At 65.4% G+C, this 56,674-nt stretch carries 54 protein-coding genes (1 of these 54 cut by a window edge); 25 read left to right on the forward strand and 29 right to left on the reverse strand.

Annotated elements, in window-relative coordinates; all coding sequences use genetic code 11:
* Positions 1-189 precede the first annotated feature (189 nt).
* The 4 genes from CKO27_RS00005 to CKO27_RS00020 form a co-directional block, all read right to left on the reverse strand.
* Positions 190-357 (reverse strand): hypothetical protein, encoded by a 168-nt coding sequence (locus CKO27_RS00005; RefSeq protein ID WP_200372546.1) that lies wholly within the window; start codon positions 355-357, stop codon positions 190-192.
* Between the two features lie 67 nt (positions 358-424).
* Positions 425-832 (reverse strand): hypothetical protein, encoded by a 408-nt coding sequence (locus CKO27_RS00010; protein ID WP_200372548.1) that lies wholly within the window; start codon positions 830-832, stop codon positions 425-427.
* 35 nt (positions 833-867) lie between these two features.
* Entirely contained in the window at positions 868-1,305 is a 438-nt protein-coding gene (locus CKO27_RS00015) for a hypothetical protein (protein ID WP_200372550.1), read from the reverse strand.
* Between the two features lie 753 nt (positions 1,306-2,058).
* Positions 2,059-3,396: a sigma 54-interacting transcriptional regulator gene (locus CKO27_RS00020; protein WP_200372551.1), complete on the reverse strand. Its 1,338-nt coding sequence runs from the start codon at positions 3,394-3,396 to the stop codon at positions 2,059-2,061.
* 235 nt (positions 3,397-3,631) lie between these two features.
* Between CKO27_RS00020 and CKO27_RS00025 the strand changes: the two genes are divergently transcribed.
* On the forward strand, positions 3,632-4,507 hold the full coding sequence (locus CKO27_RS00025) for a TauD/TfdA family dioxygenase (protein WP_200372940.1): 876 nt from the start codon (positions 3,632-3,634) through the stop codon (positions 4,505-4,507).
* 51 nt (positions 4,508-4,558) lie between these two features.
* Here the strand turns inward: CKO27_RS00025 and hisC are convergent, their stop codons facing one another.
* From hisC to CKO27_RS00080, 11 genes are all read right to left on the reverse strand, one after another.
* Positions 4,559-5,650, reverse strand: coding sequence for a histidinol-phosphate transaminase (gene hisC, locus CKO27_RS00030; RefSeq protein ID WP_200372552.1), 1,092 nt, complete (start codon positions 5,648-5,650; stop codon positions 4,559-4,561).
* Positions 5,647-6,954, reverse strand: coding sequence for a histidinol dehydrogenase (hisD, locus tag CKO27_RS00035; RefSeq protein WP_200372553.1), 1,308 nt, complete (start codon positions 6,952-6,954; stop codon positions 5,647-5,649). The genes hisC and hisD overlap by 4 nt, the downstream gene beginning before the upstream one ends.
* A gap of 73 nt (positions 6,955-7,027) precedes the next feature.
* Complete coding sequence (locus CKO27_RS00040; RefSeq protein ID WP_200372554.1) at positions 7,028-7,699, reverse strand: DUF3782 domain-containing protein; 672 nt, start codon at positions 7,697-7,699, stop codon at positions 7,028-7,030.
* A gap of 36 nt (positions 7,700-7,735) precedes the next feature.
* Positions 7,736-8,389 (reverse strand): ATP phosphoribosyltransferase, encoded by a 654-nt coding sequence (gene hisG / locus CKO27_RS00045; protein ID WP_200372555.1) that lies wholly within the window; start codon positions 8,387-8,389, stop codon positions 7,736-7,738.
* Positions 8,386-9,666, reverse strand: coding sequence for a UDP-N-acetylglucosamine 1-carboxyvinyltransferase (gene murA / locus CKO27_RS00050; protein ID WP_200372556.1), 1,281 nt, complete (start codon positions 9,664-9,666; stop codon positions 8,386-8,388). Before murA ends, hisG begins: the two co-directional genes overlap by 4 nt.
* A 50-nt stretch (positions 9,667-9,716) precedes the next feature.
* Positions 9,717-10,034: an STAS domain-containing protein gene (locus CKO27_RS00055; RefSeq protein ID WP_200372558.1), complete on the reverse strand. Its 318-nt coding sequence runs from the start codon at positions 10,032-10,034 to the stop codon at positions 9,717-9,719.
* Positions 10,031-10,651, reverse strand: coding sequence for an MlaC/ttg2D family ABC transporter substrate-binding protein (locus CKO27_RS00060; RefSeq protein ID WP_200372560.1), 621 nt, complete (start codon positions 10,649-10,651; stop codon positions 10,031-10,033). Before CKO27_RS00060 ends, CKO27_RS00055 begins: the two co-directional genes overlap by 4 nt.
* A complete protein-coding gene (gene mlaD / locus CKO27_RS00065; protein WP_200372561.1) occupies positions 10,651-11,118 on the reverse strand; it encodes an outer membrane lipid asymmetry maintenance protein MlaD in 468 nt (155 codons plus the stop codon). Before mlaD ends, CKO27_RS00060 begins: the two co-directional genes overlap by 1 nt.
* A gap of 4 nt (positions 11,119-11,122) precedes the next feature.
* The gene (gene mlaE, locus CKO27_RS00070; RefSeq protein ID WP_200372562.1) at positions 11,123-11,905 is read right to left on the reverse strand and encodes a lipid asymmetry maintenance ABC transporter permease subunit MlaE; all 783 of its coding nucleotides are present in this window, start codon (positions 11,903-11,905) and stop codon (positions 11,123-11,125) included.
* On the reverse strand, positions 11,905-12,774 hold the full coding sequence (locus CKO27_RS00075) for an ABC transporter ATP-binding protein (RefSeq protein WP_200372563.1): 870 nt from the start codon (positions 12,772-12,774) through the stop codon (positions 11,905-11,907). Before CKO27_RS00075 ends, mlaE begins: the two co-directional genes overlap by 1 nt.
* Before the next feature lie 100 nt (positions 12,775-12,874).
* Complete coding sequence (locus CKO27_RS00080; protein WP_200372564.1) at positions 12,875-13,438, reverse strand: DUF72 domain-containing protein; 564 nt, start codon at positions 13,436-13,438, stop codon at positions 12,875-12,877.
* A 117-nt stretch (positions 13,439-13,555) separates the two neighbouring features.
* On the opposite strand from CKO27_RS00080, the gene CKO27_RS00085 reads away from it, so the two are divergent.
* From CKO27_RS00085 to CKO27_RS00160, 16 genes are all read left to right on the forward strand, one after another.
* Positions 13,556-14,575, forward strand: a complete 1,020-nt coding sequence (locus CKO27_RS00085; RefSeq protein WP_200372565.1) for a KpsF/GutQ family sugar-phosphate isomerase — start codon at positions 13,556-13,558, stop codon at positions 14,573-14,575.
* Positions 14,576-14,701: 126 nt separating this feature from the next.
* Positions 14,702-15,223 carry a 3-deoxy-manno-octulosonate-8-phosphatase KdsC gene (gene kdsC / locus CKO27_RS00090; protein WP_200372566.1) on the forward strand — a complete coding sequence of 174 codons (522 nt, stop codon included), beginning with the start codon at positions 14,702-14,704 and terminating at the stop codon, positions 15,221-15,223.
* Positions 15,220-15,843 (forward strand): LPS export ABC transporter periplasmic protein LptC, encoded by a 624-nt coding sequence (lptC, locus tag CKO27_RS00095; protein ID WP_200372568.1) that lies wholly within the window; start codon positions 15,220-15,222, stop codon positions 15,841-15,843. The genes kdsC and lptC overlap by 4 nt, the downstream gene beginning before the upstream one ends.
* Positions 15,840-16,376: a lipopolysaccharide transport periplasmic protein LptA gene (gene lptA / locus CKO27_RS00100; RefSeq protein ID WP_200372570.1), complete on the forward strand. Its 537-nt coding sequence runs from the start codon at positions 15,840-15,842 to the stop codon at positions 16,374-16,376. Before lptC ends, lptA begins: the two co-directional genes overlap by 4 nt.
* 25 nt (positions 16,377-16,401) lie before the next feature.
* The gene (lptB, locus tag CKO27_RS00105; protein WP_200372572.1) at positions 16,402-17,127 is read left to right on the forward strand and encodes an LPS export ABC transporter ATP-binding protein; all 726 of its coding nucleotides are present in this window, start codon (positions 16,402-16,404) and stop codon (positions 17,125-17,127) included.
* Positions 17,128-17,295: 168 nt separating this feature from the next.
* Entirely contained in the window at positions 17,296-18,780 is a 1,485-nt protein-coding gene (locus CKO27_RS00110; protein WP_200372574.1) for an RNA polymerase factor sigma-54, read from the forward strand.
* Between the two features lie 32 nt (positions 18,781-18,812).
* The gene (gene hpf / locus CKO27_RS00115) at positions 18,813-19,133 is read left to right on the forward strand and encodes a ribosome hibernation-promoting factor, HPF/YfiA family (protein WP_200372576.1); all 321 of its coding nucleotides are present in this window, start codon (positions 18,813-18,815) and stop codon (positions 19,131-19,133) included.
* 282 nt (positions 19,134-19,415) lie between these two features.
* A complete protein-coding gene (locus tag CKO27_RS00120) occupies positions 19,416-19,865 on the forward strand; it encodes a PTS sugar transporter subunit IIA (protein WP_200372578.1) in 450 nt (149 codons plus the stop codon).
* Positions 19,866-19,885: 20 nt separating this feature from the next.
* Positions 19,886-20,848 carry an HPr(Ser) kinase/phosphatase gene (gene hprK / locus CKO27_RS00125; protein WP_200372580.1) on the forward strand — a complete coding sequence of 321 codons (963 nt, stop codon included), beginning with the start codon at positions 19,886-19,888 and terminating at the stop codon, positions 20,846-20,848.
* A gap of 56 nt (positions 20,849-20,904) precedes the next feature.
* Positions 20,905-21,762 (forward strand): RNase adapter RapZ, encoded by an 858-nt coding sequence (gene rapZ, locus CKO27_RS00130; protein WP_200372582.1) that lies wholly within the window; start codon positions 20,905-20,907, stop codon positions 21,760-21,762.
* A complete protein-coding gene (locus CKO27_RS00135) occupies positions 21,759-22,157 on the forward strand; it encodes a PTS sugar transporter subunit IIA (RefSeq protein ID WP_200372584.1) in 399 nt (132 codons plus the stop codon). Before rapZ ends, CKO27_RS00135 begins: the two co-directional genes overlap by 4 nt.
* Before the next feature lie 34 nt (positions 22,158-22,191).
* Positions 22,192-22,461, forward strand: a complete 270-nt coding sequence (locus tag CKO27_RS00140) for an HPr family phosphocarrier protein (protein ID WP_200372585.1) — start codon at positions 22,192-22,194, stop codon at positions 22,459-22,461.
* Complete coding sequence (gene ptsP / locus CKO27_RS00145; RefSeq protein ID WP_200372587.1) at positions 22,458-24,203, forward strand: phosphoenolpyruvate--protein phosphotransferase; 1,746 nt, start codon at positions 22,458-22,460, stop codon at positions 24,201-24,203. The genes CKO27_RS00140 and ptsP overlap by 4 nt, the downstream gene beginning before the upstream one ends.
* 84 nt (positions 24,204-24,287) lie before the next feature.
* On the forward strand, positions 24,288-25,649 hold the full coding sequence (gene mgtE / locus CKO27_RS00150) for a magnesium transporter (protein WP_200372589.1): 1,362 nt from the start codon (positions 24,288-24,290) through the stop codon (positions 25,647-25,649).
* Between the two features lie 313 nt (positions 25,650-25,962).
* On the forward strand, positions 25,963-28,128 hold the full coding sequence (locus tag CKO27_RS00155; protein ID WP_338115801.1) for a peptidoglycan-binding protein: 2,166 nt from the start codon (positions 25,963-25,965) through the stop codon (positions 28,126-28,128).
* Positions 28,129-28,189: 61 nt separating this feature from the next.
* Positions 28,190-28,402, forward strand: a complete 213-nt coding sequence (locus CKO27_RS00160) for a hypothetical protein (protein ID WP_200372593.1) — start codon at positions 28,190-28,192, stop codon at positions 28,400-28,402.
* Between the two features lie 83 nt (positions 28,403-28,485).
* Here CKO27_RS00160 and CKO27_RS00165 read toward each other — a convergent pair whose 3' ends face one another.
* Positions 28,486-30,066, reverse strand: a complete 1,581-nt coding sequence (locus CKO27_RS00165) for an AAA-like domain-containing protein (RefSeq protein WP_200372595.1) — start codon at positions 30,064-30,066, stop codon at positions 28,486-28,488.
* Between the two features lie 233 nt (positions 30,067-30,299).
* Here CKO27_RS00165 and CKO27_RS00170 point away from each other — a divergent pair, with 233 nt between their 5' ends.
* Entirely contained in the window at positions 30,300-31,064 is a 765-nt protein-coding gene (locus tag CKO27_RS00170; protein ID WP_200372597.1) for a polysaccharide deacetylase family protein, read from the forward strand.
* Here the strand turns inward: CKO27_RS00170 and CKO27_RS00175 are convergent.
* From CKO27_RS00175 to CKO27_RS00185, 3 genes are all read right to left on the reverse strand, one after another.
* Positions 31,061-34,069, reverse strand: a complete 3,009-nt coding sequence (locus CKO27_RS00175; RefSeq protein ID WP_200372599.1) for an ATP-binding protein — start codon at positions 34,067-34,069, stop codon at positions 31,061-31,063. The two genes, CKO27_RS00170 and CKO27_RS00175, sit on opposite strands and share 4 nt — an antisense overlap.
* Before the next feature lie 398 nt (positions 34,070-34,467).
* Positions 34,468-35,943, reverse strand: coding sequence for an ATP-binding protein (locus tag CKO27_RS00180; protein ID WP_200372601.1), 1,476 nt, complete (start codon positions 35,941-35,943; stop codon positions 34,468-34,470).
* Complete coding sequence (locus tag CKO27_RS00185; RefSeq protein WP_200372603.1) at positions 35,936-36,667, reverse strand: response regulator; 732 nt, start codon at positions 36,665-36,667, stop codon at positions 35,936-35,938. The genes CKO27_RS00180 and CKO27_RS00185 overlap by 8 nt, the downstream gene beginning before the upstream one ends.
* 230 nt (positions 36,668-36,897) lie before the next feature.
* Here CKO27_RS00185 and CKO27_RS00190 point away from each other — a divergent pair, with 230 nt between their 5' ends.
* Positions 36,898-37,386, forward strand: a complete 489-nt coding sequence (locus tag CKO27_RS00190) for a DUF4405 domain-containing protein (RefSeq protein ID WP_200372605.1) — start codon at positions 36,898-36,900, stop codon at positions 37,384-37,386.
* Positions 37,387-37,670: 284 nt separating this feature from the next.
* A complete protein-coding gene (locus CKO27_RS00195) occupies positions 37,671-38,975 on the forward strand; it encodes an MFS transporter (RefSeq protein WP_200372607.1) in 1,305 nt (434 codons plus the stop codon).
* Here the strand turns inward: CKO27_RS00195 and CKO27_RS00200 are convergent.
* Complete coding sequence (locus CKO27_RS00200; RefSeq protein WP_200372609.1) at positions 38,876-39,487, reverse strand: hypothetical protein; 612 nt, start codon at positions 39,485-39,487, stop codon at positions 38,876-38,878. The two genes, CKO27_RS00195 and CKO27_RS00200, sit on opposite strands and share 100 nt — an antisense overlap.
* A 106-nt stretch (positions 39,488-39,593) precedes the next feature.
* Positions 39,594-40,031, reverse strand: coding sequence for a CoA-binding protein (locus tag CKO27_RS00205; protein ID WP_200372611.1), 438 nt, complete (start codon positions 40,029-40,031; stop codon positions 39,594-39,596).
* 398 nt (positions 40,032-40,429) lie between these two features.
* Between CKO27_RS00205 and CKO27_RS00210 the strand changes: the two genes are divergently transcribed.
* The gene (locus tag CKO27_RS00210) at positions 40,430-40,915 is read left to right on the forward strand and encodes a hypothetical protein (protein ID WP_200372613.1); all 486 of its coding nucleotides are present in this window, start codon (positions 40,430-40,432) and stop codon (positions 40,913-40,915) included.
* Between the two features lie 171 nt (positions 40,916-41,086).
* Here CKO27_RS00210 and CKO27_RS00215 read toward each other — a convergent pair whose 3' ends face one another.
* Genes CKO27_RS00215 through CKO27_RS00225 form a run of 3 tightly spaced genes read right to left on the reverse strand, consistent with a single transcriptional unit; the run spans position 41,087 to position 42,914 of the window.
* A complete protein-coding gene (locus CKO27_RS00215) occupies positions 41,087-41,233 on the reverse strand; it encodes a hypothetical protein (RefSeq protein WP_200372615.1) in 147 nt (48 codons plus the stop codon).
* On the reverse strand, positions 41,230-41,748 hold the full coding sequence (locus CKO27_RS00220; RefSeq protein WP_200372617.1) for a hypothetical protein: 519 nt from the start codon (positions 41,746-41,748) through the stop codon (positions 41,230-41,232). The genes CKO27_RS00215 and CKO27_RS00220 overlap by 4 nt, the downstream gene beginning before the upstream one ends.
* Before the next feature lie 26 nt (positions 41,749-41,774).
* Positions 41,775-42,914 (reverse strand): cysteine desulfurase family protein, encoded by a 1,140-nt coding sequence (locus CKO27_RS00225; protein ID WP_200372619.1) that lies wholly within the window; start codon positions 42,912-42,914, stop codon positions 41,775-41,777.
* Positions 42,915-43,004: 90 nt separating this feature from the next.
* Between CKO27_RS00225 and CKO27_RS00230 the strand changes: the two genes are divergently transcribed.
* Entirely contained in the window at positions 43,005-43,259 is a 255-nt protein-coding gene (locus CKO27_RS00230; protein ID WP_200372620.1) for a DUF6290 family protein, read from the forward strand.
* A gap of 88 nt (positions 43,260-43,347) precedes the next feature.
* On the forward strand, positions 43,348-43,656 hold the full coding sequence (locus CKO27_RS00235) for a type II toxin-antitoxin system VapC family toxin (protein ID WP_338115819.1): 309 nt from the start codon (positions 43,348-43,350) through the stop codon (positions 43,654-43,656).
* 69 nt (positions 43,657-43,725) lie between these two features.
* On the opposite strand, the gene CKO27_RS00240 is transcribed toward CKO27_RS00235, so the two are convergent.
* From CKO27_RS00240 to CKO27_RS00260, 5 genes are all read right to left on the reverse strand, one after another.
* Positions 43,726-44,082, reverse strand: a complete 357-nt coding sequence (locus CKO27_RS00240) for a DsrE/DsrF/TusD sulfur relay family protein (RefSeq protein ID WP_200372622.1) — start codon at positions 44,080-44,082, stop codon at positions 43,726-43,728.
* A 35-nt stretch (positions 44,083-44,117) separates the two neighbouring features.
* Positions 44,118-44,762 (reverse strand): TVP38/TMEM64 family protein, encoded by a 645-nt coding sequence (locus CKO27_RS00245; protein WP_200372623.1) that lies wholly within the window; start codon positions 44,760-44,762, stop codon positions 44,118-44,120.
* Positions 44,759-45,619, reverse strand: coding sequence for a sterol desaturase family protein (locus tag CKO27_RS00250; protein ID WP_338115803.1), 861 nt, complete (start codon positions 45,617-45,619; stop codon positions 44,759-44,761). Before CKO27_RS00250 ends, CKO27_RS00245 begins: the two co-directional genes overlap by 4 nt.
* 306 nt (positions 45,620-45,925) lie before the next feature.
* On the reverse strand, positions 45,926-48,931 hold the full coding sequence (locus tag CKO27_RS00255) for an ATP-binding protein (RefSeq protein WP_200372624.1): 3,006 nt from the start codon (positions 48,929-48,931) through the stop codon (positions 45,926-45,928).
* 369 nt (positions 48,932-49,300) lie between these two features.
* Entirely contained in the window at positions 49,301-50,503 is a 1,203-nt protein-coding gene (locus CKO27_RS00260; protein ID WP_200372625.1) for a cyclic di-GMP phosphodiesterase, read from the reverse strand.
* A 298-nt stretch (positions 50,504-50,801) separates the two neighbouring features.
* Between CKO27_RS00260 and CKO27_RS00265 the strand changes: the two genes are divergently transcribed.
* Positions 50,802-55,850, forward strand: coding sequence for a transporter substrate-binding domain-containing protein (locus tag CKO27_RS00265; protein ID WP_200372626.1), 5,049 nt, complete (start codon positions 50,802-50,804; stop codon positions 55,848-55,850).
* Positions 55,851-55,944: 94 nt separating this feature from the next.
* Positions 55,945-56,674 carry the beginning of a bacteriohemerythrin gene (locus CKO27_RS00270; RefSeq protein ID WP_200372628.1) on the forward strand. 1,304 nt of this gene lie beyond the right edge of the window, so only the first 730 of its 2,034 coding nucleotides appear in the window; its start codon is at positions 55,945-55,947; its stop codon lies off the right edge, out of view.

The following is a 56,674-nucleotide window of genomic DNA, read 5'->3' on the forward strand; positions in this document are numbered from 1 at the left end:
GGGCACGTAGGTCGGTGGCGACACCTCACCACGATGCCGGATATATGGCTGCAACGTCTCCTTCTGCCGAATAGCGATTTCCCTCTTGCATCGCGGGGCGGACCATATATGTGTAATGCGATGGGTTAGGGGTCGATGGACGCGACAGGGCGTGCGGGGGGCCATCGGAATCGGGGCCTGGAGGCGGAGTCAGTCCACACCGATGGCGAGCGCGGCTTGCCGCGAGTCTTGCGTGAAGGCCAGGCAGACCTGGCGACGGCCTTTCTCAGCGGTGCTCTGATCGCGGCGGTCAGCAGGGCCACGCCCGAGGGCATGGGGGGCGAGCGGGTCGGGGATTCCGGGACGACGGGCGCTCATTCGACCCCGTCGTCCAGACCCTGTTTCCGGACCAGGGTTTGGGCGGTTTAGTGAAAAAGGTCGGTCACTACTGCTCGACGAGCTTAAAGGACTTGATCGTCCAGTCCATCGGCTCTTTCTCCATCATCGCTTCACCCGCGATACCCTCGGGAGGATATTGGAAGCTCAGGGTCGCTTCGTTGCCGGCGATCTCCAACACCGGCACGATGAGATGGGGCTCGCTCACCTCCTGGGACGAGACGAATAGTACCGGCTGGCCGAATTTCATCAGTTGGATACCTTCCTCGTACCATGAACCCCTGACCATACGCAAAGGAACCCGCTCCTTGAGCGTATCGGCATGGAAATATTTCTCCAACCGATTCGAATCAATGAGGGCTTGTAGAATCGCCTGTTTGTCTTGCACTTGGGTAGCCTCCATATCCTGAGCCGCGGAACATGCGAAAAATGAAGTCGCCGCCATCGCTAAAATCATGAGCGACACATGCCTGGCACACATTTTTAGTCTGTTCAATCGATCACCTGTCCGTAAACGCGTCGTTCGAATTCCTCGCCTTCCTCCCCGGCGCGGTCTATTCCATCCTTGTCATCGCCCCAGTGAACAAGTTCGTGCAAGAGAGTGACGCCGACCAGGTATACGTTCTTGCCGCTTTTCGTCTTCCTGACGCCTCGCCCAGCCTCGAAATCCTCGACGAGTCCCTTATTGATCCGGATCTCGTTCGAATTCGTGTCGGGCGTGAATTCCCCATAAGCCCCCGCCAGAACCACGACCTGAATGTCCGGACCCTCCCCCCATTTGACCGCGCGCTGTAACGTCGCCCTATCCAACTGCCCGATTTCCTGCATCGCCCTCACGATGGCCTTGCTCTCCATGATGGTCGGTATGGATTTTTTCACATACAGAGCAAATTTCGGATAGCGCGTGATATCGACGTTCTGCATTTTCATCTGTCTTCCCCATTCGCCATGAAACGGACAATGGTCGCTACGGAGCCTATTCGAACGGCTGGGAATTCTTGAATGCGGGATCCCAGGGAGGGATTGGTCGCCCCGCCTTAGGAACGCTGGTTAGCCGACGCCCGGCCCGGTCCCGGACTCGCGGCTTTCTCGCATCCGCTTCCCCACTTGTACTCGCCTTCGTGCGAGCACCGGATTTCATGCAAACACCCGTGCCGTGCCACGAATAGCCGCTCGATGATGCAAGGCCAGGCGATGCCGAGCTTCGGAATCCCGCGGTTAAACAGCGTTCAGGCGAACGCTTTTGCGTTGACTACCGTGCCGATCGAGCCATTTGAACGCACTTTTGACGGCCATCCTTGGAAGCCTCAAGGGTCGTCGGAGCGGCTTCGCGGACCAAAAGCTCTTTAATAGAGTAATTGGCGGAAAAAGACGACACAAACACATGTTTTCTAAGGATATGGAGAAACGCGCCGATCAATGCGGCGATACGGCTCGCCATCCAATCATCGGGAACGCGACAGCGAAAGGCTGGAAGCGGCTCGCTCCCGATCGGTTCAACCTAGAAAGAGCCGTCAGCCGCCAGCGATCAGCCACCAGCCGTTGTATGGCCGAGGTTTTCGCTTGTTGCGGGCTTCACCCGAGGGGTGAGCCTCGGCCAGTCTCGGTCAATGGCCAAGTGGCTGATTCCCAATAGCTGGAGGCTGGCGACTGGAAGCTGACAGCTGACAGCTCTTTTTAGGTTCAAAGACCGTATTCGGCGATGCGGCGCTTGAGGGTGGAGAGCGGGATGCCGAGTTCGCGCGCGACGGCGGTCTTGTTGTTGCGGTTGCGCGCCATGGCCTCGCCGATCATACGGCGCTCCATCGCCTTGATCTGAGCCGGGGAGTTGGCGGCGGAGGCGGAAGAATCCAGCGGCGATTCGATCCGCGCGCCGACCTGGGGGGACGCGACATCCAACAGACGCAGATGCTCGGGCCGAATGTCTCCGCCGCGACAGAGTACCGCCGCGCGCTCCAGGACGTTGCGCAGTTCACGGACGTTTCCGGGCCAGTGATAGGCACGCAGCGCGGCCTCGGCCTCGGGCGAGAGACGGCAGGGCAAACCCAGCTTGTCGGCGAAGTTTCGCACCAGCAGCGGGATGTCGGACTTGATGTCGCGCAGTGGCGGGACGCGCAGGCTCATGACCGAGAGCCGGTAGTAGAGATCGGCCCGAAAACGCCCATCCTCCACCATGGCCTCCAGGTTGCGATGGGTGGCGGCGACCACGCGCACGTCGACCTTGACCGGCTGATCCGACCCCACGGGAACCACCTCCCGGCTTTCGAGGGCGCGCAGCAGCCGGGGCTGCAGTTCGAGCGGCAGCTCGCCGATCTCGTCGATGAAAAGGGTGCCGCCCTCGGCATGGCGGAAGGCGCCCTCGCGCGGACCGGTCGCCCCAGTGAAGGCCCCCTTGATGTGGCCGAAGAGGTCGTTGCGCACCATCTCCGGATCGGTCACCGAGGCGTCGAACACCACCAGCGGGCCGTGACGGCCGGACAGCTCGTGCAGGGTGCTGGCGACCATCTCCTTGCCCGAGCCCGATTCGCCGGTGATCAGCACCGTCGTCGGGGTCGGCGCCACCACCTCGATCAGACCATAGAGTTCGCGCATCAACTCGGCGCCGCCGACCAGCGAACCGAGACGGTTCTCCTTGGAAATCTCGTAGGTCCGTTCCTCGGTTCCGGCGCCGATACGCATCTGGGTCGAGCCGAGCGCCAGAATGGTCGCCGGTTCGAGAAAGACCTCCTTGATCCTTAGCCCGTTGAGCGAAGTTCCGTTGGTCGAGCCGAGATCGCGGAGCAGCAGACCGTCGCGCGTCATGAGAATCTCGGCGTGATGCCGCGAGACCGTGCGATCCGTCAGCATCACATCGTTGTCGGGCGCGGTTCCGATCCTGACGCTCGGCAGGGTCAGGCGGATCTCGCGACCGGCGTCCGGGCCGGAGAGGATATCCAGCTCGATGCGCTCGAGTCGGATCTTGCGGCCGGTCCGGGAAGGCACCGGCATGATCTGCGTGGAGATGGGATCCGGTTGGGTCATCGGCGGCTCGGTCGGGGAGAGATTGGGGTCAATCTTAGCAAGCGCCGGCCTGCTCATGTACTTCGCGCCATGGCCCGCGCCGCTACCTTGCCCATTCTCCGGCGACAAACCCGCTTACAATGCACGCCCGAACGGGATCCGCCCGAGCCAGGCCGCGGGCTTGATCGCGCCAGGCGCCCCCATCGACCGACGATCAGAGCGGCGCGCATGACGCGCGCAGGAGCCATTACCGATGATGCAGGATTCACCCTTCGATCTCGCCCAAGCGGATGCCTACGGGCGCTGGCGCGACCAAAAGCTGGCCCAGGCCCCGACGGATCTCGCCGAGCTGGTCGTCGAGATCGGGGATCCCCGCCGTCTGACGCCCGCCGAACAGGGGGCCATCCTGGAACGCTGCCAACGCGCCAACATGGCCATCTATGTCGGTCGGACCGGGGACGATCCGGACAAGGCCATCCCGACCGCGCTCGGCGCGGCGGTCGGCCTGCATCGGCTCGATCACAACCGGGGCGCCGACGAGGACGCCATCACCTCGCTCACCGTCCAGACCGACGCCCGACACCGGGACTACATCCCCTACTCCAACCGCCCCATCGCCTGGCACACCGACGGCTACTACAACAGTCCCGAGCGTCAGATCCACGGACTTCTGCTGCACTGCGTCCACCCCGCCGAGCAGGGCGGCTCGAACGATCTGCTGGACCATGAGATCGCCTACATTCTGGTGCGCGACCAATCTGCAGACTATATCCGCGCCCTCATGCACCCGGAGTGCATGAGCATCCCGGCCAGCCATGTCGACGGCGAGCAGGTTCGGCCCGACCAACCCGGCCCGGTCTTCTCGGTCCGACCCGACGGGCGTTTGCACATGCGCTACACGAACCGGGCGCGCAACATCATCTGGCGCGACGACCCGCTGACCACCGAGGCGGTCGCCTACCTGAAGGACGTCATCCATCGCGACACGCCCTGGCATTTCTCGGGTCGGCTGGAGGCGGGCTGGGGACTGGTCAGCAACAACGTATTGCACACCCGCTCCGGTTTCACGGACGGGGCGGTTCCGCGGCTGCTGTATCGGGCGCGCTATTACGATCGCATCGAAGGGAGTTGAGCGGGCTTCGGGAGAGCCATCGCCCTCCCCGGCTCGCACCGACCGAGGCGGTCAGCGGCTCGGGAGGTCAATGACATCCCGGAACGCCTTGATGAGAGCGGCATTCTCCTCGGGCGTTCCGACCGTGACCCGCAGACAATCGCGCAGCAGCGGGTGCGCCCCGTGCAGGTTCTTGATCAGAACCCCGCGCTCCTTGAGCCCGGCGAAGAGGGCGTCCGCGCGTCCTTCGGGCGCGCGGACGAGGATGAAGTTCGCCTCGCTCGGATAGGGATGGAGACCCTCGATGTGCGTCAATGCCTCGAACAGGTGGGCGCGCTCCACACGAATGGCGTGGGTCTGCTCATCCAGCACCGCTTTGTACCGCAGCGCGAAGGCGGCCGACGCCTGGGTCAGGACATTGACGTTATAGGGCAGACGCACCTTGTCGATCTCGGCGAGCCACGCGCTCGGCCCGACCAGATAGCCCAACCGTAATCCAGCCAGACCCATCTTGGAGACGGTGCGCATCACCAGCAGGTTTTCCCAGTCGCCAAGCAGACCCATGAAGCTGCAATCGGTGAAGGGCGAATAGGCCTCGTCGACGATGACCAGACCGGGCGCGGCCTCGATGATGCGGACCACATCATCGGCGTCGAAACGGTTGCCGGTCGGGTTGTTCGGATAGGCGAGATAGACCAGCGCGGGTTGCTCACGCTCGATGGTATCGAGCGTCGCCGGAAGGTCGATCGAGAAGTCCTCCGCCAGGAGCGGCACACCGACGTACTCCATGCCGGCGAAGAGCCCGATCATTCGGTACATGACGAAGCTCGGATCGACCGAGAGGATCTTGCGTCCCGGCTGGGCGATCGTCAGGGCCAGCATCTGAATCAGCTCGTCCGAGCCGTTGCCGAGCAGCAGGCCCATCTCGGCCGGGAGGTCCATGGCCTCGCGCAGCGCGGTCTGGAGCGCCAGGCCCTGCGGATCCGGATAGCGGTTCAGCTCGACCGCGCGCAGCGTTTCCAGCCATTCAGCCTTGAGCGCGTCCGGCCAGCCATAGGGGTTCTCCATGGCGTCCAGCTTGATCAGTCCAGCGGCCGGGGGAACGTGATAGGCGTTGAGCGCGCGGATCTCCGGGCGGACCAGGGTTTCGATCAGATTCCTCATGCCCCGGCTTCCCCGCGATACTCGGCCGATCGGGCGTGGGCCGTGAGCCCCTCGCCACGCGCCAGGATGGACGCGACCTTGGACAGCTCGGCCGACCCCGCGCGCGAGGCCATGATGAGGCTGGAGCGCTTCTGGAAGTCATAGACCCCCAGCGGCGAGGAGAAGCGCGCGGTGCGCGAGGTCGGCAGCACGTGATTGGGACCGGCGCAATAATCGCCGAGCGCCTCGGCGGTGTAGCGGCCCATGAAGATGGCCCCGGCGTGACGGATGCGTCCGACGATGGCCTCGGGGTCCGCCACCGAGAGTTCCAGATGCTCCGGGGCGATCGCGTTGGCGACGGCGATGGCGTCATCCAGGTCGCGCGCCAGGATCAGTGCTCCGCGCACCTTGAGCGCGGCGGCGATGATGGTCTGGCGCTCCATGCTCGGCAACAGGCGGTCGATGCTGGCGGCGACGCGCTCCAGGAAGCCGGCGTCCCAGCTCACCAGGATCGACTGGGCGTCCTCGTCGTGCTCGGCCTGGGAGAAGAGGTCCATGGCGATCCAGTCCGGATCGGTCTCGCCGTCGCAGATCACCAGGATCTCGGACGGACCGGCGATCATGTCGATACCGACCTGACCGTAGACCGTGCGCTTGGCGGTAGCGACATAGATGTTGCCGGGACCGACGATCTTGTCCACACCGGGGATGGTATCCGTCCCATAGGCGAGCGCAGCGACCGCCTGCGCCCCACCGACGGCGAAGGCGCGGTCGACACCGGCGACATGGGCGGCGGCCAGGACCAGCTCGTTCAGCTCGCCGTCCGGGGTCGGCACCACCATGATCAGCTCAGGGACGCCTGCGACCTTGGCCGGGATGGCGTTCATCAGCACCGAGGAGGGATAGGCCGCCTTGCCGCCGGGGACATAGAGCCCAGCGCGATCAAGCGGCGTGACCTGCTGACCGAGCAGGGTACCGTCGGGCTCGCGGTAGCTCCAGCTTTGGAGCGTCTGATGCTCGGCATAGGCGCGGATGCGCGCGGCGGCCAGTTCCAGCGCCTCGCGCTGGACGGCCGGGATGGTATGCCACGCCTGTTCCAGACGGGCGCGGGGCAGTTCCAGATCGGTCGCGCTGGTCGGGGTCCAGCGATCGAAACGCGCGGTGTAGTCGAGCAGCGCCGCGTCGCCGCGCGAACGGATCTCACGGATGATCTCGGCGACCGTCTGTTGGACGCGGTCATCGGAGACCGAGTCCCAGGCCAGGAGCGCGGCGAGCCGGGGCTGGAAATCGGCGTCGGCGGTGGAGAGACGTTGGATGTCGGTCACGGGCGTTTCACTCAATGTTGGGTCATGCCTGTAGGCATCGGAGGTTGTCCGGATCGAACCGGGCGCGGTCTCGCTACCATTCCTTCGGCGTGAAGCCGCCATCGTTGCGGATGAGGATCGAATCCCCGCTCTGCGCCAGGACGAACAGCCCCTGCCGATAGGCATAGCGGGCGACATCGTCGGGCAGCACCATGGCCGCCACCGCCCCCATCAGCCGATAACCCCCGTACTGCGGAAAAAGGCGTTTGAATTTTTCGAGCCGCTCCAGGTGTTCGCGCACGTCCTCAAGCGTCAGACGGCTCTTGCACTCCACCCCGATCGCCGTCTCGGCATTCGTGATCAGCAGATCGATCTCGATGCCTTCCTCGCCGTCGTCGTTGATCGCCGTCACGTCGCGCATCACCTGATGCACCTCCAGTCCGCGACTGCGGAACAGGCGCACCACCGCCGGGCGAACCATTTCCTCGACGAATTCGCCGAGACGGTTGCTCCAGCCGCCGAAGGTCTTGCTCAGGTTCTTGATCAGGCGATCGGTTTCCTGGAGCTGACGGTCGGTTTCCTGGAATTTAAGGTCGGTTTCCTTGAATTTCCGGTCAGTTTCCTTGAACTTCAGGTCGGTTTCCTTGAATTTCAGATCCGTATCCTGAAACTTCCGATCCGTCTCCTGGAACTTCTGCTCGGTGACCTTTTGCGCTTCCGCCACTTCCCGGAACAGCGTCAGGATGTCCTCATAGGTTGTCGCCATGGCATTACTCGCTTGATCGGATGGTCGCGCTTGAAACTAACCCCCAGCTTGCTGGCTCACGGCCTCGCGCAGCCGCTCCAGCAAGGCCGTCACCGCCTCGTGCTTCATCTTCCAGGACGCCTTGTTGACGACCAGGCGCGAGCTGATGTCAGCGATGTGTTCCAGGGGGACCAGGCCATTGGCCTTGAGCGTGTTGCCGCTCTCGACCAGGTCGACGATGAGGTCGGCCAGGCCAACCAGGGGCGCCAGTTCCATGGAGCCGTAGAGCTTGATGATCTCGACCTGCTGGCCCTTGGCGGCGAAGTACCGCTCGGCCGCGTGAACATATTTGGTCGCGATCCGCAGCCGTCGGGAGATCGGTTCCGGGGTCTCCGGCAGACCGGCCACCATCAGCCGGCAGCGGGCAATCCCCAAATCGAGCGGCTCGTAGAGCCCCTCGCCGCCATGCTCCATGAGTACGTCCTTTCCCGCCACGCCGAGATCCGCCGCCCCATACTGGACATAGGTGGGGACGTCGCTGGCGCGGATGATGACGAATTTCACCAGCGGGTTGGAGGTCTCCAGGATCAGCTTGCGGCTGGTCTCCGGATCGTCCAGCGGCGCGATACCGGCATGCGCCAGCAGCGGCAGCGTCTGCTCGAAGATGCGCCCCTTGGACAGGGCGATGGTCAGCGGGGCGTTGAGATTCATGGCGATGGGATCCTGCCTTCCCCGGCGATGCGTTGGATATTCGCGCCCAGGGTCAAAAGCTTGGCCTCCATGGTCTCATAGCCGCGATCCAGGTGATAGATGCGGTCGATCAGGGTCTCCCCACTGGCGACCAGACCCGCCAGGACCAGACCCGCGGAGGCCCGCAGATCGGTCGCCATCACCGGGGCGGCGGTCAGCCCGGCGACGCCATGACAGACCGCGAGACTGCCTTCGACCCGGATATCCGCGCCCATGCGCTGCAACTCGGGCACATGCATGAAGCGGTTCTCGAAGATGGTCTCGGCGACCACGCCGACACCCTCGGCGATGGCGTTCAGGGCGCAGAATTGGGCCTGCATGTCGGTTGGAAAGGCTGGATGCGGGGCGGTATGGATATCCACGGCGCGCGGTCGGCGGCCCTGCATGTCCAGCTCGATCCAGTCCGGCCCGATCTCGATCCGCGCGCCCGCGTCGCGCAGCTTCTGGAGCACGGCGTCCAGACAGTCCGGACGGGTCTCGGTCACCCGCACGCGCCCGCCGGTCATGGCCGCGCCGACCAGGAAGGTGCCGGTTTCGATCCGGTCCGGCATCACGCGATAGTCCGCGCCGCCAAGCCGCTCCACGCCCCGGATGTGGATCTGATCGGTCCCCGCTCCCTCGATGCGCGCGCCCATGGCCTTGAGGAACTCGGCCAGATCGACCACCTCGGGTTCACGCGCCGCGTTCTCGATCAGGGTCTCGCCCTGGGCCAGGGTCGCCGCCATCATGAGGTTCTCGGTGCCAGTCACGGAGACCATCTCCATGACCAGGCGGGCGCCTTGCAAACGCTCGGCCCGAGCCCGAATGTAGCCACCCTCGACCGTGACCTCGGCGCCCATGGCGCGCAGTCCGTCGATATGGAGATTGACTGGCCGCGCGCCGATCGCGCAGCCGCCCGGCAGCGAGACATCCGCCTGTCCATAGCGCGCCACCAGCGGCCCCAGCACCAGGATCGAGGCGCGCATCGTCTTCACCAGTTCGTAGGGGGCGACGCAACTGGTCAGGGCGCGCGGCTCGACCGAGATGCGATCGCCCGCATCCTGGATCAGGCGCGCGCCCATCCGGCCCAGGAGGTCCAGGGTGGTGGTGATGTCACGCAGCCGGGGCACATTGGTCAGGGTCACCGGGCCATCGGCCAGCAGGGTGGCGGCCAGGATCGGCAGGGCGGCGTTCTTGGCGCCGGACGCCCGCACCGCGCCATGCAAGGCGTTCCCGCCGGTAATGAGGAGTTTATCCATGAATAATAGTCGAGCCGATTGAGTAAAAAAGGAGAGCGGATCCCGAGGGATCAATCCGCGAGCGGCAGGAGATCGGTTAGGTTGGAAAAGGCGGCGATCCGTTCGAGCGAGGCGGGGAGATGGCGATAGGTCAGGCGCAGGCCCCTGGAGCGAGCCATCTCCAGCCACTCAAGCAGCAACGCCAGCGCGGCGCTGTTGGCCTGTTCGACCGCGGAGAGATCGACCTCCAGGGCCACGAGGCCGCGCTCGGCCGACGCCTTGAACAAGGCATCGCCCTCGGCGGCAAGACGCATGACCGTGGTGAAATCGAGCGCCCCGCCGAGCCCCCAGCGACCGGGGTCCAGGGCGGTCAGACGTGTCTCGATCACTCCTGGCCCTTGCGATTCATGTCCGCGAGTTTGGCGATGAGCCCATCGATGCCCGCCTGGCGGATCTCGTTGGTGAAGCTGCTGCGATAGTTCCCGACCAGACTGGCATTGTTGATGACCACGTCGTAGACCTTCCAGCCGCCACCGCTGTTGTACATCCGATAGTCGACCGGGATTGGCGCGGCGCCCGCCTCGCGGACCTCGGTGGAAACGGTCACCGTGGACGGGCGGCTGCCGGGCTTGACCGGGAGATAGCGGATCTCCTGCCCCGAATAGCTCAGCAGGGAACGCGCATAGGTGCGGATCAGAACCTGCTTGAACCCATCGACCAGTTGGCGCTGCTGCGCCGGGCTGGCCTGACGCCAGTGTTGGCCCACCGCCCCCTGGGCGATGCGCTGGAAATCGAAATGCGGGGTCACGATGTTCTCGATCAGCCCGTAGATCATGGCCGGATTGCGATCGACCTCGGCACGGCGCGCCTGGAGCGTAGTGAGCATCCGCTCGGCCGTGCGCTTGACCAGTTCGGTGGCCTCGTCCTGGGCCGCCAGAAGACTGCCGCTCCAGGCCAGCGGTACGAGTAGGAAAAGAAAGAGTAGGAAATGACGTCGCTGAAGCATTAGCCGCTTTCACCTGCTTTTTTGAAAAGAAACTGTCCGATCATCTGCTCCAGCACCAGGGCCGACTGGGTGTTGGCGATCTCCTCGCCGTCGCGCAGATAGTCCGGGCTACCGCCCGGCTCCAGACCGATGTATTGCTCGCCGAGCAGGCCGGAGGTGAAGATGTTGGCGAAGGTATCCTCCGGAATGGAATCGATCTCGGCGTCGATGCGCATGGAGACGACCGCCTCGTAGGTGGCCTTGTCGAAGCGCACCGACTCCACCCGTCCGATCCGCACCCCGGCCATGGTCACCGGCGAACGGACCTTGAGGCTGCCCACGTTCGCGAAACGCGCGTTCAGGAGGTAGCCCTCGCCGCCGGTCACGAGGCTGAGATTACTGACGTGCATCGCCAGGAAAAAGAGCGCGATCAGGCCCAGCGCCATGAAGGTGCCGACCATCAGCTCGACGTTCCGCCGCTTACCCATGCCATCAGTCTCCAAACATCAGCGCCGTCAACACGAAATCGAGCCCCAGCACCACCAATGCCGAGTGGACCACCGAGCGCGTCGTGGAACGGCTCACGCCCTCGGACGTCGGCACCGTGTCATGGCCCTGGAAGAGGGCGATCCAGGTCACGAAGACGCCGAAGACCAGACTCTTGACGACGCCGTTGACGACGTCCTCCTCGAAATCGATCTTGGCCCGCATCTGGCTCCAGTAGGCACCGTCGTCGATGCCGAGCAGACCCACCCCGACGAAATAGCCGCCCAGCACGCCGACCGCGCTGAAGATGGCGGCCAGCATCGGCATCGCCACAAGTCCGCCCAGGAAGCGGGGCGTCAGGATACGCCGCACCGGATCCACCGCCATCATTTCCAGTCCGGACAACTGCTCGGTCGCCTTCATGAGACCGATCTCGGCCGTTAGCGCCGAACCAGCCCGCCCGGCCACCAGGAGCGCGGTGACCACGGGGCCCAGCTCGCGTACCAGGGAGGCGGCGACCATCACCCCAAGGCTTTGCTCGGCGCCGAACTGCGACAAGACATAATAGCCCTGAAGCCCCAGCACCATCCCGACGAACAGCCCGGAAACGCCGACGATCAGGAGCGAAAGCACGCCGATGTTGTAGATCTGCTCCCACAGAAGCCGGGGGCGGCGCAGCACCTCGCCGACACCGAGCAGGATCGCCAGCAGCAGCAGATGGGCGCGCCCGAGACGCTCCAGGGCCGTCAGGACGCCTCGCCCGAGGCCCGCGACACTGTCGAGCCACATCAGGCGGACGCCCGCGAATGGAGATCATCGGACAGGGAAGGCCCCGGATAGTGGAAGGGCACCGGACCATCCGGCAGCCCGTCCATGAACTGGCGCACCCAGGCCGAGCGATCGGCCGCGATCTCGGCGGGCGTGCCGCAGGCGATCACCCGACCCTCGTGGATCACGAAGAGGTAATCGGCGATGCTGGAGGTCTCGCGCACGTCATGCGAGACCAGGATACTGGTCAGCCCGGCCGCGTCGTTGAGTTGTCGGATCAGCGCCATCAACATGCCCATGGAAATGGGATCCTGTCCGGTGAAGGGTTCGTCGTAGAGGATCATCATGGGATCGAGCGCGATCGCCCGCGCCAGGGCCACGCGCCTGGCCATGCCGCCGGAGAGCTGGCTCGGCATCAGATCCCGCGCGCCGCGCAGGCCCACCGCCTCCAGTTTCAGCAACACCAGCTTGCGCCGCATCGAGGGGCTCAGGTCGGTATGCTCGCGCAGGGGGTAGGCGACATTGTCGAAGACGCTGAGATCGGTCAGCAGGGCGCCCGACTGAAACAGCATGCCCATGCGCCGGCGCAGCCGGTAGAGCGCGGTCCGGTCCAGGCGCGTCACCTCCTCGCCGTCGACACGGATGCTCCCCGCGTCCGGACGCAACTGCCCGGTGATGAGCTTGAGCAGGGTCGTCTTGCCCGTCCCGCTCGGCCCCATCACGGCCGTCACGCCACTGCGGCGAATGTCCAGATCCAGGTTATCGAGGATCACCCTCGAGCCATGCCGAAAGCTCAGACCGCGGATTTCCACCAGAACGTCCGGGTCCGCGACGAATGGCTCCTGGTCCGGGCGCGCGTCCTGCTCATGGATAGGGGCTCGACTGGTCATGGTCCGATGTCGTATCCGACGCGCCTGGGTCGAAACCCGCGATTTTCATGCCCAAAGAATCGAGCGTCAAGCAACCGCGAACCACGAAACGAACCGCGCCTCAAGGGGCCACCCCCATCATCCGGGTCATCATCCACCAGCGACGCAGCGTTTCGTGTTCGACCGACCCCATGAGGATGAGAACATCCCCGTCGCCGACACGTGCCGCGATTTCATCCAGCCAGACGCGCGCCGCGCGTAAATCCACATAGAGCCGGCCCGGCGCCTCCCAGACCGAACGCTCCCACCCCGGCGGCGGCCCGGCCTGGTCCGAGGCCAGCCTCGCGTAACAGAAATCCGACCAGAGCGAAGCGGCCGCCTCGCCCGAGCCGGCGACCAGCCCCCCGAGGCGCGCGCCCAGGGTCTCCGACAGCCGCGCCCAATCACGAGCGTCGGGCCGCCCTGACTCCGCCTCCAGGTAGAATCGAAAGTCTGGCGGGACATCCATCGCCCACTGGGCCAGTCGCGCGCGATCGGCGTCGCGCCATCGAGGAAAGGGGACGAGCACGGCCGGAAATTCATTGGAGAAATAAGCGAGACGCCAATCCTCCGGCAGATCGTCGGGGTAGAAGTCATCGCCCGGCTCCGGATCCCAGCCCAGTCGGATCGGCGTGATGCGGACCATGTGATTTCTGTTTTCCCTTGCGTGCTTATCGGCGGGACAGCATGGTACCCCTTGGTGTATTTTTGTGCCGCCCCAAGGCGCGATTCCAATGTGGCACATGGCGGAACCCCAGCGAGCATGACAGAAAGACGACAACTCGGCGCGCGACCAGCGACGCTTTCGCAGGATCAGGCCGACAAGATCAAGTCGCTCGGGCGCGCCGTGATCGAGACCGAGGCCCAGGCGGTCGCCGCGCTCGGCGGGCGCATGGACGACAGCTTCGTGGACGCCTGCCGCCACATGCTGGCCTGCGAGGGCCGCATCGTGGTGCTCGGCATGGGCAAGTCGGGGCACATCGGGGGCAAGATCGCCGCGACCCTGGCCAGCACCGGAAGCCCGGCCTTCTTCGTCCATCCGGGCGAGGCGAGCCACGGCGACCTGGGGATGATCACCCCGCGCGACGTGGTGCTCGCCATCTCCAACTCCGGTGAGACCGACGAGCTGCTGACCATTCTGCCGCTCCTCAAGCGGCTCGGCGTACCCATGATCACCATGACCGGCCGGCGCGACTGCACACTCGCCCGCGAGGCCGACGTCAATCTGGACATCAGCGTCACGACCGAGGCCTGTCCGCTCGGACTCGCGCCGACCTCCAGCACCACCGCCGCGCTCGCCATGGGCGACGCGCTGGCGATCGCCCTGCTGGAAAGTCGCGGCTTCACGGCCGAGGACTTCGCCCGCTCGCACCCGGCCGGCCGTCTCGGGCGCCGTCTGCTGCTGCATGTCGGCGACATCATGCACGCGGGCGAGCGGTTGCCGCGGGTCGAACTCGGCGCCGGTCTGCTCGACACCCTCGACGAGATGTCCCGCAAGGGTCTGGGGATGAGCGCGGTGGTACGCCCCGACGGCACCCTGGCCGGCGTCTTCACGGATGGCGATCTGAGGCGCGCGCTCGACCGCGGCATCGACGTGCGCGCGACCCCGATCGATGCCGTCATGACCCCCGAGTGCGCCACGATCGCGGCCACCGCCCTGGCGGTCGAGGCGGTCCGGATCATGGAGGCGCGCTCCATCAACGGTCTCCTGGTCACCGATCCGAACGGCCGCCTGATCGGGGCGCTGAACATGCATGACTTGCTGCGGGCGGGCGTGGTGTGAGATCGGACCAGGCCGCCGCCGACAGTATTCATGGGACCGGCCGGACGGCACGGCGGCGGCACCGGCGCTCGCGCGACACGACCTGGCCCCATTCGATCCGCTCAGACGTCTAGAGGTCTTACGTCCATGCAAGACATTCGAGATCGCGCTTCACGCATTCGCCTGGTCATCTTCGATGTCGATGGGGTGCTGACCGACGGCAGCCTCTTCCTCGGCGACGATGGACAGGAATACAAGGCCTTCAACTCACGCGATGGTCACGGCATGGTGATGCTCCAGGAGAGCGGCGTACGGTTGGCCGTGATCACCGGCCGGACCTCCAACGTGGTGCGGATGCGCATGGAAAGCCTCGGCGTCTCGGATGTCTATCAGGGCTATCGCCACAAGCTGCCGGCCTACGAGGAGCTGAAACACCGCCACGCGCTCACTGACGCGGAAATCGCCTATGTCGGCGACGACGTGGTGGATCTGCCGATCATGGCGCGAGTCGGCCTGGCGATCGCCGTCGCCGACGCGCAAGCGCTGGTCCGCGAACAGGCCCACTGGCGTACCGAGGCGCCGGGCGGACGCGGCGCGGCGCGCGAGGTCTGCGAGCTGATCCTGGACGCCCAGGGCCAGCTCGAACCCATGATGGCGCCTTATCGATGAGCCGCGACGCGCCCACCCAGGCACGCCCACCATGGTCGCGCCGTCAATGGCTGCTGGGGGTTGGCCTCGCCGTCACGGGGCTCGCCGCCTGGTGGCAGATCCAGACCCGGCCCGAGGACGAGGGCGCGAGACCCGCGCGCGAGCGGCTTCCCGATTACACCGTGAGAAATTTCGCCGCCGTGGAGACCGACGCGACCGGCCAGCCTAGCCGGCGCCTGGTGGCCGAGGAGCTGCGGCACTACGCCAAGGAAGACATCTCCGAGCTGGAGCATCCGCGCATGGAACTCTACCAGACGGATGGCCCGCCCTGGCTCGCCCGCTCGCGTCAAGGCACCGTCCTGGCCGGTGGCGATCAGGTGCGGCTGTTCGGCGAGGTGCGGCTCGACCGGGAGGCCGACCGCAAGACCCGAGCGACCCATCTGGAGACCGAGCGGGTCGACATCTGGCGCCAGCGTGGCCTCGCCGAGACCGATCTGCCCGTCCGGATCCTCAGCGATGGCGATTCACTGAGCGCGAACGGGATGAAGCTCTGGTACCAGGAGCCGACCCGCACCAGCTTTCACGGCCGCGCCCGCATCCGGCTCGCGCCTGAACCAGGGCCGGAGCCGAACCAGCCATGACCAGCAAGACGCACCCAACGCCGGCCGCGCACCGGCATCACCGCGCCCGATTGGCGACCCTGCTGCTGGCCGGCGGTCTCGCCGCCGGCGCCTGGACGAGCGCCTGGGCGCTCAAGGAGGACGCCAGCCAGCCGATCTACATCGAAGCGGATGATGTCGAGGTCCGCGAGAGCGACAGCACCAGCGTCTATGTCGGCAATGTTCAGGTCGATCAGGGCAGCATGCGTCTGCTCGCCGACCATGTGACCGTCTATCATCGCGAGGATCGCCAGCCCAGACTCATCATCGCGCTGGGTCAACCGGCCAGGTACAAGCAACAACTCGATGACAACCAGGGCGAGGTCCAGGCCTTCGGCAAGCGGGTCGAGTACGACGCCGACAAGGACGAACTGACCCTGATCGGCGATGGCCTGCTGATTCAGGGCGAGGACCGACTCTCCGGCGAGCGCATCGTCTACGAACGCGCCAAGGCCCAGTTTCGCGCCGGCGGCGCGGGCCGCGTCAAGATCACCATCGTCCCGGACAAGCCATGAGGCCGGCCGACGCGGGGAGGCCCGCATGAGCGCGCTGCGGGCCGAGCACCTGAAGAAGCATTACGGCGGCCGCGAGGTTCTGCGCGACGTCAGCGTCGAGGTCAATCCGGGCGAGGTCGTGGGTCTGCTCGGACCCAACGGGGCCGGCAAGACCACCTGCTTCTATCTCATCGTCGGGCTGATCGCCGCCGATCAGGGCCGCATCCTGCTCAACGACCGCGATGTCACCCGGCGGCCCATGCATGCCCGGGCGCGCGCGGGACTCAGTTATCTGGCTCAGGAGCCATCGGTTTTCCGCAAGCTCAGCGCGCGCGACAATATCCTGGCGATCCTTCAGACCCGCCAGGAACTCAAGCGTGCCGAGCGCGAACGGCGCTGCGACCGTCTGCTGGAGGAACTGGGCATCGCCCATGTCGGCGCCTCGCTCGCGCTCAGTCTCTCGGGCGGGGAGCGCCGGCGCCTGGAGATCGCGCGCGCCCTGGCGGTCGACCCGGCCGTCATGCTGCTCGACGAGCCCTTCGCGGGGGTCGATCCGATCGCGGTCGGCGACATCAAGGCCATCGTGACCCATCTGCGCGATCGCTCCATCGGCGTACTCATCACGGATCACAATGTCCGCGAGACGCTCGACATCTGCGATCGTGGTTACATCATCAGCACCGGGACCGTGATAGCCTCGGGCCAACCCCTGGATCTGTTGGCCGACCAACAGGTGCGCGACGTCTACCTGGGCGCCGATTTTTCCATGTGAGCCTGGTCTCCAAATGAGCGCAAGAGAGGATTTCGAATGCCTTCGCCAGCCGTCGACGCCGCCAAAAGAGTGAGTTCCCCGCCGGACGAAATGGACTAGAATCAGGACAGGCACTCTTATTGCTAAAAACAATCTCGAACGGATCACACCAAGACGCCAGCGCGATCGATGAAGCAATCCATCCAGCTTCGCCTCAGCCAACATCTCACCATGACGCCGCAGTTGCAGCAGGCGATCAAGCTGCTGCAATTGTCGACGCTCGAGTTGCAGAAGGAGATCCAGGAGGCGCTCGACACCAACCTGATGCTAGAGGAAGGCGACGAGGCCGACCGCTTCAACGCCGTCGACGCGGCGGACGTGCGTCTCCCCCGGCTCGATAACGAGGAGGCGAGTCACGCCGAGCCGGAGTCGGGCGTCGACCGCGAGGTCCGCGTCGAGTCCTCGGACATGCCCGAGGATCTTCCGGTCGACACCCAGTGGGCCGACGTCTTCGACAGCTATCTGCCCACCACGGCGCATGGCTCGGACGACGGATCCGACTATGACCCCTTCGCCCAGCAGAGCCGCCCCGGAACCCTCCAGGATCACCTGGCCTGGCAGTTGAATCTCAGCCGACTGAGCGAACGCGACTTCATGATCGCCCACGCCGTGCTCGACGCGATCGACGTGAACGGCTATCTGCGCGCCGACACCGACGAACTGCTGACCACCATCGATCATCCCGAGATCAGCGCCGAGGAGGTGGAGACCCAGATCCACCGCGTCCAGTCGCTCGATCCGCCGGGCGTTGGCGCCCGCGACCTGCGCGAGTGCCTGCTGATCCAGCTCCGCCAGATGCCTCACGGCACGGCCCACCGCGATCTGGCCATCGCGATTTGCCGCGACGCCTTCGAGTCTCTGCCGCGCAACGATATCGTCACCATGACCCGGCTCCTGAGGTCCTCGGAGACGGAGATCACGCGCGCCCTGGAACTGATCCGCCAGCTCAATCCAAGACCAGGTGGCTTGATCGAGAGCGCCCCGCCGGAGTACGTTGTCCCCGACATCTTCGTGCGGAAGGGGAATGGTCGATGGCACGTCGAACTCAATCCGGAATCGACACCCAAGCTGCGCGTCAACGCGGACTACGCGAGCCTGATCCGACGCGCCGACCAGAGCGCGGACGGACTCGCCCTCAAGAGCCATCTGCAGGAGGCGCGCTGGTTCATCAAGAGCCTGGCGAGCCGCAACGACACGGTGCTGCGCGTGGGCTCCAAGATCGTCGAGATGCAGCAGGAGTTCTTCGAGCATGGCGACGAGGGGATGCGCCCCATGGTTCTGCGCGACATCGCCGAGGCCCTGGAACTGCACGAATCCACCGTCTCGCGGGTGACCACGCAGAAATACATGCACACGCCGCGCGGCACCTACGAGTTCAAGTATTTCTTCTCCTCTCACGTCAACACAATGTCTGGCGGCGAGTGTTCGTCCACGGCGATCCGCGCCCTGATCCGCAAACTGATCGCGGGAGAATCCGCCAAGAAACCCCTGAGCGACAGCAGGATCGCCGAGGAACTGGCGGATCAGGGAATCAACGTGGCGCGCCGAACAGTCGCCAAATACCGCGAGGCAATGGGTATCCCACCCTCGAACGAGCGCAAACGCCTGGCCTGACAGGCCGTTTGAACCTTTGAAGGAGTCCTATGATGCAGATCAACTTGACGGGTCACCACATCGACGTCACCGATGCGCTGAAGTCCTATGTCGACGGCAAATTCGAGCGTCTAGCGCGCCATTTCGACCACGTCATCAACGCCCACGTCGTCCTTAGCGTGGAAAAACTCGAGCAGAAGGCCGAGGCGACACTCCACATCAACGGCGGCAAGGTATTCGCCGACTCCGTCCACGAGGACATGTATGCCGCCATCGACGGACTGATCGACAAGCTCGATCGTCAAGTCATCCGTTACAAGGAAAAGAAAGGCAGCCATCGCGGCGGGGTCACCAAGATCGCCGAACCGGAATAACGGCGGCCGGGTCATCACACATGAAAGCGGCGTATCCTTAAGAGAAGGATCGCGCGACACCTCGGACGGGAGCGCGGCTGAACGTTCGAGGTGTTTTTCATCGAAACGGCGACAGCCGGACGCCTCTAGAGCATTCAATAGGACGTGGAAGGCTGTCGCCCCATTCGTTCCGAGGAAGGCACAACCCATGACCAGCATCGAATGCCAGCGACATCGCGGGCGGATCAGTCATCAACCCTTGGCCGCCCGCGGGTGTGTCAGTGGTTAGCGGGAGTTCGATCCATGTTAGGCCCTGAACTGATCAACGAAGCCCGCGTCGAATGCCGCGCCGAGATCGTCAGCAAGAAACGGCTGATCGAGACGCTGGCCGGACTCCTCGCCGGCGAGCACCCGCGGCTTCAGACCGAAACCGTCTTCGAGCGGCTGCTGGAACGCGAGCGCCTGGGCAGCACCGGCCTTGGCCACGGCATCGCCCTGCCCCATGCCCGCGTGAAGGAAGTCACGGAGGTTCTCGGGGCCTTCGTGCAGACGGCCAAGGGGGTGGACTATGACGCCGCCGACGGCGAACCCGTCGATCTGGCGTTCGCCTTGCTCGTGCCAGAGGCGGCCAACGAAGAACATCTGCACCTGCTCGCCCACCTGGCCAGCCTCTTCAGCGACCCGCGGGTGCGCGCGAAACTGCGCGAGGCCGAATCCGCCGTCGAGATTCTGAAGGCGCTGAACACCCCCTGATCCGTTCCAGGCCGCTTCCCATGATCGACAGCCTCCAAAGCGTGATCGCGCAAACGGGTCCGCAGCTCAAGCTCCGCTGGCTAACCCCGGAACCTCGGACACCCCGCCCCCTGCGTGGCGAGGATCCCGAACGTGCCGGGCAGTCGCTCATCGGATCCTTGAACTGCATTCATCCGAATCGGCTGCAAGTCATCGGCCTGCCCGAGCAGGTCTATCTCTCGGCGCTCGGCAGCACCGCCTACAAGGAGACCGTCGACAAGCTGTTCGCCGAACGGCCGGCGGCCGTGGTCTTCACCGACGGCATCGAGCCCGAGGCCGATTTCCGCGCGCGCGCCGAGTCGACCCAAACCCCCCTGCTCGGATCGCCCTTCGGCGATCAGGAGCTGATCAACCATCTGCGCTATTTCCTGACCCACGCGCTGGCCGAGCGCAAGACGATCCATGGCGTCTTCATCGAGGTGCTCGGGATGGGCGTCCTGCTGATCGGCGACCCGGCCGTCGGCAAGAGCGAACTGGCACTGGATCTCATCACCCGCGGCCACCGCATCGTCGCCGATGACGCGCCGAGGTTCGCCCGAATCGCCCCCGAGGTGATCGAGGGCACCTGCCCCGAGACCCTCCGGGACTTCCTCGAGGTGCGCGGTCTGGGTATTCTCAACATCCGCGCCATGTTCGGCGAGGGGGCGATCCTGCGCGTCAAGACACTCAACCTGATCATCGATCTGCAACCCCTGGGGCCGCCGCAACTCGACTGCATCGACCGGCTCGCGGGGAGTCTGTCGGCGATGAACATCCTGGGTGTCGCCGTCCCGCGGATCACCATGCCGGTCGCGCCCGGCCGCAACCTGGCGATCCTGGTGGAGGCGGCGGTCAGACATCAGATCCTGCGGATTCGCGGCTATGACGCCGGCGTGGATTTCATCGACCGCCAAGCCCGCGCCATCAGCATGGATCGCCCGGACCCGCCCGCGCCGCGCGCTTGACGACCATCGTCCAGCCGCGCGCCACACCGTCCCCATCCCGACACGAAACACATCCGATGAAACTGGTTATCCTCAGTGGCTTGTCCGGATCCGGCAAGAGCGTCGCGCTCCACACGCTCGAGGATCTGGGCTTCTATTGCATCGACAACCTCCCCTTCTTCCTGCTCCAGGATCTCGCCCTCGGACTCCATAAGTCGCTGGACGGGGCCTTCGCCAACACGGCGGTCGGCATCGACGCCCGCGGCGACCCCGAGGCGCTGCGGCTGCTCCCCGATCTCGTGCGGACCGCCCAGGAGCGGGGCATCGACTGCCAGGTGCTCTTTCTGGAGACCCAGATCGACACCCTGATTCGACGCTTCAGCGAAACCCGCCGGCGACACCCACTCACCAGCGGCAGCCGTTCGCTGCGCGAGGCGATCCAGCTTGAGCTTGAGTTTCTTGAGCCGATCCGGCGCCATGCCGACATGGTGATCGACACGACCCAGACCAACGTCCACGAGCTGCGCGATCGGGTGCGCGGCTGGCTGGTCGGCGGCGCCTCGCCCAAGGCCTCCGTTCTGCTGAAATCCTTCGGTTTCAAGCATGGCGTCCCGCCGGATGTCGATTTCGTGTTCGACGTCCGCTGCCTGCCCAATCCCCACTGGCAAGCCGAGTTGCGGATGCTCACCGGCCTGGATCCACTGGTCATTCGGTTTCTGGAGGCCAGCCCCGAGGTGCGGCGGATGCGCGACGACATCAGCGCCTTCTTTGAACACTGGATACCCCACTTCGAGACCGATGGCCGCAGCTATCTGACGATCGCCATCGGCTGTACCGGGGGACAGCATCGCTCCGTCTACATGACCGAACAGCTCGGCCAGCACTTCGAATCGCTCGGCCACAAGGTGATGGTGAGACATCGGGAGCTGTCATGAGCGTCGGACTGCTGCTGGTCACGCATCGACCGCTCGCCGGGGATCTGCTGCGCATCGCCAGCGAGATCCTCGGGCACGAACCGCCATCGGTCGCCTGCTGCGAGGTGATCAATGACACGCCGCCCGAGGAACTGATCGCCGAGTGCCTGGCCCTGGCCGATCGCATCGACCAGGGCCAGGGCGTGCTGGTCCTGACCGATCTCTACGGCTCCACGCCCGCCAATGTCGCCCGCGCCCTGGCGGGGCGGCGCGTGCGCGCGCGGGTGATCGCCGGACTGAACCTGCCGATGCTCCTGCGGGCCTTGAACTATGCCGCCCTGGATCTCGACACGCTCGCTGGCAAGGCCCTGGAGGGCGGTCGCGATGGCGTCCGCCCGTGCGAACCCAACCATTAGGCACTAGGCTGTTACTCAGAAGGATCAACGCTGGATGATTCGCAAAGAATTCGAGATCTGTAACAAGCTCGGCCTGCACGCGCGGGCGGCCGCCAAGCTGGTGCAATGCGCCACCCGCTTCGAGAGCCGGATCCTGATCGAGCGGCGTGGCCAGAGCGTCAACGGCAAGAGCATCATGGGCGTCATGATGCTGGCGGCCAGTCAGGGCACCAAGGTGATGGTCGATGCCGAGGGCGAAGACGAGGAACATGCCATCATGGCCATCGAGGCGCTGATCCGCGACCGCTTCGGAGAAGCCGAGTGACGGTCGCCTTCCAAGGCATCGGCATCGCCTCGGCCTGCTCGGTCGCCCTCGGGCCGGCCTTCGTCGATGTTCGTGGACGCGGCGGCGTTACCCACACGCCGATCAGCGTCGATCAGGTCCAGCGCGAGATCGCGCGCTTCGATCTGGCGGTTACCTCCGCGCGCCAGGCCCTCAAGCGGGTGCGCGCCCAAATCCCGCGCCATACCCCGGTCAAGATCGCCGAATTCATCGACGCCCACCTCCTGATGCTGGAGGATGCCGCCTTGGTCGACGAGGTGCGGCGCATCGTGGCCGATCAGCTCTGCTCCGCCGAGTGGGCCTTGCAACTGCATGGCGATACCCTGGTCGAGATCTTCGACCAGATGGACGACCCCTATCTGCGCACCCGACGCGACGACATCGAGCATGTGGTGCACCAGATCCAGACCTTTCTGCATGGCGAGAACCCCCAACCCATCAACCTCGCCGATCAGGATCTGGTCGGCTATGTCGTGGTCGCCAGGGATCTGACGCCCGCCGACGCCATTCTGCTGCATCATCGGGGCGCGGTGGCCTTCGTGACCGAGTATGGCGGCCCCATGTCGCATACCGCCATCCTGGCGCGCAGTCTCGGCGTGCCCGCGGTCATGGGCATTCACGACATCACCCGGTATCTGCGCTCCGACGAGTTGCTGGTCGTCGACGGCGAAAGCGGAACGGTGCTCGCCAACGCCGATGACGCCGCCCTCCTCTACTATCGCCAGCGCGCGCGCGACATCGAGGCGCGTCAGCGCCGGCTGCGCGAGCTGGTCGACCGGCCGAGCCAGACCCGCAATGGCGTCGCCATCCGTCTCCAGGCCAATCTGGAGCTTCCGGAAGACATCGATGTCGCCAAGGCCAACGGCGCCTCCGGGGTCGGGCTCTACCGCACCGAGTTCCTCTACATGAATCGCGGCGATCTGCCGGACGAAGAGGAACACCTGGCCAACTACGCCGCCATGATCGAGAGTCTCGGCGGCATGCCCATCACCATCCGCACGCTCGATCTCGGTGTCGACAAGCGCTCTTCCGCCTGCGCCGAGCGCGGAGCGAACGTCACCAATCCGGCGCTCGGCCTGCGCGCGATCCGGCTCTGCCTGAAGGAGCCGGGCCTGTTCCGCCCCCAGGTGCGCGCCATCCTGCGCGCCTCGGCGCTCGGCCCGATCCGACTCATGCTGCCGCTGGTCACCAGCGTCCTTGAACTGGACCGGGCGCTGGCCATCATCGCGGAGCTGAAGCAGCAACTCGACCAGGATGGACTGGATTACGACGACGCCATGCCGGTCGGCGCCATGATCGAGGTGCCGGCGGCGGCGCTCACGGCGCGGGCCATCGCACGACGGATGGATTTCCTCTCCATCGGGACCAACGACCTCATCCAGTACACCCTCGCCATCGACCGCCTGGACGACTCCGTCAACTACCTCTTCGACCCGGCCCATCCAGCCATCCTGCGACTGGTGCGCCTGATCATCGAGGCCGGCAACGCCCTGGACATCCCGGTCGGAATGTGTGGCGAAATGGCGGGAGACCCCCGCTTCACCCGCCTGCTGATCGGGCTGGGCCTGCGCGAATTCAGCATGCAGCCGGGGGCCATTCTCGACATCAAGGAGATCCTGCTGGAGGCGGACACGCTGGAACTCCAGCGACGCACGGAGTACCTCTTCACCCAGCTCGATCACGCCGACCCCTTGCGGCTGATCGAGGAGCTGAACGCGACCTGAGATCCCCCTAGGGCCGCGCCCAACTGGTAGCATAGTCCGGTCACGGCCGCGCCCGGCCGATCCATCGCGACCGAGCTGTTGATCATGACCCCTGCCTCGCCCGCCAGCCCAGAGAGCAGCCGCCTCGAAGACCTCCGGCACGTCCTCGCGCAGGGCGCCGTGCGTCCGGCCGCGCGCATGCTCAATGCCCTGCAGCCGGCCGAAATCGCCCATCTGCTGGAGTCGCTGCCGCACAAGAAGCGCGAGCTGGCCTGGAATCTGGTCGACGCCGAATACGATGGCGAGGTCCTGACCTATCTCCACGACGACGTCCGCGAACAGTTGATCGGCCAGATGGACACGGGCGAACTGGTCGCCGCCATCGGCACGCTGGACACCGACGACCTGGCGGACCTGATTCAGGATCTGCCGGTCGCCATCACCCGCGAGGTGGTCAAATCACTCGATCAGCAGCGCCGCGACCGGCTCGAAAAGGCGCTGTCCTATCCGGAGGACAGCGCCGGCGGCCTGATGAACACAGACACCGTCACGGTGCGCCCGGAGATGACGCTGGACGTGGTGATCCGCTACCTGCGCCGGCTCAAGGACGGTCTCCCGGACATCACCGACAACCTGATCGTGGTCAATCGCAAGGGCCACTATCTCGGCGTTCTCTATCTCACCGACCTCCTGACCCATGACCCGGACGACTCGGTGGCCGAGGCCATGACGCTGGACGTTCAGGCCATCCCCGCGACCTGGAGCGCACGCGAGGTCGCCACCCGCTTCGAGCAGCACGACCTGGTGACGGTCCCGGTGGTGGACGAGGAAGGCAGCCTGCTCGGGCGCATCACGGTCGACGACGTCATGGACGTCATCCGCGAGGAGGCCGACCACCAGTTCCTCGGCCAGGCCGGTCTCTCCGAGACCGAGGACATGTTCGCCCCGGTGCTGCTCAGCGCGCGTCGCCGCGCGCTCTGGCTCGGTGTCAATCTGCTCACCGCCTTCCTCGCCGCCTGGGTCATCGGCCGTTTCGAGGACACCATCCAGCAGGTCGTCGCGCTGGCGGTCCTGATGCCGGTGGTCGCCAGCATGGGCGGCATCGCCGGCACCCAAACCCTCACGCTCGCGATCCGAGCGCTCGCGCTCGGCCAGCTCACCCACCAGAACACCCGCTCGCTGCTCATGAAGGAGATGGCCGTGGCCGCCATCAACAGCGTCATCTGGGCGCTGGTCGTGGCCCTGATCGCCTGGCTCTGGTTCCACGACACCCAGATCGCCATCGTGATCGGCGCGGCGATCAGCATCAACCTGCTCGCCGCCGCCTTCGCCGGCGCCCTGTTGCCACCGATCCTGCAACGCCTGGGCATCGATCCGGCCCTGGCGGGCGGGGTCATCCTCACGACCGTGACCGACGTGGTCGGCTTCCTCTCCTTCCTGGGGTTGGCGACCCTTTTCCTGCTGTGAGCCTGACCCACCCCGTTCGGACGCCAGGGCGCGGATTCCCAAGCGCTGGCCGCGGTTCCTGGGATGAACGCCGGTCGCTCGCCAGGACACGCTCGGTGTGGAAGGCATGACGCCCGCCCGTCCTGTAGTAAGATCCCCCCGTCGACCCGGCTGAAGCGGGCAAGATCCTGGAGGCTACGAAAAGGGGCGCGCCATGAAATTTAAATCTTCAAGGATTCCAGGACAAACAGGAGGCCTTGTCGGCCTTGCCGTCACTTGTGTGCTGACCTCGGCCTGGGCCGCCGATCCGCCGGCAACCCCGGCTGAGCCACCGGTGGACGTCAGCCCGCTGGAGTCGCCACTGGCGGCCTATCGGGCGCTGTCGGCCAGCCAGTCCCGCAATTACGACAATAAGCAGGATATTTCGCCCCGGCAGATGCTCATTCTGCTGGAGGTATGCGAGCGCACCGGGGCCAGTCTGGGTCAGACGCTCGCGACCGGAGAGCACGAAAGCGCCCGGACCTGGAACGATCATGTCCGTCCCACCTTGAACAATGGCCGTCTGGGCTCCGCGACCGGGGTCTGGCAGTTCATGCCCGCCACCTTCCACCACATCGTCAAGCAATTCGGAACCCGGCTGCTGGCCGCGAGCGAAGCCGATCCGGCGGCGGGCCGCGAACGCCTGGATCTGGGGGACGGGCCATTCCCGGACGCCGAGGTGCGTCGGCTGATTCAGGAGACAGCGGACGGCCGACGCGACGCGGACGACGGAGAGCTTCAGCTCCTGCGTCACAATTTCGCGGTACTGGCCTTCGCGAAACACTATCTGAGCGTCGACTCGGGGGCCAATACGCCGGAAGAAGACTATCTCTATCACTTCCTGGGGGCGGGAGAGGGCCGGCGGGTGCTGGCGCTCGCCAGGGGAGAGGCGCGCGATACGCTGAGTGTCAAGCCGGTCGCGCCAGTCGACCCGGTCGACCCGGTCGACCCGCCGGCCCCGGTCGCGGACCCGCCGCCGATGCTGGCCGCGATCGACCAGCCTGAAAACCGCGTGGAGGTCACGTCCAGGCTCCGGGCCGGCTCCCTGTCGGCCATCGAACCCAGGTATCAACCGAGGATCGGTTCGCCCCTACAGCCCCGCGTTTCGGTCCAGTGGGGGCTCGCCTCGAACTTGCAGCGACCCGCCTTCGACCCCGCGATCGCCACCATGGAACCAAGGCGGGTCTATCTGGGCGCGCCCTCGGTTCCCTCCGAGCCCGCGATTTGGTCCCAGCCCGCCGCTCCCGAGATCCCTCCGCCAGTGTCCTCGCAATGGGGGTTTCCCGCCGACTCAGCCGTCGTGACCGGCAACCTCGGGATGTTCTACCGCGACGGCAAGGGCCAGACCCAACCCTATACCTGGGCCGAGTTCATGGAACATCTCGCGCGCCGGGTCCGGGCCAAGGATCAGCCCGCGCTGACGCGGGCCAAATACGGCGTCGGGTTCGAGCTGAAAGGCGGCGACATGCCGGAGCGGGCCTTCAACCCAGAAAAGGTGTCCAAGGCGGCGGAGTTTCGCCACGAGATCAGCGGGGCCGTACTGGTGCCCGAGGCCCTGGTGACCGGCCCGCTCGGCCCGGACGAAACGCGCCGCTATAAGCGCCGTCTCGCCGAATTGGTGAACCAGGGCGCGGACCAACCGCTCGACCGTCTCCCACCGGAAACCTTATCCGCCCTGCATCACCTGAGCGTCCTGTCCCCGGACATTCAGGAACCCAGCACCGCCCACCCCGAGGTCAGCACGGCCCTGAGCCAGTTCCGCAAGCTGGTCGGCAAACAGGCACCGGACGACCCGGCGCATCGCGACCGGCTGATGCCGGCCGAACGCATCGCCCTGGAAATCTATGACCAGCGTCTCGCCCGCTATGCCGCCTTGCAGGCGGGCCAACAGGCGTCCCTGGGCGAGGCCGCCGACCTGAGCCGCGTGAGAACCATGCCGGCGGGATTGCGGAAAGCCGCGGCCCCGCACGTTTCCGTCTTGCAGACGGAACTCGCCGCACGGGGATTCCTCAAGCCGCTGACCCGGAAAGTCGTCTGGCGAGACAAGCGACGCAAGAAACATGTGAGCTACGAGACCATCCCTTTCCCTGGCTACGCGGGCAAGGCGACGCTGGCCGCCATCGAATCCTTCCAGTGGCGTAACGGTCTGCGGACGACGCAGGGCGTGGCGGACGCCGTGACACTCGCCATGCTGGGCCTGCCGCCGATGGGGCAAGAGATCTTCTCACCCATGTCCGGCCCTTACTGCGCCATCGACGAAGGGACCGACCCGGCTCCCGCGTGCGAACTCCCGACCAGCGACAGCCGTCACCAGATCGGCCATGTGATCCCGATCTGGTCACGTTCGCTGGTCAGTCTGCCGCCGGCCCTCCCGCGACGGCTCGACATCGGCATCACCACCGAGACCGAGCTGGTCGGACTCCTATCCGTCCTGGGGCTGGAGATCGTCTTCCTGCTCTGATCCCGGCCCTATCGGACTGGAAGACCGCCAGAGGATCCCAAGGCTGACCACGAAAGCGGACGTGGCTGAACACGAAAACGTCTTACGCCGAGACATCGCCGAATTGAAACGGGATCTTCGGGAAACCGAGCTTCGCATGGAGGCGCGCCTTGCCGAGACCAACGTCAAAATCGCCGAAACGAAGGCCGACCTGACCCGCTGGGTCATTGGCGCGGGCGTCTCGCAAACAACGGTGATGATTGGCGTCTTGCTGAAAATCGCGAAACTGATCTGACCAAACCGCGCCCGGAGTGGCTCGATAATCCAGCGCCGTGACGTGAAAAGGTGGCGTTGAAACAGGCCGCGGGTTCGCGGTCTTCAAGCCCGCACCAGGCGAATCCGCCGACCCTGGGGGCTGGTCGCCTCCGCGCTGCCGGTGCGCTCGCGGATCGGTGGCTGTCCGGCGCGTCGGTCGAAGACGATCAGCCAGCCTTGGTCGAGCCCCAGGCCGCCGAGATAGCGATCGAGCTGGTCCAGCCCCTCGGCGAGCGGATCGGGTTTTCCGTCGCGCCAGACCTTGAGTTCCATCGCCAGGGTGACCGCGCCATAGCGCAGACAGAGATCCATGCGCCCGGAGCCGATGGCGTATTCGCGCTCCAGCGTCCCGCCGCCGTTGATCACCCGATGCAGAAAGGCCATGAGCACCAGATGCGGGGCGATCTCGTGATAGGGGGCGCTCTTGAGCAACGGCTCGCCGTGCTGACGCCAGAAGGCGAGGAAGGCGTCGAGCAGGCGCTCGGGATCGAGCGATCCATCGGGGGCGAGCCAGTTTGGGGTGATCGTTGGCAGTGTGTCCTGCGGGCCGCTGGCCAGGGCGCGCGGCAGAACTTCGCGGTAGATAGGATTGGCCACGACCAGGCCGCCGGCCCCCGCGCCGGAGCGGCGCAACAGGCCCAGATCGACCAGATAGTCGCGATCCGCCTCCGGCACCTCGTCCATCGACAAGCCCGCCAGCATCGGCTCGATCACCCGCCGCACCCGAGGCTCCTGGAGCTTGTGCGCGAGCTGATCGAGATGGGTGACGCGCTCGATGATCATGTCCTCCTTGGCCCGATCGATCAGCTCCAGGGTGATCGGCCGGGTGCGGTCGCGTCCCTCGCGCCGCTTGAAGCAGGCGCGATAGGCGAGCGCGTTGACCAGCCAGGGCTGTCCCTGGGTCAGTTCCCAGACCCGATCGAGCGCCTCCGGGGTGAAGGGCTGTCCGGTCTCGCGCGTGTGTTCCAGCAGCAGCGTCCGGACTTCATCGGCGTTGAAGTCGCCGAGACGCAGCGACTCGGCCTTGATGTTGAAGGCGCTGCCACCGGTGATGGGTTCGTGCTCGGAGCTGGCGTGGATGCGGTAGTCGCGCAGATCACGCACGCCGCAGAGGATCACCGTTTGCGGGAACCCCGCCGGGCGCTGCGGGTAGCCCGCGCGCAACTGGCGCAGCAGTGAGAGCAGGGTATCGCCGACCAGCGCATCGACCTCATCGAGCAAAAGGACGATGGGGCGCTCGCTCTGTTGGCTCCAGGTCTCCAGCAAGCCGTTGAGCACCCCGTCGTGACCTCGCGCCGCCCAAGCCGATTCGGTCCAGTCATGCAGCCGCTCATCGCCAAGATCGCGCCGGGCCGCGCCCTCGATCATGCCGCAGATGGTTCGCATCGCCCGCGCGACATCCTCGCGCGCCGTCTGGGCCGGTTCCAGATTGGCATAGACCGCCTGGTAGCGTCCCTCGCGGTTGAGATGCTCCTTGAGCGCCAGCAGACAGCTTGTCTTACCCGTTTGGCGCGGGGCGTGGAGCAGGAAATACTTCTTCCGATCGATCAGCATCAGCACCTCTTCGAGATCCCAGCGCTGCAAGGGCGGCAGAAAGTAGTGATCCTCGACGCGGATCGGGCCTTCGGTGGTGAAAAAGCGCATCTCGATGTCCTTTGGGTCGCGGCCTGGGGTTGGTCATCCGAAAACCGGTGCGTTACGCACAAGTCGAACCTGATCGTCGAAGCTCCGATGGCGGCGGCTGGCGTAACCATTGCGGATTGGACAGCTTCAAGCCCATGAAGTACAAGCACGCTTGCTGATCGCCGCCGAGACGCGATCCTATCGGGAACTGTCTGGAAGGCAGACAGAACCTCGATCAATAGAGGCTTAACGGAATGCCGGGCAAGATTTCCATCCTCATGTACCACCAGGTCGGCCAGTTCGCGTCCATGAAGGCGCACCGGGCGAACTATTGCGACCATCGGCGCTTCGCCGTCCAGATGGCCTTTCTCGCCCGCTTCGGTTACGCCGTCCTGAGCCTGGACGAGGCGCTGGCCTGTCTGCGCGGCGAGCGGCCGATCCCCGACAAGGCGGTCGTGCTGACCTTCGACGACGCCTACGATAACTTCGCCGACTTCGCCCTGCCGGTGCTGGAGCGTCATGGATTCCCGGCGACGGTCTATGCCATCAGCGGCTGGCTCGGGCGGCGCGCCGAATGGTTCGCCAGGGAGCCGGGCCGGCCGATTCCAACCCTGATGAGCGCCGAGCGGCTGCGCGCGGTGCGCGGGGCCGGTATCACGATCGGCTCGCATACGGTCAATCACGTCAAGCTCGGGGAGGTCGATCCCGACACCCAGCGCCGCGAGCTGCGACACAGCCGGGAGGCGCTGGAGGATCTGCTCGGCGAGCCGGTCCAGCATCTCTGCTATCCCTTCGGCAGCTTCGATACGCGAACGGTCCAGGCCGCCGCCGAGGCGGGTTATCGCAGCGCGACCACCTGTCTGCGTGGAGCCGCGATCCCCGCGGATCATCCCCTGGTGCTGCCGCGCAAGGCGATCTCACAGGGTGACAACCTGCTCGGTTACTGGTGGAAGATCGCCGTCAAGCAGGCCCCGAAACCGGCGCTCGCGCCCTGGCGCGACCCGACCCGGCGCGGCTAGGAACAGCGTCCCAACAGGGCGATCAGCGTCTCGGTAGCGACCGGTTTCAGCAGATGTTCGTCGAACCCGGCCGCGCGGGTCTGTCGCTGGACATCCTCCCGCCCATAGCCGGTGAGGGCGACCAGTCGCGCGTTCCGTCCCGCATCGCTGTCGCGCAGTCGGCGCGCCACCTCGTAACCGTCCATGCCGGGTAGCCCGATGTCCAGCAGGATCAGATCGGGCCGGATCCGCTCCGCCAGATCCAGGGCCGCCGGGCCATCGTGCGCCGTGTGGACACGCTGGCCCAGGCAGCGCAGCAGCATGGCGCAGGAATCCGCTACGTCGCGCTGGTCGTCCACCACCAGGATGACGAGGACAGGCTCGGATCGGCGCTCGGCGTCCGCGTCCGGGGTCATCGAGTCGCACCGGTCGAGCGGCAGCGACAGGCTGAAGGTGCTGCCCTCGCCAAGGCCGGGGCTCGCCGCCCGCACCTCGCCGCCGTGCAACTCCACCAGGCCCTTGACGAGCGACAGCCCCAGGCCGAGCCCGCCGTGAGGACGCTCGATCGTCTGCTCGCCCTGGGAGAAGGGCGTGAAAACCTCCGACAACAGCGAGGCCGCCATGCCGACGCCCTGGTCGCGCACCTCGACGCGCGCCGCTTCGTCCAGCGTCTCCAGCGTCAGGAAGACGGTCATGTTCGACCCACTGAATTTGGCTGCGTTGACCAGCAGATTGACGAACACCTGGGTCAGCCGATCCAGATCGCCGTCCACCATGACCGGGGTTCGCGGAAGCGCGATCGCGAGCTGTTGGGCCTGGCGGTCGAGCCGTGGGCGCGACTGCTCGACCGCCCGCTCGACCGCCTGGCGCAGGTCGAAGGGTTGGCGTTGCAGCCTCAGCTTCCCCAGGCTGATGCGCGAAACGTCGAGCAGATCATCCACCAGTCGCGTCAGGTGGCTGATTTGACGGGTCATTAGGCTGGCCGCCCAGGTCACCCGTTCCGGCGTTGGACTCAGACTCAGGATCTCGGCGGCATGACGGATGGGGGCCAGCGGATTGCGCAGCTCGTGTCCCAGCATCGCCAGAAATTCATCCTTGCGCTGGGCCGCCTCGCGCAGGGCCTGCTCGGAGCCTTTCCGCTCGGTGATCTCCTCATGCGCGATCAGCGCGCCCGGCCGGGCGCCGCTGAGCGGAAAGGCGCGCATCTCGAACCAGCGCGCCTCGGTGGGCGAGTCACAGGGATATTGCAGCTCGAACAGAGGCTGTTGTCGGTCAAGCACCGCCTGGATGCCTTGCAGCGAGGCTTGCGCATAGGGATCGCTGGTGTCGCGGATCGCCCGCCGACAGACCGCCAGATAGTTCGTCCCTGGCTGACAGCTCCCGTTGCCGCCATTCTGTTTGGCGAAGCGCCGCCAGGCGGCATTGACCAGGGTGATCACCCCCTGATCATCCAGCACGGCCAGATGGGCGGTGAGCGCGTCGAGCACATCCTTCATGAGCGCCTTGTTCGCGCGCAGGGCGTCCTCGACCTGCTTCCGCCATTCGATATCGATCAGGGCACCGAGCTGACGGGCCGACTCCAGCTCTTCCGCGCGCCAGGGCTTGCCGTGCAAAGGGACGATCCGGGTCCAGGCCGCGGCCTCCATCGCCTGGCAGGGATCGTCGCCCCTGGTCGCCTCTCGCACCGGCTCGCCGCGAAACCAGATCAGCTTGAGCGGCCGAGCGGCATCGAGCGGGAACAGCACCACCCCGGCGGCGCTCGCGGCCAATTCGGCGGCGCCGTCCAGGTGCTCGCTCGGACAGTCGCTGGCGAAGAGGCCGGAGGGATCGCTCGGCCCCATGACCGTCAACCCGGCGACGATGTCGAGAATGCGCTCCGGATCGGGCGTGACGCCGCCGGCGACGATCTCGGTTCCGTCGATCAGCGCCACCCCATCGGCCCCGACCGCGCCCAGCAGGTCGGACAAGGCCGGTCCGGTCAGCAAGGTCGCCAGCCGCGCCTCCCCGCGCATCGCGTGGATGAGGCGATCGCGGCACGCTTGTCGAGGCGTCTCGTGGCGCCGGCGCTCGGACGCTTCCGCCAACGCGATCTGGGTGGCCAGATCCCGTCCCATCCAGTCCGCGATCTGGCGCATCTCGCTCGATACCCGACGCGGGACGCCATGGTGGCAGGCGATCAGCCCCCAGAGCCGCCCGTCCCGAATGAGCGAGACCGTCAGCGAGGCGCGCACCCCCGGATGGCTCGGATACTCCAGATGCGCCGGCGAGACGCCGCGTAACAGGGCGCGGGACAGATCGAGCGGCCGTCCGGCGATCGGATCGAGCTCGGGCAAGAGCGGAGAGGGTTCGGCGTCCACGTCGACGATGACGCGCGTCGGATTGATCAGACAAAGCCGGCGCGCCGGGCTCGGGAAGTCCGAGGCCGGGTAGCGCCGGCCGAGATAGGGCTCCAGATCCTCGCGGCGCGCCTCGGCCACCACCTCGCCGCGCCAATCCTCGTCGAAGCGATAAATCATCACCCGGTCATAGCCGGTCAGGCGTCGGATCAGTGTCGTCGCGAGGCGCAGCTTGGCCGGCCGCTCAGGCTCGTCATGCACCGCGCCGAAGCCCGACACGGCTTGGGTCAGGATCTCGCTGGCCGAGGACGGATCGGGCGCAGGCTCCAGTTCCAGCACCGCGAATCCATCGGATTCATGCAGATATCCATTGAATACCCGGTCGCCCAGCGGTTGCCGGCCGATCGAGCAAGGGGCGTGCGACCGCTCGCGATACTGGATCAGCGCCTGACGAACCGCCTCGGCCAGCGCCGCTCCGAGCACGCTTGCCAGTTCGCATCCCAGCAGTTCGGCCGGCGCGATCCCGAGCCGCGCCTCGCAACTGGCGGCGACCTGGATGATCCGCGAGTCCGGACCCTGCAACGCCAGCAGGACGCCATGGGGCTGAATCGCCCCTGGAATAGGAACGGGTTCGGCATCGCACGGGCCAATGTCGAACGGCGGAGCCGAGGGGTTGATGCCAAGTGTCATGCGGATAAGCGCTCACAGGGTTGGTACGACGGCTGCCTCGTCCGAGTGCCTGATCCTGGGCCTGTTGATCCGGTTGAATCTAGAAAGAGCCGTCAGCCGCCAGCGATCCGCCCCCAGCCGAGGCATGGGCGAGGTGTTCGCGGCTTGCGGGCTTCATCCAATGGGTGAGCCTCGGCCGGTCTCGGTCAATGGTCAAGTGGCTGATTCCCAATAGCTGGAGGCTGGAAGCTGACAGCTTTCTAGGTTGAACCATTCCGGTGATGTCGGCTAGGGCCTATTCTGCCGCAAACAGGTCTTGTTTGGGCGCGCATCGGAAACGCCGGGCGGACCTTGTGCCTTGGCCACCACGACAGGCGGAGCCGCGCATGGCCAAGCATCACGACAGGGGGCTTTAGAAATCAACCGTCCTCTTCGGGCAGTCGCACCAGGGCGCGCAATCCGCCCTCCGGCCGATGGCTCAGGCTCAACGAGCCGCCGTGGGCGTGCACGATGGTTCGGGCCACGGAGAGTCCGAGCCCGGTGCCGCCGGTCTCGCGGTTGCGTGAGGTTTCGAGACGAAAGAACGGCTCGAAGACCTTCTCAAGCTCCGCGTCCGGGATGCCCGGTCCGTCGTCATCGACCTGGATGACCCGGCCACCATTCTCCTCGCGCAGTTCCACCCGCACCCGGCCGCCATATTTGACGGCGTTGTCGATGAGGTTGGAGAGCGCGCGCTTCAAGGAGATGGGCCGGCAGCGGCCGATGAGCCGGTCCGGTCCCTCATAGGTGACATCGCCGCCGAGGTCGGCGTGGTCGTCGACCAGGCTCTGCACCAGGGCCGCCAGGTCGGTGGAGCGGGCGGTCTCGTCGGCGGCCTCGTCGCGCGCGAAGCTGAGCGTGGCCGAGAGGATGGCTTCCATCTCCGCGAGGGTGGCGAGTGTGCGCTCGCGCATCTCGGCGTCCTCGATGTACTCGGCCCGCAGTCGCAGTGTCGTGATGGGGGTGCGCAGGTCATGCGAGACGGCCGCCAGGAGGCGCGAGCGGTCCTGGATGTGCTTGTGCAGACGCTCCTGCATCAGATTGATCGCGCGGATGGTCTCGCGAACCTCGCGCGGGCCGTGCTCGGGCAGGCGCGGCGGGTCTTCTCCCCGTCCAATACGATTGGCCGCATCGGCCAGATCCGCCATGGAGCTTGCCGTCTTGCGCGCGATCAAGAGTCCGGTGCCGATCACGGCGACCAATAGCAGTCCCAAGAGCTGCAGGCTCTTGCCGGCCCAGGGTGGCGGCTGGTCGATGCGGGTGGTGCGGACGTTGACCCAGTGGCCATCGCGCAGGCGCACGCAGATGACGATGGCCTTGACGTCGTCCGAGCGGATGTCCTCCCGAAGCTGGCGAGGGTCCATCGGCGCTGGGCGTCTAGGCCCGTCGTGATCGCGAGGGCGGTCATCGATGGCTCCGTCCGAGCGGACGACTTCAGGCGAAGGGCGCGGCTCGGGCGGCGTCGTTTGGCTATCTTGGTGGTGCGCCTCGATCTCGACGCGCACACGTAAAGACTCGCGCTCCTCGATGCCGAGGGCGCTGCGCAGCTTGTGGTGAATCACATGTTCGACGGCATGACGCCAGGGCCAGTTGAGACCGAGCTTCGGCTCGTCGGTGAGGCTGATCGCGTCCCCGGTGCGCGAGAAGCGCTCGATGATGCGCTCGGTCGCGTCCGCGTCCTGCAACAGCCAGACGAGGGTGGTGACCTCATCGAGCAGATAGGCCAGGTTGCGCTCCTCGAAACGATCCTTGCGCTCGTCCTGCAGGATGAGGCCGCCACCGAGGATCAACAGCAGGGTCATGGTGACCAGCAGGGCCAGGATACGACTGGCCAGGGTGTCGAGGCGCCTAGGCATCGCACCGCTCGACCTTGGGGGCAAAGAGATAGCCGTCGCCGCGGATGGTCTTGATGATCTGGGGATCGCGTGACTGGTCGCCGAGCTTGCGTCGCAGACGGCTGACCAGGGTATCGATGGCGCGATCGAAGGCCCTGGCGTCGCGCCCACGGGCCAGATCCAGCAACTGGTCGCGGGTGAGCACGCGCCCGGGCCGGGTGACTAGGGCCATCAGCAGCGCGAATTCGGCCGTGCTCAGCGGGACCAGGGTCCGATCCGGGTCGACCAGTTCACGGGCGTTCGGCCGCAGGGTCCAGCCGAGGAAGCAGAGGCGCTCCGCGATCTCGCCGGAGGGACGCTCCTGGCTCGCGCCGGTGCGACGCAGCACGGCCTTGACGCGGGCCAGGAGTTCGCGCGGGTTGAAGGGCTTCGCGAGATAGTCGTCCGCGCCCATCTCCAGACCGATGATGCGGTCCGTGTCCTCGCCCATGGCGGTCAGCATGATCACCGGAAGCGCCGCGTGCGGGCCGGCGCGCAGCTTGCGACAGAGGGTGAGCCCGTCGTCGCCCGGCATCATGAGGTCGAGGATGATGAGATCGATGGCCGCGTCCGCCAGCAGGCGCCGCATCTCCAAGCCGTTCGCGGCGGTCGTCACGCGGTAGCCGTGGTCGCCCAGATAGCGCTGCAAGAGTTGCCGGATCTCGGCATGGTCATCGACGACGAGCAGGTGTGGCGGTTTTTCCATGGGTCGCAGTGTAGGGCGTCGCGTCGGGCCAGGGGTCGGATTTTGGTCACGGACGTTGTCAAGCTGGCGGCTTGTCACACACCGTCACAAAACCCGCCACTTCTCGGCAAGGAGCGGACACATGGACGCGGTGAAATAGCCTCCATGGAACGCGGCGGCCAGCTCCCAAGGGACATCGAGCCGCCCCGTCTCCACCAGCGCTTTCAACCGAATCCAGAAAGGCGACTCCAATGCTCAGTCTGAATACCCGTCAATGGTCGACCCCCGCCGTCATCGCGGCCGGCGTCTTCATGTCCGTCTCCGGCATCTTGATGTTCTTCGGCGTGCACGATCCCGTGACGCTGGCCCACGAATGGATCGGCCTGGCCTTCGTCGGCTTCGTCGGCTTCCACATCTCGACGCACTGGCGCGGCTTCACTGGTTATTTCTCGCGGCGCTCGGCGCTCGGAATCATCGCCGTCGTGGCGTTGGCGACGGCATCGCTCATCGGACTGTCGGCCAGTCAAGAGGGCGGCGACATGAAGCATCGGATGTTTCAGACCTTCGAGCGCGCCCCCTTGACCGCCGTCGCTCCGCTGCTGGACGAGAGCGCCGACCGCTTGGTCGCGAAGCTGCAATCCGGCGGCTTCAAGGTCGCCAGCACGGCCCAGTCGATCGAGGAGATCGCCTCGCGCAATGGCGCCCGTCCCCCGGAGCTGATGCACCTCCTGTTCGAGTAAGACGCTGCCGAGCGGCCGGTCCGCCACCTGACCGGCCGCCCCTTTTCCGCCGAGGGCAAGGGGGAGGTCGCGCGACGGGCGTGTCCGTCGCGCGCCTGGCTGCCGCACCTGTCGCCGCTGGGGTGGGCGCGCATCAACCTGACCGGCGACTAGGTTTGGCGGCACAATCGGTCGGCCGAGGACGGGCGGTTCCGCTCGCTAGGTACCGGCACAAAACCTGAGCGTATGATTTTATCCGAAATCCGCGATCACCCTGATTGACCTCAACCCTCCCGGAGCCTGCCGTGAGCGTATCCGAACCCGAGTCCGACCCGCTGGCACGTCAAACCATCCGCCGCCTCACCTGGCGGCTGATTCCTTTTCTGGGGCTGCTGTACATCGTCGCCTACCTCGACCGGATTAACATCAGCTTCGCGGCACTGCAAATGAATCAGGATCTGGGGTTGAGCGCGGTCGCCTATGGCACCGGCGCCGGGCTGTTCTTCCTTGGCTACGTGCTTTTCGAGATCCCCAGTAACCTGATCCTGCAACGGATCGGCCCGCGCATCTGGATTGCCCGGATCATGGTGAGCTGGGGGCTGATCTCGACGGCGATGGCCTTGACCCAGGGTGAAACGAGCTTCTATGTACTGCGGTTTCTGCTCGGGGTGGCGGAGGCGGGTTTTTTCCCAGGGATCATCCTTTATCTGACCGGCTGGTTTCCGGCGCGGGACCGGGCGCGCGCCATGGCCCTATTCGCCACCGCGACCGCCCTGGCGGGGGTCATCGGCAGTCCGCTTTCGGGGGCGCTGCTGGAACTGGACGGTGCGTGGGGCGGACGCGGCTGGCACTGGCTGTTCGTGCTGGAAGGGCTGCCGGCGGTGTTGTTGGGGGTGGTCGTCCTCTTCAAGCTGCCCGACCGCCCCGATCAGGCTCGCTGGCTACCCCAGGACGAGCGCGACTGGTTGAAACGGACCCTGGAACGCGAGCGGGAAGCGAACTCGGCGCGGCAACGCCAGACCTTGGGCGAGGCGCTGGGCAGCCTTGATGTGTGGCGGCTGGGGCTGGTCTATTTCTGCATGGTCATAGGGATGTACGGCATTGGGATGTGGCTGCCGCAGATGTTGCGCGTGATGACCAGTGCGAGCGATTTCACACTCGGTCTGCTCAACGCCCTGCCATTCCTGGCGGCGGCGCTGGGGATGGTGCTGATCGGCTGGCATTCCGACCGGCGCGGGGAGCGGCGCTGGCATGTCGCCGGTTCGCTCGCGCTGGCGGCGACCGGGGCGCTGTGGGCGGCAGCGACCCAATCCTTGCCGCTGGCGTTGCTGGCGTTCTCATTGGCTGCACTCGGGGTGTGGGGCGTGATGGGTCCGTTCTGGGCGCTGGCGACCTCTTTTTTGAGCGGAACGGCTGCGGCGGGCGGGATCGCCTTGATCAATTCGCTGGGCAATGTCGGGGGCTTTGTCGGGCCGTACCTGATGGGTTGGCTCAAGCAGATGACGGCCAGTTACAGCGCGGGCTTGGTGGCCGTGGCGGTGATCCTGCTGGCGGGCGGTGCCTTGGTGCTGTCTTCAACGTCCGCGCGCGGTGGTTCCGCGGAGGGTTGATGGGTCATGATCGCGTACATCATGTCCGGCATCCGATCGGTATCGGTGGAGGCGTCGAATGGCCAGAGCCTGGCGGTGACCGAACGGAACTGCTGGTCGGAGTAGATCACCTCACGAGCGTCAATCGTTTGTGCCGTGGGCGTCACACCATTGGAGCGTTCGGGGATCAGGAGCGTGCAGGATGTGCTCGAACGGCACCCGCGAAGCATCAAACCGCGCGGCCCGTTGGGGGCGGCCTGGAGTGCGCCGCTCTGACTGGCGGCGAGGAGGGCTTGGGCGGCATCCTGAGCGAGTTGGCCGTATCCTTCGAACCGAGCCGGATAGATCGCATTGAAGGCGCCGTCGGCAAAGGTGAGGTCATAGAGTTGGCCTTGAACTTCGAGGCCCAACACCGCCGTGATCTCGCCATTCTCCATGGCGAGCGAGAACGCCTGGGCCGAGGAGGCCACGGCGAGGCACAGAGCCGCCAGGGCTGGACCGAATCCGTGCTGGAGAAGATGTCTGAGATTCATTCGGCTCTCCAATGAGCGCCCTTCGTGACGCGCAACCACCGCGCGCCAGGGCTGGGTTTGATGGGCGCGGGGCCGTCGTCGGATCCGACCCCGGCCGCCCGACGGCTCAGTACTTCCCTGTCAGCTTCATGATGGCCTTGTGAAGGCTGTGATAGGTCAGTCCTGGCGTCACATACATCACGGCGCAGGTGCCGGTGCGCAGGTTGATACCGGACTCCTCGGCGAGGGCTACGGCTTCGGGCGTGTCCTGCGCCATGTGGATCCAGACATCGCGCAGCCCGGCCTGCTTGGCGGCAGCCACCCAGTCGCGCGTCTCGGACTTGGGCGTCTCGATGATCAGCGCCTCGACCGGTTCCGGCAGGGCGGTCAGGTCCGGATAGGCCGGATCACCGTCGATCTCGGTGGTGCTGGGGTCGATGGCATGGACGGTCTTCCCGAGCCGCTTGAGTCCACGATAGCTTAGGATCGGGAAGGGCTTGACCGCCGAGCGGCCGACGAGGGCGAAACGCTGGTGGTCGAAGAAGGTTTCGTAGTTCGAGGGCATGGATAAACTCCAAGTGGCATGGGGGAAGGGTTCGACGCCCATGATTCGATCGACTTGCGGAGCAGGCGTCGGGGTGTCGGGTTCAGGTCGCCTCCGCTGGTCGCGGGACCGGGAAGGTGCCGATGCTCGACGGCTTGTCCTCGGGTTCCCGTGAGATCCAAGAGGCGCGGGTGCGCGAACTCGCCTGGACACAGCCGTAGTCGGCCAAGCTGACCTCGGCGATGTCCGCCGGGTTTGATCGTTTGATCGAATGCCCGTCGGGACCAGGACCGGCGAGGCGTGCGCCGCCATCCTGGCGTACAACGGCGCGCATGGGTCCGGGACAGAATGCAGGGTCACTATTGAAGCGCACATCCGTGTCGTTGGCATTGCGAAATATCGGGGTAAGGCGCTCGGAAATGAGCCATCGCCGGGAACAGGCCGACGGCGCACAGCCGCCGATCGAAGGGAATGGTTTCCTCGCTCCGGTCATGACACACGACCAGACCCTGCTCGCCGTCGCGTTTTCGTGCTCGGCGTCGAAGCGCACCCTGGATCTGATCCAGCGGGTGCGCGAGGTCAGCGGCAAGCCGGTCGGCTTCAAGGTCGTCATCGGCGCCTATCTCGCGGACCCGGAGATCATCGCCAGCACCCGCGAGACCGGCGGGGTGCTGCCGACCTCGGTGCTGATTCACGACGCCCTCGACCATCTCATCAGCGGCTTCGCCCCAAGCGGCCATCGCGCCGAGGCGATGGCCCTGGCACAACTCGCCGAAAGAGCCGTCAGCCGCCAGCGATCCGCCTCCAGCCGTTGCATGGCCGAGGTTTTCGTTTTTTGCGGGCTTCACATAATGGGTGAGCCTCGGCCGATCTCGGTCAATGGCCAAGTGGCTGATTACCAATAGCTGGAGGCTGGAAGCTGACAGCTCTTTTTAGGTTGATCGGCCACAGAGCGCCTTGCCCGGTTCGACGCGGATCGGAGTGGCTGTGGCAGGAAGCCGCCCGATCCTGGGCCTGCCGGTCTTCATCCCTGCCCAGCGCCGGCCGGGAACCGGCGACGACCTCCCACCAGGCCGCTACTCGAACGCCGCCGCCTCCCGCTCCAGATAGGTCTGGTAGGCATTGCGTCCGGCTAGGGCGTCGAAATCCGCCAGCCCTTGCCAGGGCGACTGATCCATGATGTCGATCGCCTCCTGCAACCCGATGGCTTCGGGCTGACTCAACCGCCCCCGCCCGCCGGATCCCCGTCCGGCGCGCCGGCGAGGAGCCGGGCCAGCTCGGGCGGCGAATAACCGAGGCACTCGCCCAGCGCCACCCGGCTGCGCGCGGCGAGGAAATCGCGCGACAGCCGCCGCTCGGCGAACAGCAGGTTTTCATGCGCGGCGCGGTCCAGATAGAGCAGATCCTTTGGTGCGGGCGCGAAGGGCCGGCGGCTGACGCGGGCGATGCGCCCTAGGTTCACCCCGCGTCCGTCGTCGAGCAGGAGCAAGTGCGGGGCCAGCCCGCGGGTCGGATCGGGGCGCGGAAAGTCGATGACCCCAAGCAGCTCGAAGGGCGTGCCGCTGAGATGCACGCTGAGCTGGATGGCGCTCTCGACCAGCTCGACCAGATAGATGGTCTCGCCGACGGCGGCGCGCAGCCGCTCGACCTGGCGATGATAGTTGGCGGACGGCCAGAGGCCCGCGTCGAAGGGGTCGGAATCGGACGCAGCATCTGGATCGCGCGGTGACTCGCTCATGCCGCTCACGGCTCCTGTCTCGCCCGTCAGCCCGCGGTCAGCCCACGCCAGGCGGCGATCAGCGCCGCCGCCGCGGCGTCCAGCTCGGCGTCGGTGGTCTCCGCGCCCAGGCTCAGACGCACCGTGCCGAGCGCGCGCGCCGGGTCCACCCCCATGGCCCCCAGCACGCCGCTGATCGCCGTTGCGCCGGCATGACAGGCCGCGCCGAGCGAGGCGGCCACCCTGGGGGCGCGGGCCAGCAGATCGCGTCCGGTGACGCCGGGGAAGGCCAGGCTCAGGGTATTGGGCAGACGGGCCTCGGGATGGCCATTGAGCGTCAGACCGGGGATGGCCGCCGCCAGCGTGGCGTGGAGCCGGTCGCGTTGACGGGTGAGGCGCTCGGTGAGCGCCGGCAGGCGTCCGGCGGCCAGGGCCGCCGCCGCGCCGAGACCCACGGCATAGGGGACGTTCTCGGTGCCGGGACGCAAGCCCCCCTCCTGTCCGGCGCCGAAGAGGATGGGCGCGAGCGGGATGCCGGCGCGCCGGTAGAGGGCGCCGATGCCCTTGGGTGCGTGGAATTTGTGACCGGCCAGGGTCAGCAGATCCACCCCGAGTGCGTCCACGTTCACGGGGATCTTGCCGATCGACTGGGCGGCATCGCAATGGAAGACCGCGCTCCGCGCCCGCGCGAGCGCCGCCAGCTCGGCGATCGGCTGGAGGGTGCCGACCTCGTTGTTGGCATGCATGACGGACACCAGCACGGTGTCCGGGCGTAGGGCGGCGGTGAGATCGGCGGGATCGACACGGCCCTCGGCGTTCACCGGCAGCACTGTCAGCTCCCAGCCGCTCGCCGCCAGGTGCCCGAGCGGCGCGGCCACCGAGGGATGATCGACGGCGCTGGTGATGAGGTGCCGGCCGCGCTCGGCCAGGGCGCGCGCCGCGCCGATCAGGGCCAGGTTGTTGGCCTCGGTCGCCGAGGCGGTGAAGATGACTTCGTCCGGCGTCGCGCCTATCAGCGCGGCGACCTGGGCGCGCGCCCGGTCCAGCGCGGCGCGCGCGGCCCGCCCGAGCGGATGATCGCTCCCCGGATTGCCGAAGCCCTCGCGCAGCCAGGGGAGCATGGCCTCCAGCACCTCGGGGGCGATGGGGGTGGTCGCGTTGTGGTCCAGGTAGATGAGGGATGCCATCGGATTTGGCTTTGGCACTCTGGATTGCCCGTTTGGGTCAATGGGTCTAGATTGCGTTGTAATACAGGCTTGTATTACAGGTCAGGCTCCATGGCACTCTCAATTCGGCTCGATCAGGAAACCGAGGCGGCGCTGCGTCAGTATCTGGATCTGACAGGCACAACCCAGTCCGACTTCGTGCGCGAGGCCATTCGGGAAAAGCTCGCGCGTTCTTCACCGAACGAATCAACGCCATATCGGCTCGGGGAGCCTTTGTTCGGCCGCTATGCCAGTGGCGATTCCGACCGCAGCCAAAACCGCAAGGCGCTGATTCGGGAGCGGTTGGGTGACAAGCATCGTCGTTGACAGCGGCCCCTTGATCGCGCTGTTCGACGGCTCCGACCGCTTCCACCAGGCCGCCGTGGCCTTTATTAAGGCGTAGCCTGGGCCGCTGATCACGAACGTAGCGGTGATCACGGAGGTGGTCTGCATGCTGGATTTCGCCGCCCAGGCGCAGCGGGATTTTCTGCTCTGGGCGGAATCCGCGCTGGTACTGGATACCGAGACGGTGAACGACCTGCCGCGTATTCGTGCCCTGATGGAGAAATACAGCGATCTGCCGGCGGATTTCGCCGATGCCTCCCTGGTCGCCCTGTGCGAGCGGCGGCGGATCACCAGGGTTGCCAGCATCGACTCGGACTTCACTATCTATCGAACGCAGGATCGGCGCGGTTTTCACAATCTTTTTCATGCGCCAGGCTGATCTCTCCTGAATCGAACCGCGATTCCTGCGCGTTGCATCACCCGATCGCCTCGGAAATCCTGCTCAAACTCAGAATGTTAGCACCTTGTCGCTGTCGGCCACCCATTCGGCCAGGGCCGCCATGGTGGAGGACTCGGCGCCCTCGAAATAGGGGTGATTCTTATGGATGCCGCAGCGCGCCATGCAGGTGCCGCAAACCTGCACCGGCACCCCGTGCGCGATCAATGCCTTGAGCATGGCTGAAAGATCCTGATCGTAGCCCTCGGGCGGACGGCAGACCGAGCGCGCCAGATCGACCGAGTCGTTCATCAGAAAGAGACGCACGCCCTGGCCTTGGTCGGTCAGGGTCGCGGCCAGGCGCAGGGCATTCCAGGTGACATCGGTGTTGTCGTAAGGCTCGCGGTTGAGAATGATCAAAATCGTCATCGAATGGTTCCTGATTGTTCGGGAGTACGGGTTTGTCAGGGCCGGCGCAGGCGCGCGATCAGCCGGGGCAGAAACAACAGCGCCGCCAGCAGGGCCAGCGCGATCAGACCCTTCTGGATCAGCCCCTCGCCGCCGGCGACCGCCTCGCGCCCGGCATAGCCCAGCCAGGTGTAGGCGAGCGCGCCCGGCAGCATGCAGACGGCGGTCGCCAGCAGATACTGTCCGAACGGGATGCGCGTCAGCCCCAGGGCATAGTTGAGCAGGTTGAAGGGAAAGAGCGGCACCAGCCGGGTGAAGGCGACGAAGCGCCAGCCCTCGGCCTCGACGCCCTGGATCAGGCGCTTCAGCCGCCCCCCGGCGCGGCCTTGGACCCAGTCGGCCGCCAGATAGCGCGCGACCAGGAAGGCGAGCGCGGCGCCCAGGGTCGCCCCGGTCAGATTGATGAGGGTGCCCCACAACGGACCGAAGAGCGCGCCGCCGGCCAGCGTCAGCAGGGAGCCCGGCAGGAACAGGAGTGTCGCGAGCGCATAGAGGGCGATGAAGACCAGGGGGCCGGCCAGCCCGGCGTCCTGAATCCAGTGCTCCAGCGTCCGGACATCGAGGCCCCCGCGCAGGCTCAGGGCCAGGACGATGCCGGCGATCAGCACCACGGCCAGCAGCAGACGCACCCGGCCCTTCATGCCCCGTCCTCCGGCGCCTTCCAGGCACGGCAATTGATCGCGTAGTCGGTCACCGCGCCGCGGAACGGCAGGAGCAGCATACCCGGCAAGCCGCAGACCCGGCGCGGGTCGCGTAGCTCGTCGATGCCGATCGTCATGCCCGTATGCCCGCCGCGCGGCTGGTCGCGATAGGTGCCGAAGAGACGGTCCCAGAGCGACAGGTTGAAGCCGAAGTTGGAGTTGGCCTCGTCGGCCGCCACCGAGTGATGTACCCGATGCATGTCCGGCGTCACCAGCAGCCAGCGCAGGCGCTTGTCCAGCCGCTCGGGCAGACCCACGTTGCCGTGGTTGAACATCGCCATGCCGTTGAGGATGACCTCGAAGAGGATCACCGCCACCACCGAGGGTCCGAGCACCAGGATGGCCGCGAACTTGATCAGCATCGAGAGCAGGATCTCGATGGGATGGAAGCGCGCCCCGGTGGTCAGATCGTAATCCAGGTCCGCGTGATGGACCCGGTGTAGCCGCCACAGCGCCGGCACCGCATGGAAGAAGACGTGCTGCGCCCAGATCGCCAGATCCAGGGCGACCAGCGCCAGCACCAGCTCGACGCCGGCCGGCAGCGCCATCTGATTGAGCAAACCCCAGCCGTTGCTCGTGGCCGTCGCCGCCAGCCCCACGGCGGCGACCGGAAACGCCAGCCGTAGCAGCAGCGTGTTGAGCACCACCAGCCCCAGGTTGGCGCTCCAGCGCCGCAGTTTGGAGACCGCGAGCGCCCGGCGCGGGGAGCGCAGTTCCCACAGCGCCATGGCGGCGAAGATGCCCAGGAAGGCGGCGAGCCGCAGCGTTGGCTCATGGGTCTGGATGAAGCTGTCCACGCCGGCCGGCCTCCGGGAATGACTCGATGGATACGGATCGGGATGGTGTCAGATCGCTATCGCGCTTTCAACCGATCGGTTGAATATGTCCGGTACCCTATCGTCATCAGCCATAGCCTCCTCCAGACAGCCCTTCGAAATCAGTAGAGTTGTTCCGAGTGATATTTCCTTAAATATCAATCGCAAAAACTCTAATCCATTCGCCCCCGCCGGCCTCGGAGCCACCAACGGGGCGAATGAATTCGCCCCTACAACCGGCGTCCGGCTCCAGGGATGGAGGATGAGTCGTCGCACCCGTTCGGATGGCTAGCTGGTGTTGTTCAACACGGCTCGCAGGTCTGTGACCAGCGTCGTCAGTTCGTTGATCAGAAGCGCGGAGTGGTGGTGGATCTCCAGTGGGTGATCCGGCCGCGCGGTGGCGAATTGGAGCACCGCGGCGGCTTCGGAGACCCGGGTCGCGCCAAGATTGCCAGCGGCCCCTTTGAGGGCATGCGCCATACGCTTGAGGGATTCCCAGTCGTCGGACGCCAGCGCCTGGCTCAACTGTGTGGCGTCCTCGCCGTGGGTGTCGAGGAACAGTCCCAGCAGGCGCAGATAGAAGCTGTCGTTGCCACGCACCAGTTGCAACCCGCGACTGATGTCTAAACCGGCAATGCCGGCCAATCGGTGCCGACCATCCGACAGGCGTCGAGGCGACGCCGCGACGTTCGCCTCGCGCTTTGGCACGGGGTGTTCGGGCAGCCATTTGAGTAACACGGCATAGAGGGCCTGGGGATCGATCGGTTTGGCGATGAAGTCGTTCATCCCGGCGTCCTGGCAGGCGCGCCGGTCCTCGTCGAAGGCATTGGCGGTCATGGCCAGAATCGGCTTGCTCGCCCAGCCCGGCAAGGCCCGGATGTGCCGTGTCGCTTCCAATCCATCCATGTTGGGCATCTGCATGTCCATCAGGATCACGGCGTAGTCCGTCACGCGCGCCTTGTCGACGGCTTCGCGGCCATCGCTGGCCACCTCCACGCGCAGTCCCACACCGAGCAATAGGTCGAGCGCGACTTCACGATTCACGAGGTTGTCCTCGGCCAGCAGAAGGCGCGTGCCGACGTGTCGCTCACGCAAGAGGGCCTCGGCGTGGTGATGGTCGACGACGAGGCGAGACGGCATGGCCCCTTGGCCAGGTCGCAGGCGAGCGGTAAACCAAAAAGTGCTCCCCTTGCCGGGTTCGCTCTCCGCTCCCGCCTGCCCGCCCATGAGTTCCGCGAGCCGCCGCGTGATGACGAGCCCCAGGCCCGTGCCGCCGTATTGGCGGGTGGTCGAGGCATCCGCCTGCTCGAAGGGACGAAACAGCCTGGCCATCTTGCCAGGGTCGATGCCGATCCCGGTATCCTCGACCTCGAAACGGATCAGCAGGGCGTCATCACCGGTGTCCAGCCAACGCGCGCGCAGGCGGATAGTTCCGTGCTCGGTAAATTTGATGGCATTGCTCGCCAAGTCGAGCAGTGCCTGGCGCAGTCGCGTCGGATCGCCATGCAGCCAGAGCGGGACACCCTCGGCATGCCTCTCGACCGATACCCCCTTGGCGCTCGCCTGTTCGGCGATCAATGCGTGCACATGATCGAGGACGGCCTCCAGCCTGAAGTCGGTCTCTTCCAGTCGCAACTTACCGGCCTCGATCTTGGAGAGATCGAGGATGTCGTTGATGATGGACAGGAGGTGCTGGCCAGCCGTTTCGATCTTGACCAGCCGCTCCGCCTGCGCCGGTGTCGGGTCGGCGCGGCGTAGCAGGTGAGTGAGGCCGATGATGGCGTTCATCGGTGTGCGGATTTCGTGGCTCATGTTGGCGAGGAACTCGCTCTTGGCGCGCGTCGCGGCTTCGGCGGCCTCGCGGGCCTGTATCAGCTCGGCTTCGGCGGCCTTGCGCTGGCTGATATCGGTCAGCGTTCCGATCATCCGCCGCGGCTCACCGTCCGGCGTTCGCTCGACCACCAGACCCCGACCCTCGACCCAGACAGCGCTTCCATCTTTACGGGAGGTCCGAAATTCGGCGTGATAGAAGGGTTGATCACCGCCGACATGCGCCGTGATGGCCGCCCGCACGCGGGGGCGGTCGTCGGAATGGATCCGCGCATAGGTTGCCGTGAGCGACGGATCGAGTTCGCCGTCCTGGTAGCCCTGGATATCCGCGTAGCGTGCCGAAAAATGCAAGGTTCCACCGACAAAATCCAGATCCCAGGAGCCTTGCTCGCTTCCTTCCAGGGCGAATTTCCAGCGCGTCTCGGCATCGGTCAGTTGCCGGTTGATGAAGGTCAGCGCTTCAGCGGTTTGGCGTTGCGCCTCCTCCGCGGTACGGCGGAATTTGATTTCACGCTGCAACCTTCGGTTCCAGTAGAGGATCACGAGCAAGACCGAGCCCGCGATCCCCAGAATCCAGAGAATCAAGCGGTAGTCGAGGCGTGGCTTGAACTCGACGACGCCCCATTTTTGACTGATGGCATGGCGCTCATCCGAGGGCATGGCCGCGAGACCCTTGTCGATCAAGGCCGCCAGTTCCGGCCAATCCTGGCGCACGGCCATCGCGTTGGTATGGTTGCCGAAAGGGGTTGGGGCCACGACCATCAGGTTGCCCAGACGATGCTCCTTGATCAGGTAGGTGGCATTGGTCAGATTCCCCACGTAGGCATCCGCGCTGCCGGCAGCGACCGCGCGCAGCGCATCCTCGGAGCGTACGACCTCGAGCAGATGAATGGCGGGGTAGGCCGAGCGGATTTTTTCCGTCACCGCGAAGCCCTTTTCCGCCGCCACCGTTTTCCCGTTCAGTCCCTCCAGGCTACTGATGAAGGGACTGTCCTGACGGGCAAAGATCACCCAGGGCGAGGAAACATAGTCGCTCGTGAGCGCGAACCGCCGTTCCCGTTCCGGTGTTCGGTTCATGGTCAGCAGCAGGTCGTAGGACTGGCGAGGGCCGCTGACATCCTCGACGGACCTCGTCCAGCCAAGCGTGTCGGCCTCGTAGTCGAAGTGAATGCCCAGGCGCGCGGCGATGGCCTTGAGTGTATCGACCGACATTCCCGATGGCGTTGGCTTGGTAAACATGTAGGGCGGCCAGTCGCTGACCCGCACCCGCACCTTGTAACCCTTGGCCAACCAGTCCTTTTCAGCCTCGGTCAGGCTGATCGCCGGCGGACTGGTCGTCGGATCCCCGCGTTGGCGCGCTGGGTCGGCCATCCAGCGTGACTCCATCGCCCGCCGTTCCTCTTCGCTCACGTCGGCAAGCGCCTTGTCGAGGATGGCTTTCAATTCCGGCCAGTCGTGGCGCACGGCGATGACGCTGTCCGTCTTGCTGAATCTGACTGATCGGCTTGTCCGCCTCCTGCGCGAGATCCGTCTCGTGGCAGACGCGGACGACCTCCGTCAGAAACTCATGGTCATCGTGGTTGTTGCGGATCGCCTGCTGAAGAAAGACGCTGGCCTTCCGTGTTTCACCAGTAATTCCCTGCGAACGCTAACCTCTTGAAAAGATAGATTGCTATTTTGTAAGCCTTGTTGCTTCCAAAAGACAGATTATTTCTAAATCAGCGACTTACAATCAATTCGCCGGGAATTGCTGGTGTTTGACCAGACCCTAAAGGTCCGACTGGAGAAATCAATCCGTGCCATCAGGCGACATCCACGAGAAGAAGAGGAGGATCAGCAGTGCATCCGCAACAGCTCTTCCGGGTTGATGCGCCACTGCTCGGGGGATTCCACACGCTCGATCCGTTCCTCCAAACCTTTTCGCTGGCGGGATAGATCGACGTCTTGAACCGCCAGATACCGGCGGTGTTTGGCATCCATGAAGACCCGCACGACCGGCTGAAACAGCCCCTCGCGGCTGGATTCGATCACGATCCCCAGTCGACCGCTGCGTAGCCGGACCAGGGTACCCACCGGGTAGATGCCGACGCAGCGGATGAATTGCTGGACCAGTCGCGGATCGAAGAGGTGAGGGCTCCACTCCAACAGTTTGCGCAGAGCGAGCGGTGGCTCCATGCCCTTGTGATAGACGCGGTCGGAGGTGATGGCGTCATAGACATCGACGATTGCAGCCATCTGGCCAAGGCGGGAGAGCTGAGCGCCTGCCTTGCCGTCGGGATAACCGCTGCCATCCAGTCGCTCATGATGTTCGGCGGCGACCGCCAGGGCGGCGGTCGGAATGCCCGGCGCGACGGCCAGAATGTCGCGGCTGTGGACGACATGGCCGCGCATGATAGCGAACTCCTCCTCCGTCAGCCGGCCCGGCTTGTTGAGGATCTCGGAGGGCACCAGGATCTTGCCGAGATCGTGCAGCAGTGCCCCGATCCCGATGTCATGGATCAGCGCCCGCTCCAGCTCCAGACTGTGGGCAAAGGACACCATCAGGACGGTGACGTTGACCGAATGCTCGAAGGTATAACGGTCCATGTTGCGAATGCGGGTCAGCCCCAGGAGGGCGTCCTGATTGCGGAAGATGGAATCCACCATCTCGCCGATGACGGGGTTGGCCCGCTCCAGGTCGATCTGTTGCCCGAGTCGCACGTCCGCCATGAGGCCGCTGACCACGCCGATCGCTTCCTGATGAATGCGTTTCGCCTGAACGCGCTCATCGGTCAGCGTGGTCGGCTGTCGTTTACCGGATGGGGGTGGTGCCGATGCCGTTTCGCTCTCGGTCAGCGGTGGCGTTTGCGAAACATCGCTCCCCTTGTCCGGGTCGATCACGAGTTCACGGATCGCGAGTCGGCGGATCCGCTCCAGATCCGTCTCCGTCTTGAGGAGGAAACGCGGTCGCAGGAATCCATGTTCCAGCCAATCGCAGTTCAGGTCATGGACGTACATGCCCATTTGGAGTTGGTCGACACGAATGGTTTTGATCATGGCCTCTGTACAGTCGCCCGTCTGTTGCTCGGCCCCGGAGGCGTTAACAAGCTTGGACGGCTTGACGCTTGTTCGGTCTTGACAACTTGATCCAGAAGCGCCGAGCTTAACTGGGTGTGATCGATGCCGTATTAACGGGACATAAACAAACAATAAACGAGGCATCGGTTGTTGCTAAAGGCGGCGGTTTCTGCTCTACCCTTGACGGTCTCGCACAAAAAAGACCATCCATGACAACCACTCCGTCCAGTGGCGATCCTCGGCACGGCGGGCTGGGGCCTTGGTGGCGTCAGCGTTCATGGACTTCACAGACAGACAGGACGATGCGATGCCCGCTTTTTTAGTAAAGACCGTCATCGGCCTTTTGTTCACCCTGAATCTCGCGTGGCCGTGGATCGACTCCGCAAGCGCCGCCGCCTCCGATGACCTCGCTCCCCCGCCCCACCTCGCGCTGACACCCGAGGAGCGGACCTGGCTGGAGGCCCATCCCGACATCGTGCTGGGCATGTCGGATCAGTTTCCGCCGGCGCTGATCCGGGCGGCGGACGGTACGCTGTCCGGTTTCGTGGTGGACTACCTGGAGTTGATCAATCGTCGTCTCGGCACCCGTATACGCTTGCGAGTCGAGCAATCCTGGGAGGCGATCGGCCGGCAAGCCGTGGCTGGAAAACTCGATGGCCTGGCGGTGGCGGCGTCCAATCCCCGCTGGAGCCAGTCTTTCGATCTGACCCAGCCCTATCTGTATACCTCCTATTATCTCTTCGTGCGCCGCGACGAGACCTTGGCGACGACCGACCTCGCGGCGCTGGCGGGAAAACGGATCGGCATCCTCAAGGGGGTGCAAAGCGCCGAGCAGTTCCTCAAACCCTATCCGAAGATTCGGGGAATCGCGTTCGACAGTAACGACGAACTGGCCGACGCCTTGCTCGGTGGTCGTGTCGATCTGCTATTGGCGAACTCCGCGCTGGAATGGTGGCGCATCGCCAATGCGCAACCCTTCAAGATCGGCGGCGCGCTGCCAGACGGTCGCGTTGGCATTTCCCTGGCGATCCGCAAGGACTGGCCCGAGTTGACCGCGATTCTCGACAAGGCCCTGAGCCAGATCAGCCCCGAGGAGCACGCCAGGATCCGCACCCTCTGGCTTGGAGGGAGTCCTTCCGGTGACGAGCCTAAGCCCGTGCTGGCGTTCACCCTGGAGGAGCGCCAATGGATCCAGACACACCCGACCTTTGCGGTGGCGGTCTTTCCGGTCGATCCGTTCAGCGTTATCGATGGGGACGCCGTGACCGGCTACATGCCGGAACTACTCCGAGCCATTGCCGCCCAGGTCGGGATCGAGCCGCGTTTTGTCCCCCGCACCTTGCAGGAGACGATGAAACAGCTCCAGCAGGGAAGGATCGATGCCACCACGACGGTGATCCAGACCCCGGAACGGGAAACCTTTCTGGCCTTTTCCGAAGAGACCTTTCCGCTCGCCCTCAAGACCTTCGCGCGCACCGAACGCACCGACATCTCGGACCTGTCATCCCTCACCGGCAAGACCCTCGCCTCCTACCGCGGGTATGCCCTGTCCGAGCTGTTCAAGCAGTTCCTCCCGGACAACCCGATTGTCTTCGCCGACGACGTGGCGGGGATGTTGCGCCTGGTGGCCGAGGGCAAGGCGGATGCGGCGGTGCATGAGTTGTATTCAGGCGAGTATGCCTTACGGAAAAATCTGATCGGTGGGGTCGTCGCCAAGGGGGACGTCCAGTTTGGTGACCATCCCAGGCGGCAGGCGGGTTATTACGCGGTCCGCGCGGATTTACCCCTGCTGAAATCCATCCTGGACAAGGGTCAGCGGGCACTGCCGGCGTTGGAGAAACAGCGGATCTGGAATCAGTGGCTGCCCCACGGTGAAGCGCCATCGGAGGTGACGCTCACCCCGGAGGAGACCCGCTGGCTGACCGAGCATCCGATCCTCCGCTATGGGGTGGATCCGGATTGGGCACCCATCGCCTACCTCGACCAGGACGGTCGGGCAAGCGGGATCGGCCCCGACTATCTAGCGCGCATCGAGCGGCTTCTGGGCGTGCGTGTCGAGGCGGTGCCGATCGCTGAATGGGCGCAAGGACTGCGCCGGCTCGAACAGGGCGAGATCGATCTGCTGCCGGCCATCGCCCAGACCGAGGACCGTCTGCGACGCTTTCGTTTCACCGCGCCCTATCTGACCTTTCCCGTGGCCATCTTCGCGCCAGTGGACGCGCCCTTTCTCGGTAATCTGGAGGCGTTGGCCGGCAAGCGGGTGGCGGTGGTAGCGGACGTTGCCGTCGAGACTTGGCTACGCCAGGATCATCCAGCGATCAACCTGCTGACCTATCCCAACCTGCAAGCCGCCTTGCGCGCGGTAGCCGAGCACAAGGCCGACGCCGTCGTCGACGGTTTGGTGACCACCAGCCAGGCGATTGGTCGCAGCGGGTTGATCCAGATCCGTATGGCCGGCAACACCCCTTACGAGATGCGCCTTGGCATGGCCGTCCGTCGTGATCAGCCGCTGCTGGCCGGTCTGCTGGACAAGGCCATCGCCGCCATCCCCGATCCCGAGCGCGACAGTCTGCAAAGTCGCTGGATTCAGGCACCACAACCGGCGCGCATCGACTACACACGGCTGTGGCAAGTCCTGGGCGTCGCGCTGCTGATACTCGCCATCGTGCTCTACTGGAATCGCCGGCTGTCGATCGCGCAGGCCGCCCTGCGCCAGAGCGATACCTATTATCGGACGCTGATCGCGGCCATGGGCGAAGGAGTCGTGGTGCAACGCCAGGATGGCCAGATCCTCACCTGCAATCAGGCGGCGGAGCGGATTCTGGATCTCACGCCGCAACGGAAGATGAAACTCAGCACGTTCAATCCGGATTGGCAGTCGATCCATGACGACGGCACACCCTTTCTGGAAGAAACGCACCCGGTCCTGGTGACACTGCGCACCGGTCAACCTCAGCAGGGCGTGACGATGGGTCTGCGCATGTCCAATGGCGAGTTACGCTGGATTCTGCTCAACACCCAACCCTTGTTACTCGACGGTTCGACGCATCCGCACGCGGTCGTCGTCACCTTCAGCGACATCACCGCGCGGCGGGCGACGGAGCAGGCGCTGCGCGCCGCGCAAGCCGATGTTCAGACGCTGATCGAGCGTTCGCCGGTCCCCATGGTGGTTTCCGAGGGCCTACACCAGCGGGCTGTCCTGTACAACCGCCGGTTCTCCGAAGTGATTGGCTATTCCATCGAGGAAGCGCCCGATACCGACCATTGGTGGCCGCTGGCCTATCCAGATCCCGACTATCGCCGAAGTCTCCAAGCCGAGTGGCAGCGGCGCCTCGCGCATGCCTCCTTGCAAGGCGAGAGCATCGAGCCGATCGAGGCGCGCGTCACCTGCCGGGATGGGCGGGAGCGGATTTTTCTGGTTCATGCCACCTCGCTGGGTCAAAGCAATCTGACGATCTTCGTCGATTTGACCGAACAGCGCACCGCCGTGACCCAAATGCGTGAGGCGCAGGCGCAAGCCGAGCAGGCCAACCAGGCGAAAAGCGACTTTCTCGCCAACATGAGCCACGAAATTCGCACCCCGATGAACGCCATTCTGGGCATGCTCCATCTCTGCCTGGACACCGCGTTGAGCACGCCGCAACGCCAGTACCTGAACAAGGCCCAGGACGCCTCGCAAGCCCTGTTGGGACTGCTCAATGACATCCTGGATCTGTCCAAGGTGGAAGCTGGCCAGTTGACCCTGGAGTTCACGGCCTTTGCCCTTGACTCGGTGATCGCGCATCTCCTCGCGGTTGTGGAAGACAAGGCCAGGGAGAAGGGACTGGTCTGTCGGATCGCGATCGCGCCCGAGGTGCCGGCGTTACTGGTGGGCGATCCGCTGCGCCTGGGTCAGGTGCTGATCAACCTGTGCAGCAATGCGGTCAAGTTCACCCAGCAGGGGGATATCCGGGTCTCCGTGCGGTGGTTGGAAACCCAGGATGCGCGGGTGCATCTGGCGTTTAGCGTGCGGGATACCGGCATCGGTCTCACCGCGGCACAGGCGAGTCAACTCTTCCAACCCTTCCAGCAGGCGGACAGCTCGATCACCCGCCGTTTTGGTGGAACCGGTCTCGGGCTCTCCATCAGCCGGCAGTTGGTGGAGATGATGGATGGCCAAATCGGTGTGGAGAGTCGCCAAGGCGAGGGCAGCACCTTCCACTTCGACGCCTGGTTTGGGATGGCGCCGCCAGTCACGGATCTTATCCAGGGGGATCGGCTGGCCCGACCGCCGTCCCCGACGCGCTCCGTCGTCAACCTCATCGGCCAACGGTTGTTGGTGGTGGAGGACAACGTCCTCAATCAAGAGGTCATCCGCGCACTCCTGGAGCGGGCCGGCGCGGAAGTGGAGATCGTCAACCATGGCGCCGAGGCTCTGGAGGTGCTGGAACACCAGGGTACGGCGGCCTTCGACGCGGTTCTGATGGACGTCCAGATGCCGGAGATGGACGGCTATACCGCCACCCGTCGCCTCCGTGCCCTGCCGGGCGGCGCCTTACTCCCCGTCATTGGTCTCACGGCCCATGTTCGGCGTGAAGAGATCGAACGCATGCAGGCCGCCGGCATGGACGATCAGGTGGGGAAACCCATCGACCCCGCGTTGCTGTGGTCCGTCTTGGCCCGTCACCTGAGGTTGGTCGAGGAACCGGCGAGCGCCCGGCCGGACGCGGGAACCGCCGCGTCGCGGCCGGCCATCCCCGGCATCGATCTGACGGCGGCATTGGAACGCCTCGGCGATCAGGTCGCGATCTTACGCGAGTTGCTGCCCCTCTTTGAGAGCGAGTATGGCCAGGCGGCGCACACCCTGAGCGCTCTGCTCGCCAGCGGAGAGGTCGAGGAAGCCAGGCAACTGGCGCACGCACTGCGGGGAACGGCGGGCAATCTCGGTCTCGTCGAGGTCGAGCAAGCGGCGGAGGCGATTGAATCCGCCCTGTCCGACCAGGCTCCGGCTGATCTTGAACCCGGCCTGCTAGCGACGCTGAACGAGGCGCTGGACGCCGCCCGCGCGGCCATCGAGGCGGCCTTGCCGACCTTTGGCGATGTGGATTCAGGGGAGGATGGCGGCGCTCCGGACCCTGAAATCATGATGGCTTTACTGACGGAACTGCGGACCTTGGCGCTCGGCCACGATCCCACGGCCGAGGATTTCTGGCTCGATCATCGCCAAGCCTTCGCCAGCGGTTTGCCGACGCGGGTCTACGCGGCACTTTCCAGCCAAATCGAGAACTATGGCTTCGACACCGCCGTTGAAACGATCGATCATCTGTTGACGGACCATGGGCATTAAACCGCATCCGGCAGGTCTCGGCGTTGTTTAGGCCGCGGCTCGGACTCGCCCAAACCAATCATCGTCTCCGCTGACGCGGTTTAGAGTCCCTACCATGCCGAACGCCGAACTCATCTTGATCGTCGACGATACCTTGGACAATCTCAAGGTGCTCTCCGGTCTACTGAAATCGGTGTACCGGATCAAGGTCGCCACGAACGGGGAAGAGGCGCTGCGCCTGACCCAGGACTTGGCGCTCCCCGATCTGATCCTGCTGGACATCATGATGCCGGGGATGGATGGCTACGAGGTCTGCGAGCAGCTCAAGTCCAATCCACGGACCCAGGACATCCCGGTCATTTTCCTGACCGCCAGAACCCAGCCCGATGACGAGGCGCGGGGATTCCGGGTCGGGGCGGTCGACTACGTGACCAAACCCATCCATCCCCCGCTGCTCTTGGCGCGGGTCAAGGCCCAACTGGCGCTGGCCTCGCAGCTTCGCCACACCCGCCAGGCCTTGGTCTCGGCCAGTCAGCACATCGCCCATGTCACCAGCGAACGCGATCACAGCGAGTTCCAACGGCAGCGTCTTCAGGATCGCCAGCAGGCCTTGCTGGCGATCGCCCGCTCCGCCCTGCGCGATCTCGCGCTGGAACACTACCTGGCGGAAACCTTGGAGGCACTCGGCGCGATCCCCTGGCTCGACGTCGAGGGACGCGGAGCCCTGTTTCTCGTCAACCGCAAAGGCGAGTTGATCATGGTCGCCCAACAGGGGTTGCATGAGGACCAACGGCAGGCGTGCGCCAAGGTACCGTTCGGGATTTGTGGCTGTGGGCAGGCGGCGG

The sequence above is a fragment of the Thiocystis violacea genome (genome assembly GCF_016583575.1).
Taxonomy (GTDB): Bacteria; Pseudomonadota; Gammaproteobacteria; order Chromatiales; family Chromatiaceae; genus Thiocystis; species Thiocystis violacea.

What these genes read in the sequence shown, in the direction of transcription:
- CKO27_RS00265 (WP_200372626.1), top strand. Translation starts at nt 50,802, where the DNA reads ATGGACTTCACAGACAGACAGGACGATGCGATGCCCGCTTTTTTAGTA.
- mlaD (WP_200372561.1), bottom strand. Translation starts at nt 11,118, where the DNA reads ATGGGTAAGCGGCGGAACGTCGAGCTGATGGTCGGCACCTTCATGGCG.
- mgtE (WP_200372589.1), top strand. Translation starts at nt 24,288, where the DNA reads ATGACCCCTGCCTCGCCCGCCAGCCCAGAGAGCAGCCGCCTCGAAGAC.
- CKO27_RS00080 (WP_200372564.1), bottom strand. Translation starts at nt 13,438, where the DNA reads ATGGTCCGCATCACGCCGATCCGACTGGGCTGGGATCCGGAGCCGGGC.
- CKO27_RS00015 (WP_200372550.1), bottom strand. Translation starts at nt 1,305, where the DNA reads ATGAAAATGCAGAACGTCGATATCACGCGCTATCCGAAATTTGCTCTG.
- CKO27_RS00075 (WP_200372563.1), bottom strand. Translation starts at nt 12,774, where the DNA reads ATGACCAGTCGAGCCCCTATCCATGAGCAGGACGCGCGCCCGGACCAG.
- hisG (WP_200372555.1), bottom strand. Translation starts at nt 8,389, where the DNA reads ATGAATCTCAACGCCCCGCTGACCATCGCCCTGTCCAAGGGGCGCATC.
- CKO27_RS00135 (WP_200372584.1), top strand. Translation starts at nt 21,759, where the DNA reads ATGAGCGTCGGACTGCTGCTGGTCACGCATCGACCGCTCGCCGGGGAT.
- CKO27_RS00190 (WP_200372605.1), top strand. Translation starts at nt 36,898, where the DNA reads ATGCTCAGTCTGAATACCCGTCAATGGTCGACCCCCGCCGTCATCGCG.
- CKO27_RS00180 (WP_200372601.1), bottom strand. Translation starts at nt 35,943, where the DNA reads ATGCCTAGGCGCCTCGACACCCTGGCCAGTCGTATCCTGGCCCTGCTG.
- murA (WP_200372556.1), bottom strand. Translation starts at nt 9,666, where the DNA reads ATGGATAAACTCCTCATTACCGGCGGGAACGCCTTGCATGGCGCGGTG.
- kdsC (WP_200372566.1), top strand. Translation starts at nt 14,702, where the DNA reads ATGCAAGACATTCGAGATCGCGCTTCACGCATTCGCCTGGTCATCTTC.
- CKO27_RS00260 (WP_200372625.1), bottom strand. Translation starts at nt 50,503, where the DNA reads ATGATCAAAACCATTCGTGTCGACCAACTCCAAATGGGCATGTACGTC.
- lptA (WP_200372570.1), top strand. Translation starts at nt 15,840, where the DNA reads ATGACCAGCAAGACGCACCCAACGCCGGCCGCGCACCGGCATCACCGC.
- CKO27_RS00020 (WP_200372551.1), bottom strand. Translation starts at nt 3,396, where the DNA reads ATGACCCAACCGGATCCCATCTCCACGCAGATCATGCCGGTGCCTTCC.
- CKO27_RS00040 (WP_200372554.1), bottom strand. Translation starts at nt 7,699, where the DNA reads ATGGCGACAACCTATGAGGACATCCTGACGCTGTTCCGGGAAGTGGCG.
- CKO27_RS00085 (WP_200372565.1), top strand. Translation starts at nt 13,556, where the DNA reads ATGACAGAAAGACGACAACTCGGCGCGCGACCAGCGACGCTTTCGCAG.
- lptB (WP_200372572.1), top strand. Translation starts at nt 16,402, where the DNA reads ATGAGCGCGCTGCGGGCCGAGCACCTGAAGAAGCATTACGGCGGCCGC.
- CKO27_RS00225 (WP_200372619.1), bottom strand. Translation starts at nt 42,914, where the DNA reads ATGGCATCCCTCATCTACCTGGACCACAACGCGACCACCCCCATCGCC.
- lptC (WP_200372568.1), top strand. Translation starts at nt 15,220, where the DNA reads ATGAGCCGCGACGCGCCCACCCAGGCACGCCCACCATGGTCGCGCCGT.
- CKO27_RS00230 (WP_200372620.1), top strand. Translation starts at nt 43,005, where the DNA reads ATGGCACTCTCAATTCGGCTCGATCAGGAAACCGAGGCGGCGCTGCGT.
- CKO27_RS00005 (WP_200372546.1), bottom strand. Translation starts at nt 357, where the DNA reads ATGAGCGCCCGTCGTCCCGGAATCCCCGACCCGCTCGCCCCCCATGCC.
- CKO27_RS00210 (WP_200372613.1), top strand. Translation starts at nt 40,430, where the DNA reads ATGAGCCATCGCCGGGAACAGGCCGACGGCGCACAGCCGCCGATCGAA.
- CKO27_RS00060 (WP_200372560.1), bottom strand. Translation starts at nt 10,651, where the DNA reads ATGCTTCAGCGACGTCATTTCCTACTCTTTCTTTTCCTACTCGTACCG.
- hpf (WP_200372576.1), top strand. Translation starts at nt 18,813, where the DNA reads ATGCAGATCAACTTGACGGGTCACCACATCGACGTCACCGATGCGCTG.
- CKO27_RS00205 (WP_200372611.1), bottom strand. Translation starts at nt 40,031, where the DNA reads ATGCCCTCGAACTACGAAACCTTCTTCGACCACCAGCGTTTCGCCCTC.
- CKO27_RS00120 (WP_200372578.1), top strand. Translation starts at nt 19,416, where the DNA reads ATGTTAGGCCCTGAACTGATCAACGAAGCCCGCGTCGAATGCCGCGCC.
- CKO27_RS00140 (WP_200372585.1), top strand. Translation starts at nt 22,192, where the DNA reads ATGATTCGCAAAGAATTCGAGATCTGTAACAAGCTCGGCCTGCACGCG.
- mlaE (WP_200372562.1), bottom strand. Translation starts at nt 11,905, where the DNA reads ATGTGGCTCGACAGTGTCGCGGGCCTCGGGCGAGGCGTCCTGACGGCC.
- CKO27_RS00010 (WP_200372548.1), bottom strand. Translation starts at nt 832, where the DNA reads ATGATTTTAGCGATGGCGGCGACTTCATTTTTCGCATGTTCCGCGGCT.
- CKO27_RS00175 (WP_200372599.1), bottom strand. Translation starts at nt 34,069, where the DNA reads ATGACACTTGGCATCAACCCCTCGGCTCCGCCGTTCGACATTGGCCCG.
- CKO27_RS00110 (WP_200372574.1), top strand. Translation starts at nt 17,296, where the DNA reads ATGAAGCAATCCATCCAGCTTCGCCTCAGCCAACATCTCACCATGACG.
- hprK (WP_200372580.1), top strand. Translation starts at nt 19,886, where the DNA reads ATGATCGACAGCCTCCAAAGCGTGATCGCGCAAACGGGTCCGCAGCTC.
- hisC (WP_200372552.1), bottom strand. Translation starts at nt 5,650, where the DNA reads ATGAGGAATCTGATCGAAACCCTGGTCCGCCCGGAGATCCGCGCGCTC.
- rapZ (WP_200372582.1), top strand. Translation starts at nt 20,905, where the DNA reads ATGAAACTGGTTATCCTCAGTGGCTTGTCCGGATCCGGCAAGAGCGTC.
- CKO27_RS00200 (WP_200372609.1), bottom strand. Translation starts at nt 39,487, where the DNA reads ATGAATCTCAGACATCTTCTCCAGCACGGATTCGGTCCAGCCCTGGCG.
- CKO27_RS00185 (WP_200372603.1), bottom strand. Translation starts at nt 36,667, where the DNA reads ATGGAAAAACCGCCACACCTGCTCGTCGTCGATGACCATGCCGAGATC.
- CKO27_RS00245 (WP_200372623.1), bottom strand. Translation starts at nt 44,762, where the DNA reads ATGAAGGGCCGGGTGCGTCTGCTGCTGGCCGTGGTGCTGATCGCCGGC.
- CKO27_RS00170 (WP_200372597.1), top strand. Translation starts at nt 30,300, where the DNA reads ATGCCGGGCAAGATTTCCATCCTCATGTACCACCAGGTCGGCCAGTTC.
- CKO27_RS00220 (WP_200372617.1), bottom strand. Translation starts at nt 41,748, where the DNA reads ATGAGCGAGTCACCGCGCGATCCAGATGCTGCGTCCGATTCCGACCCC.
- CKO27_RS00240 (WP_200372622.1), bottom strand. Translation starts at nt 44,082, where the DNA reads ATGACGATTTTGATCATTCTCAACCGCGAGCCTTACGACAACACCGAT.
- CKO27_RS00165 (WP_200372595.1), bottom strand. Translation starts at nt 30,066, where the DNA reads ATGCGCTTTTTCACCACCGAAGGCCCGATCCGCGTCGAGGATCACTAC.
- CKO27_RS00025 (WP_200372940.1), top strand. Translation starts at nt 3,632, where the DNA reads ATGCAGGATTCACCCTTCGATCTCGCCCAAGCGGATGCCTACGGGCGC.